Consider the following 57,160-nt stretch of genomic DNA (forward strand, 5'->3'; position numbering starts at 1 on the left):
CTCGGCCGGCACGTCCTCCTTGGAGAGGTACTGCGGCGCGAAGGCGGCGATGTGCTGGGCGACGCCCTTGGCGACCGCAGCGATCTCGTCGGTCTGCTTGTCGAACTCGACGAGAACACCGATCTGCGGGGGCAGGTCGGGCATCGTGCGGTGCATGTACGCCGAGACGTAGCCGTCGGTGAACTGGGCGAAACGGTCCAGGACGATCTTCTCGCCCAGGTTGGCGTTGGCCTCGTCGACGTACGCCTGGACCGTCTTGCCGGCCTCGATCTCGGAGGCGAGCAGGGCCTCGATGCCGGCCGGGGAGGTCGCGACGACGTGCTCGGCAATGGCGTTGGCCACGGCCTGGAACTTCTCGCCCTTGGCGACGAAGTCCGTCTCGCACTTCAGCTCGACGAGGACGCCGGAGGAGTTGTCGTCAGCGATGATCGAGACCACGGCGCCGTTCTCGGCGGAGCGGCCCTCGCGCTTGGCGACGCCCTTCTGGCCCTTGATACGGAGCGCCTCGACGGCCTTCTCGACGTTGCCCTCGGCCTCGTCCAGCGCCTTCTTGCAGTCCATCATGCCGGCGCCGGTGAGCTCCCGGAGCTTCTTGACGTCGGCGGCGGTGTAGTTCGCCATGAGTCTGTGATTCTTTCTCGAAGTCTGGAGAATCGGAGATCTGCGGGGTCTGCGGTCCACAGTGGACTGTCCGAGCTGGGGAACCGTGACACGCCGCGCACCTACGGGGGAACGGCGGGAGCGGTGGAGGTACCTCCCATGCCCTTCAGGCAATGGGGGATCATGTCACCCGCTCCCGCCGTCATCAGCACTGACGGGCAGCTCAGGCCTGGTCGGCCTCGGCGGCCGGGGCGGCGTCGGCCGCGGGGGCCTCCTCGGCCGGCTTCTCGGCCTCGGCCTCGGCGGCGGCCGGGGCGTCGGCAGCCGGAGCAGCGTCGGCCTCGGCGGCGACCGGGGCGTCGGCGGCGGGAGCCTCGGCGGGCTTCTCGGCCTCGGCCTCGGCGGCGGCCGGGGTCTCGTCGGCCTTCTTCTCACCCTCGAGCAGGTCACGCTCCCACGCGGCGAGGGGCTCGCCGGCGGCCTTCTCGCCCTTGCCCTCGGTGGCGACACCGGAGCGGGAGATGAGGCCCTCGGCGACCGCGTCGGCGATCACGCGGGTGAGCAGGGTGACGGAGCGGATCGCGTCGTCGTTGCCCGGGATCTTGTAGTCGACCTCGTCGGGGTCGCAGTTGGTGTCGAGGATGGCGACGACCGGGATGTTGAGCTTCCGGGCCTCGCCGACCGCGATGTGCTCCTTCTTGGTGTCCACGATCCAGACGGCGCTGGGCACCTTCTGCATCTCGCGGATACCGCCGAGGGTCTTCTCCAGCTTGGCCTTCTCGCGGGAGAGGACCAGCAGCTCCTTCTTGGTGAGGCCGGAGGCGGCCACGTCCTCGAAGTCGATCTGCTCGAGCTCCTTGAGGCGCTGCAGACGCTTGTAGACGGTCGAGAAGTTGGTGAGCATGCCGCCCAGCCAGCGCTGGTTGACGTAGGGCATGCCGACGCGGGTGGCCTGCTCCGCGATGGCCTCCTGCGCCTGCTTCTTCGTACCGACGAACATGACCGTGCCGCCGTGGGCGACGGTCTCCTTGACGAACTCGTAGGCGCGGTCGATGTACGACAGCGACTGGAGCAGGTCGATGATGTAGATGCCGTTGCGCTCCGTGAAGATGAAGCGCTTCATCTTCGGGTTCCAACGACGGGTCTGGTGACCGAAGTGGACGCCGCTCTCCAGCAGCTCCCGCATCGTGACGACGGCCATAGCCGTATCTCCTTGATTTTCTCGGTTGTGCCGCGGGAGCCGGCGGCTCCCGCGCCTGACGCCCACGACGCGCCATTGCCACGAAGGACCGAGGGGCGCTGACACCGGGAGCGGTCGTGACCAGTCCTGATGTCGGGGCGTGCGAAGTCGACCCGGTGACCCGGGTCGCCACCAGAAGTGTACGGGACCCGCGGGGCACTGGGTGACGCCGTTGTCCACAACCGGGTGGTGATCCACAGGTCCGGGCCGTGATCGCGGATTCCGGGGAGGCTCTCCGGCATGCGAATGAGCCGATTTCCGAGGACATGGGCGCGCCTGATCGTCCTGCTGGTCCTGACCCCGACGGCCCTGCTGCCGCCGCCATCGGCACTGCCGGCGGCACTGCCACTACTGCTCACGGCCGGCACCGGGGACCCGGCCGTGGCTGGGGCTGGGGCTGGGGCTGGGGCTGGGGCTGGGGCTGGGAACCCGGCCGGGGACACTGCTCCGGCCCCCGGTACCGGGGCCCCGGACGCCGAGCCCGGAGTGCCGGCCGTCGGACGGGTCTGGCCCGTGGAGGTACGGCCCCGGGTGCTGCGGGGCTGGGAACCGCCGGAGACCCCGTACGGGCGCGGGCACCGGGGAGTGGACCTGGCGGCGGCGCCGGGGACACCGGTGCGGGCGGTGGCTGCGGGCCGGGTCTCCTTCGCCGGACAGGTGGCCGGGCGGGGCGTCGTCTCGGTGGAGCTGTCGGGCACGGGGACGCCGCCGCTGCGTACCACCTACGAGCCGGTCCTCCCGTCGGTGGAGAAAGGGGCCGAGGTGGCGCCGGGCGAGGTGATCGGCACGGTGGCGGCGACGGCCCCGGAGAAGAGCCCCCACTGCGCCGCCCCCTGCCTTCACTGGGGCCTGCTCAGAGCGGACGTCTACCTCGACCCGCTCGCCCTGCTCCCGCCCTGGCTCCTGCGCGACGGCCCGCCGAGGCTCCTCCCGGTCCTCGGCCTGCCGGTACCCGAGTGACCGGCCGGGCGGGCTGCGACGGGAGGCCGGGACGGTGGGGCGGCGGCCGTCAGGGCCGGACGCCGCGCAGGGTCATGGCGACCGCCGCCTCCGTGATCGTCTCCGGGTGTTCGGCGGCGCCGAGTTCGATGCGGCGCACCGCTGCGTCGACCACGCCCTGGAGCAGCATCGCCGCGAGCCGGGGCTGGTCGTGACCCAGTTCGCCCAGGGCCTCGACGATCATCGCGATGAGGCCGCCGTGTGCCGCGCGGATCTTCTCCCGGGCACCCGCGTCGAGTTCGCTCGCGGAGATCGCCACCACGGCCCGGTGACGCCGGTCCCCGACCAGTTCCAGCTGCTTGCGGACGTACGCCTCGATCTTGGCCTCGGCTCCGTCGGCCGCGGCCATCGCCGTCTCCACCTCGGCCGCCCAGACCGGGAAGTCGACCTCGCACAGTTCCTCGACGACAGCCGCCCGGGACCGGAAGTACTCGTAGACGGACGAGCGCGCCAGGCCCGTGCGCTCGGCGAGGGCGGGGAAGGTCAGCGCCTCCGTACCGCCCTCGGACAGCAGGGAGCGTGCCGCGTCCAGCAGGGCGGCGCGTTGCATCGACCGGTGCTCGGCCACGGAGGCCGCTCGAATCCTTGGCACGCCACCACTTTACGGACGCGCCGCGCGGGGCGGGAGTCCCCGGCCGAAACCGCAGGTCGCACGGCCGTATCCGGCCGCCGGGCCCGGCGGCCGGCTCGGCCGGCAGGTCGAACCGGCCGGCTCAGCCCCGGAAACTCGCCAGCTTCGCCCTGAGCTGGAGCACGGACTTGGTGTGGATCTGGCTGACCCTGCTCTCGGTGACCCCCAGCACATGGCCGATCTCGGCCAGGGTGAGCCCCTCGTAGTAGTACAGCGTGACCACGGTCTTCTCCCGTTCCGGGAGTGTGTTGATCGCCCGCGCCAGGAACCGTCGCAGCTCCCGGTCCTCGGCCACTTCCACCGGGTTGTCGGCGGCGGTGTCCTCCAGGGTGTCCATCAGACTGAGCCGGCCGCCGCCGTCGCCCCCGGCATGCAGCAGCTCCTCCAGGGCGACGACGTTGGCGAGCGACAACTGGCTGAAAACCGCGTGCAGCTCGTCCACGGCAATGCCCATCTCCGCGGCGACCTCGCTCTCCGTCGGCGTACGCCTGAGCCGTGCCTCCAGCGTCGCGTACGCCCGCTCGACCTTGCGCGCCTTCTGCCGCACCGAGCGCGGAATCCAGTCCAGGGCCCGCAGTTCGTCGATCATCGCGCCCCTGATGCGGGTGATCGCGTAGGTCTCGAACTTGATCTCCCGGTCGACGTCGAACTTCTCGATCGCGTCGATCAGCCCGAACACCCCGGAGGAGACGAAGTCCGCCTGGTCGACATTGGGCGGCAGCCCCACACTGACCCGGCCCGCGACGTACTTCACCAACGGCGAGTAGTGCAGGATCAGCTGCTCCCGCAGCCGCTCGTCGCCCGTCGCCTTGTACGACCGCCACAGCTCGTCGAGCGTCGAGGGAGCGGGCGGCCGCACGCTGCCACCGTCGCGGGCGGCTGGGTGGATCGCCGCCCGGTCGGACCCGGAGGTGTGCTGGGGCATTCGTCGCCTTGTGCCGTTCTGCAGTGGACTGGCTACTGCCTGGGTGAGCTGTCTCTCTGATGCCGAGCTGCCTGCCTGTGCCGCTTGCCCGTATCGCCTGCGGTATCGCCTGCCGGGCGTCCTTCCCCGCTGTCGTTCCGTGCCGGGACGCTTGCGAGCGTAGCGTGACTATGGGGTCGCGGTGTGCGAGGAGGTGAGGTCGGGGCGGGTGCGAGGGGCTCCCGCACACCACCCCACCGGGTGAACCACGTCGCTCTGTGTGATCACCCGGGTGCTCCAACTGACGTATTTTCCAAGGGCTGTGGCCGTTCCCCCGGACGGCCGAACACTCTGCGTCAGGGGACCCCGGAACCGTCGTCGGCCGGGATCACCGCCTGGCGTGTCAACTTCCAGCCGTCGCCGTGTCGTTCGACGTAACCAAGTGCTCGCAGTTCGTACAGTCTCGCGATCGCGTCGTCCCGGGTGGTCCGTGCATCGCACGCGATCCCGTCGGCGAGGGCCGCGCCGCGCGCGGGCAGCGCGTCGAGGACCTGGCGGGCAGTGGGTGGCAGCAGGTCCCGGGGCAGCACCGGCCCACGTCGTTCCGGGGCCAGTTCACCCATGTCCCCGACCAGTTCGACGATCTCCGCGGCATCGGTGACCAGTACCGCGCCCTGTCTCAGCAGTTCGTGCACCCCGGCCGAGCGTCCGCTGGTGGCCGGTCCCGGTACTCCCATCGTGTGACGTCCGAGGTGCCCGGCCGCCCTGGCTGTCACCAGGGAGCCGCTGCGGTGCGCGGCTTCGACGACCACGGTGCCCCGGGTGAGTGCGGCGATGACCCGGTTGCGGAGGATGAACCTGCTCGGAGTCGGGTGATCGCCGGGCGGCAACTCGCCGATGACCAGACCCTGTTCCGCGATCCTGGTGATCAGCCCCGTGTGTCCGCGCGGGTAGGGCCGATCGACGCCGCAGGCGAGTACGGCGACGGTGGCACCGCCCGAGCCGAGCGCTCCGCGGTGAGCGGCGCCGTCGACCCCGTAGGCGCCGCCGGAGACCACGACCCAGCCGCGCTCGGCGAGCTCGGCGGCGAGGGTGGCGGCCATGTGGGCGCCGTACTCGGTGCAGGCGCGGGCGCCGACGACGGCGACCGAGCGCAGCGCCCACATCCGCAGGTCGGCGGGGCCGCGCACCCACAGCCCGAGGGGCCGGCCGTCCCCCAGGTCGTCGAGCTGCCGGGGCCACTCGGCCGTCCCGGGGTACACGAACCGCACCCCGGCGCTCCGCGCGACGGCGAGGTCCCGGCCGGGGTCGGCCCGCTCGGCCCGCGCCAGCAGCCCGGCCCAGCGCCGGCCGCTCGCCCCCTGCAACGGTTCGCCCCCTGCCCGCAGCCGCGCCGCCACCTTCCGCGCGCCCAGCTCCCGCACCCACCGCCCGCCGGTCTCGTCGCCGGGTTCGACCACGCGCGTGAGGAAGATCCGGGCAAGGAGTTCGCCGTCCACGGGTCCTTCCACGGGCTCGGCTGCGAACCCGGCTGCGCCGCTCATGTCAGAGCCCCGATCGCCATGGGCACCCCGCGCGGGACGCCGGTGCGCAGGTGCAGGGCGAGAGCGACGTCCCTGGCGTCGGGCCGGTCGCGGCCGACCAGGTCGGCAACGGTCCACGCGACCCGCAGCACCCGGTCGAGTCCACGCGCGCTGAGCACGCCTCGCTCCAGGCTCCGCTCGGCGTCGTCCATCGCGCCGGGTGCCGCGTGCCAGCGGTTGCGCAGCTCCCGTCCGGGGATGTCACTGTTGGTGCGCCACGGGGTGCCCGCGAGCCGCCTCGCGGAGCGTTCCCGGGCTGCGCGCACCCGGTCGGCGACCGTGGCGGTGGACTCGCCGCAGGCGCCGTCGGCGGTCAGTTCGGCGCGGGTGACGCGCTCGGCCTCGACCCGCAGGTCGACCCGGTCGAGCAGCGGGCCGGACAGCCGGGCCTGGTAACGGCGGATCGTCGAGGGCGGGCACTCGCACAGGGTGTCCTTCGGCGAGAAGCGGCCGCAGGGGCAGGGGTTGGCGGCGAGCACCATGAGGAACCTCGCCGGGAAGCGCACCACGCCCGAGCTCCGCGCGATGACGACGTGCCCGGCCTCCAGCGGCTGGCGCAGGGCGTCCAGGGCGTGGCTGCCGAACTCGGGGGTCTCGTCCAGGAAGAGCACGCCCCGGTGCGCGAGCGACACGGCTCCGGGGCGGGCCATACCGGGGCCGCCGCCGACGAGCGCCTGCATGGTGGCCGAGTGGTGCGGGGCACAGTAGGGGGCGGTGTCGATCAGGGGTTTGTCCGGGGGCAGCAGGCCGGCCACCGAGTGCACGGCGGTGACCTCCAGGGACTCCTGCCGGTCGAGCGGGGGCAGGAGTGAGGGCAGCCGTTCCGCGAGCATGGTCTTGCCCGCTCCCGGCGGCCCCTCGAGGAAGAGGTGGTGTCCGCCGGCCGCCGCCACCTCCACCCCGGTCCGCGCCGGGAGCTGGCCGACGACGTCCGCGAGGTCGTGGCCGGTGTCGTACTGTGCCGCGCCGGTGCTGTGCATGCCGGTGGCCGCGCCGGTGCCGGGCATCCGCAGTCCGGCGAGGAGCGGGTCGGGCCGTCCTTGGTGGGCGGGTTCCTCCTCGGGCACCGGCTCGTCGGTGAGGAAGGCGATCAGCTGGCGCAGGCTGCGGACGCCCAGCACGGACACGCCCGGCACCAGCGAGGCCTCGGCGGCGGCGCACTCGGGCACCACGACCTGTTCGTACCCGGCGTCGGCCGCCGCGACGACCGCGGGCAGCGTGCCCCGGACCGGCCGCACCCTGCCGTCCAGGCCCAGCTCGCCGATCATCACGAGGTCGGCGAGCACCCGTGGGTCGATCCGCTCGGCGGCGCCCAGGACGGCGCTGGCGACCGCCAGATCGAAGCCGCTGCCCGCCTTCGGCACCGACGCCGGGCTGAGCCCCACGGTGAGCTTCTTCTGCGGCCATTCCGCCCCGGAGTTGACGACCGCTGCCCTGACCCGGTCGCGGCTCTCCGTCAGGCTCTTGTCCGGCAGCCCCACCAGCGTGAACGCCGCCACTCCCGGTTCCAGGTCGGCCTGGACCTCCACGACCACGCCCTCGACGCCGACCAGCGCCACCGAGCACGTACGGGCGAACCCCATCTCAGGCCACCCCCCGGACATGCTCCACCCGGGGCGCGCCACGCTTCGGCAGCAGGACGCCGACCAGGTCGATGCGGACGCCTCCGGGCGGTGCTCCTCCGTGTTCCTGGAGCCGGCGTTGCGCCAGGCCCCGAAGGCGGTCCGCCTTGGCGGGGGTGATCGCCTCCATGGGGTGCTGGAAGGACGTGGCCCTGCGGGTCTTCACCTCGCAGACGACGAGGACGTCGCCGTCCCTGGCCACGATGTCGATCTCGCCGGTCCTGCCGCAGCGCCAGTTGCGCTCCAGGACCGTCATTCCGGCCTGCTCCAGCCGCCGCGCGGCCAGCGCCTCGCCGTACCTGCCGAGTGCGTTGCGTGCCTGCTGTTGGGGATTCATGTCGGCACCACCTCCGGCACCAACCGTCACGCGGCCGGCCGTCCGGAGTGGATCTTGGTGGACAACCCGGCGGTTGTGGAAAACTCCGTCACCCGCCGGGGTGCGTCATGCCCCCGCCGGGCCTTCGGATCACCCGCTCGGGAGCTCCAGGTCGCTCTTGTTGAGCTCCTCGATGTTCACGTCCTTGAATGTCAGGACGCGCACCTGCTTCACGAACCTGGCCGGCCGGTACATGTCCCAGACCCAGGCATCCGCCATGGACACCTCGAAGAACACCTCACCCTGGACCGAGTGCACCTGCATCTCGTAGTCGTTGGTCAGATAGAAGCGGCGCTCGGTCTCGATCACATATTTGAACAGACCGACGACGTCGCGGTACTCCCGGTAGAGCTTCAGCTCCATCTCGGTCTCGTACTTCTCGAGGTCCTCGGCGCTCATGGCATGTTCCCCTTCACCCGTGCGATCCCACCATTGTGCGCCAGTCCCGGGGACCGCCGTCCCCGAACCGGGCCGACCCGCCGGACGCCGCCGGACGGCCCCCGGGGCCTGCGGCTAGACGATCTCGGTGTCCAGGGTCACGGGTCCGGCCGGGGGACCCTCGTCGAGCAGGGTGCGCAGCAGCTCGGCAAGTCTCGTCGGGTACACCGTCTCATGGGCCCGAGCCAGTTCCGGGCATGTCCACCAGCGTGATCCGATGACACTGCGCCGCTCCAGCTCGGTCAGTGCCGTGGCTCCGGTGGCCGTCCTCGTGGTGCGGGCGAGGTAGTACCACTCGTCCTGGTCCCAGCGGCGGCCCGCGAACGGAAAGGAGCACGTCCGCCGCCACAGCACGGGCCCCAGCTCCACCTCCGTGATGCCGGTCTCCTCCGCGAGCTCCCGCAGCGCCGCCTGTTCACGGGTCTCGTCGCCCTCCACGCCACCGCCGGGTGTGAACCACCAGTCGTCGGCGGGGTCGTCCGGCTCATGGCCGTGCAGTAGCAGGATGCGGTCCCTCGGGTCCAGCAGGACGACGCGGGCGACCCTGCGCAGCCCGCCTCCGCCTCCGCTCCCGCCCTCGCCCTCGCCCTCGTAGGAATCGCCGGTGGCGTGGGGCGTCTCAGCGGGCACCGCCCGCCCTCGCTTCCACGTCCGCACGACGAGCCCGGGAGGCGTCGGCCCACTGTGCGAGCGGACCGTACGCGGCCCCGCCGAGGATGAGCACGGCCCCGCCGATGGCCATGGCGACGACCGTCGGCAGTGGCCCCGGCGCGGAGAGGTCTCCGAGTTCCTCGAAGCCTGTCGGGGTCTTCAGCATGCCGTCCATCGGCCAGACCACCGCGTCGACCCGGGCCTCGACCGCCTCGCGGGAGACGGTGCCGTTCGCGGCGTCGGTGAGATGGGAGGTCGAGTCCAGGGAGCCGCTTCGCTCGTCACCGAGCAGGAACAGGCGTCCCTTCGGCACGGTCACCTCCGGGAAGGCGCCCAGCCCGGTCGCCTCGTCCTCGGAGAGATACGGCTCGTCGATCTCCGTAGCGTTGACCTTCAGCGTGCCGTCCTGCCCGGTGGAGACGGTGTCCCCGCCGACGGCGACCACCCGCTTGACGACCGGTACGTCCGCCCAGTCGGCGTCCTCGAAGACCACGACGTCGCCGCGGCGGACGTCGCCGCCGTCGACGCGCTGGGCCAGCACCCGGTCGCCGGCCCCGATCGTCGGCGCCATCGAGGGGGTGGGCACGGTGTACGGCAGGTACACCAGCGCTCCCCAGACGAACCCTCCGAGGAACAGCGCCAGGCCCAGCGCCACGGCCAGTGAGGACAGTCGCTGCCCGGTCCGGCTGCCCGCCGGGCCCCGGCCCGCACCGCCGCCCCACGAAGCCGTACGTGTCGTGCTCCGACCAGTCATGGGCGGCACCCTACCCGGCTACCGGACCGGGTCAGCCCCTCCTTCGGGCAGCCGGCTCTGCGTCCGCCCGCAGACTGAGGCTCTGGGTCCGCCCGCAGACTCAGGACTTGGGACCGTCCTCGCGCCGGCGGTCCCACCTGCGCCGCCACAGCACCAGCGGCACCGCACCCACGAGTGCGACCCCCTGGGGGGCCACCGTCAGCGCCGCGGAGGCCGATGCCGGAGCGCTCAGCGCCGGCTGGTCGAAGATGTCCGGGACCTCGAGCATGCCCCAGCGGCCGACCGGCCAGGCGATGACGACGGCACGGCCGACGACGTCGCTCACCGGGACCATGCCGTGGTTCTTGTCGGCCTGGTTGTAGCGGGAGTCCCGGGAGTTCTGCCGGTGGTCGCCCATGACCCAGATCTTGCCCTCGGGAACCTCGACCTTGAACTGGCCGCCCTGGTCGTCCTGGCTGCACGGGGTGTTGCCCGGGTAGACGTAGTCCGCCTCGTTCAGGGCGACGCCGTTGACCGTCAGCGGGCCGGTGCCCTTGCACTCGACGACGTCGCCGCCGACCCCGATGACCCTCTTGATCAGGTCCTTCTCCTCCGCGGACGGCATCAGGCCGATCCAGCTGAGGACCTTCTGCAGCGGGTTGGCGGCGGGCGTGGGCTCGCCCGCCAGCCATTTGTCCGGGTCGTGGAAGACCACGACCTCGCCGCGCTCGGGCTCGGAGCCGAACCAGGGGGTGAGCTTGTCGACCAGGACACGGTCGCCCTGCTGCAGGGTGTTCTGCATCGAGTCCGACGGGATGGAGAACGCCTGCAGCAGAAACGTCTTGATCAGGAGCGCCAGGACCAGCGCGATACCGATCAGGATGGGCAGCTCCTTCCAGAAGGAGCGTGGTTTCTTCTGCTCGCGGGGTGGCTCGTCCGGCCCCCGGCCGCCTCTTTCCGACCGGTCGTCCGTCACTCTTCCCTCTCCTGCCGCCGGGGAGTCACTCCCGGAGGTTGCGGCGCCGTCCTCGACCGGGGCGTAGGGCCCCGCGGGACGCCCGCGGTGCTCCTCGCCATCGGCTCCGGACCGTGCGCCAACCGCCACATCCCCCACGCCCAACTCCTCACTCTGTGCCGCCGCCTGCCCCATGCGCGGCGCAGGCCCACCACTCCCATAACGAGCGGGAGTTCCGCAGGGCTCGGGAGCTGAATCATTCCGTTCGAATCATCCGGGGCAACCCTATGCGACAGCTGGGCGGCAGCGGTCAACCCCGGCGCCGAGTCCGACACGGACGCGTAGGCCGTCGGTTCGTCCAGCATGTTCCAGTGGCCGAACGGCCAGGCGATGACCATGGCCCGGCCCACCACTTCCTCCTCGGAGACGGTGCCGCCGTAGTCGGTGTCCTGGTGGGCACGGGAGTCGGCGGAGTTGGACCGGTGATCGCCCATCACCCACAGGCGTCCCTGGGGCACGGTGACGTCGAACGGCGCCGTGGACGGGGCGTTCCCCGGGAAGAGGTAGTCACCCTCCTCCAGGGGCACTCCGTTGACGGTGACCCGTCCCTGTGTGTCGCAGCACTGGACCTGGTCGCCGCCGACCCCCACGACCCTCTTGATGAGGTCCTTCTCGTTCTCCGAGGGCAACAGGCCGATGAAGGTGAGCCCGGCCTTGACCTGCTTGATGCCGACCGGGTCCTCCTTCTGGGGGGTGGGCTGCTCGTCCTGCAGCCAGCCGCCGGGGTCCTTGAACACGACGACGTCCCCTCGCTGCGGCTTGGAGCCGAACCACGGGGTCAGTTTGTCCACCAGGACACGGTCGCCGACCTGGATCGTCTGCTCCATGGATCCGGACGGGATGACGAAGGCCTGGACGAGGAACGTCTTCAGCACCAGCGCTATCAGGACGGCGACCCCGATGAGCAGCGGTATCTCCTTGACCGCACCGCGCCGGCGGCGCCGTTTGACCTTCTGCTGGAGTTTGCGCCGGTCGACCCGGCTGCGTCCGCTCGACGCGCTCACCGCGCGGCGCGCACCGGTGGGCAGCAGGTTGTCCGCGGCGCTCGCCGGAACGCCGCGGGGTTTGCCGCGGTTACCCATGGGTTCCCTCCCCCGGGTGCGCCGCGTTCGCCCGGGCGGTCGGCACCGGAGCCGGCACGCGCGCGTAGGCGTCGGGGCGGTGCAGCCGGGTGGCACGGCCGAAGGGCGAGACGATCCAGTCGGCGCGGCCGATCACCCTGCTCACCGGGATCGTGCCGCCGCCGGGCGAACCGAGACGGTCACGGGAGTCGCTGGAGGAGCCGCGGTGGTCGCCGAGCACGAACAGGCGCCTCTCGGGGACCACGACGTCGAAGGGCACCGTGGAGGCGCTCTCACCGGGGAACAGGAAACCCGACTCGTCGACCGTCCGGTCGTTCACCCGGATCCTCCCGTCCTTGTCGCAGCAGACCACGTGGTCCCCGCCCACACCGACAACGCGCTTGATGTAGTCGGCGTCCCCGAAATACTCGGTGCCGTCGAACACGACCACGTCGCCGCGCTGCGGTCCGGCACCGAAACGGTATGCCAACTTGAGTACGAGAACACGGTCCCCGGCCCTCAACGCGGGCTCCATCGATCCGCTGGGGATCTGGAACGGCCGGGCCACGAAGGTGCTGAGCGCCGACAGGAGCAGCAGCACGAGGAGCAGGGCCACGGTGATTCGTCCTCCGGGAAGCCGTCCCACGAGGTGCCCTGCCAACGCGAAACGCGACCGTCCCTCCGGGCCCGGGGCCCCCGAGGTGTCCTCGGGTCCGGCCGGGTGGGGGGAGCGGTCGCGCTCCGTCGACTGTGCTTCGGTGTCCATCGAGGCCAGATGTTATCCGGCCTCGGGAAGCGCTCAGTTCCCGCGCTTCTCCTTGATCTTCGCCGCCTTGCCGCGCAGCTCACGCAGGTAGTACAGCTTGGCGCGGCGGACGTCGCCCTTGGTGACGAGCTCGATCTTCTCGACGATCGGGGTGTGCACCGGGAAGGTGCGCTCGACGCCGACGGAGAAGGAGACCTTGCGGACCGTGAAGGTCTCGCGCACGCCGGCACCCTGGCGGCGGATCACCACGCCCTTGAACTGCTGCACACGGGAGCGGCTGCCCTCGATGACGCGCACGTGGACGTTGACCGTGTCACCGGGACGGAAGTTCGGGAGGTCGCTGCGCAGCGACGCGGAGTCGACGGAGTCGAGCAGGTGAGACATTTCGTCTGCTTTCTTCGCTGATGCCGCAGGTCATCAACGGCAATAGGGGTTCGGATCGGGGTGTGCGGTCCGGGGCGGGCGTCGTGTCCCCCTGCGGCAGGGGCGCACGCCGGACGACGCACAACAGCGGCCTATTCTTCCACGCCGCCGGTCCTGCGCCAAAATCGGCCGTACGGCTCCCCGGCCGGGTCCGGCTCCCAGCCCAGGATGGAGAGCATCTCGCGGTCCTTCTTGTCGAAGGCCTTGGGCTCACAGCGCTCGATGAGGTCGGGCCGGTTGGCCGTGGTGCGCCTCAGCGCCTCGTCGCGCCGCCAGCGGGCGATCTTCCCGTGGTGGCCGCTGAGCAGCACCTCGGGAATTCCCCGGTCGCGCCAGACGGGCGGCTTGGTGTGTACCGGGCCTTCCAGGAGGTTGGCCATGGCGCCCGGGGCGAAGGAGTCGTCCCGGTGGGACTCGGCGTTGCCCAGGACGCCGGGCAGCAGCCGGGCCACGGCCTCGGTGACGACGAGGACGGCCGCCTCACCGCCGGCCAGGACGTAGTCGCCGATGGACACCTCGTACACCGGCACGCGGGTCGCGTACTCGTCGACGACGCGCCGGTCGATGCCCTCGTAGCGGGCCGGGGTGAAGATCAGCCAGGGGCGCTCGGAGAGGTGGACGGCGAGTTCCTGGGTGAAGGGGCGGCCGCTGGGGGTGGGGACGATCAGGGCGGGCGCGTGTGCACCGGCCTCGTAGCCGTCCGCCAGGATCTCGTCGAGCGCCTCGCCCCACGGCTCGGTCTTCATGACCATGCCGGGACCGCCGCCGTACGGGGTGTCGTCGACGGTGTTGTGCCGGTCGTGGGTCCAGGAGCGGAGGTCGTGCACCTGGACGTCCAGTTGTCCACGCGCGCGCGCCTTGCCGACGAGGGAGACGTTCAGCGGCTCGAGGTACTCGGGAAAGATGGTGACGACGTCGAGCCGCATCACGCCTCGTCCCGCGAGGCGGCGTCCTCGTCCCGCGAGGCGGCGCCGTCCTCGTCAGCGACTTCGTCGCGGGCGGACCGGTCGTCGATGAGGCCCGGCGGCGGGTCGATGACCGCGCGCTGTTCCTCGAGGTCGATCTCGGTGACGATCTGCTCCACGAACGGCACGAGTACCTCGCCGCCGTCGGGGCGCTCCACCACGAAGAGGTCCTGCGTCGGCAGGTGGGCGATCTCGGTGATCCGGCCCACCGGCTGCCCGTCCCGGGTCACGACGTCGAGGTCGATCAGCTGGTGGTCGTAGTACTCGTCCTCGTCCTCGGGCTTCTCGTCCGGGTCGATCTCGGCGATGAGGAGGGTGTTGCGCAGCGCCTCGGCGCCGGTGCGGTCACGGACGCCCTCGAAGCGCAGCAGGAGGCGGCCGCTGTGCACCCGGCCGGTCTCGATGGTGAGCGGTCCGGCGGAGGCGGGGTCGGTGGCCAGAACGGCACCGGGCCCGAGTCTCAGCTCCGGCTCGTCGGTGCGGACCTCCACGGTGACCTCGCCCTTGATGCCGTGGGCACGGCCGATGCGAGCGACTACCAGCTGCACTGTGCTTGATCTCCTGTCGTACGACGACGGGCCGGGGACGGCCCTGAGGCCCTCCCCGGCCCGAGCCGGTTGCGCTGAGCGTCAGCGGACGTGGTCCACGTCGACGAGGTCGACACGGACACCGCGGCCGCCGATGGCGCCCACGACGGTGCGCAGGGCGCGTGCAGTGCGGCCGTTGCGGCCGATCACCTTGCCGAGGTCGTCCGGGTGGACCCGGACCTCGAGCACACGCCCGCGACGCAGGTCGCGCGAGGCGACCTGCACATCGTCGGGATTGTCGACGATGCCCTTCACGAGGTGCTCGAGAGCCTCCTCGAGCATGCTCAGGCCTCGGTCGACGCGGACTCGGCCGAGGCCTCGTCCTTCTTCTCAGTCTTCTTCTTCTGGGTGATGGCCTCACCCTTGCCCTCGTCCTCGCCACCGAGCGCCTCGAACAACGGGCGGTCGACCTTCTCGGCCTGCTGGAGCAGCGGAGCCGGGGCGGGCTCGCCCTTGAACTTCTGCCAGTCGCCGGTCTTCTTCAGGATGGCGAGCACGGGCTCGGTCGGCTGGGCGCCGACGCCGAGCCAGTACGCCACGCGCTCGCCGTCGACCTCCATCACCGACGGGTTGTATGTCGGGTGGTACTTGCCGATCTCCTCGATGGCCCGGCCGTCACGGCGGGTACGGGAGTCGGCGACGACGATGCGGTAGTGAGGCGAACGGATCTTGCCCAGACGCTTCAGCTTGATCTTGACTGCCACGGGAGTGGGTTCTCCTGGTTTTTGACGTGATTGGGCACGGCGGGACGGCCGCGTGGGGTTGCGGTACCCGAGTGCCCGATGGACGCGTCAGCCGGAGGAGAGAGGGGTCCTGTACGGCCGTCGAGTACAGCTGGCCATTCTGCCACACCCCGCGGGGCGCCGGGGACCGCGGGGCGCGGCAGGCCACACCGGGGCACGGCTCGCCGGCACCCTGCGCACCCGGCGTGACGGGGACCGTACCGACTGCGTCGGGTACCGGCGAGGCGGCACGACCGACACGGATGCGCGGACGTGGACGGCATCCGCGCGCCTGACGTGCGTCCGGCACCCACGAGATGCCGGATTGCTGTCAGCTCGCGGCCGCGGCCACCCCCTCGGGAATCCGGAACGGCTTGCCACAGCCGCCGCAGACGATGGGAGCCTGTGCCAGGACCGACGGGACGACCCGCACATTGCGACCGCAGTCGCAGACGGCCTTGACGCGCACACCACCGCCGGACGAGCCGTGACGCGCCGCCGGACCGCGGAAACTGCGGGCGGTGTCACCCGCGGTCGCGGCGGAGTGCGCCTTCAGGGCGCGCTGGAGGTGCTCGATCGTCGGACGGTAGCGTCGCTTCGCCTCCGGAGTGAGGGAGACCAGCGAGAAGCCGCTGCTGGGATGCGGCTCGTCGGGGTGGTCCAGGCCCAGTTCCTCGGCGATCGCGAGGAATCTGCGGTTGTGGTAGCGGCCGGCGCGGGAAGTGTCGCGTACGCCGCGTGCGGCGGCGATGCCATGGACTGCCTCGTGCAGCAGTCGCTCGAAGGAGAGCTCGTGACCGCACGCGGACGACGACTCCCCGATCAGGGACTCGGGCGCGGCAAGATCGGGCAACTCGGGGTGGTACCGCTGAATATCGGCCCACGCCTGCGCCAGTTCTGCGGCGAGTACAGGTGGTGTCTGTGTCGTGCTCACGTAATGACAACGAGCCGGGGTGCCTCTGTGTTCCGATTCCGGGGCATCCCAAATATTTTGCCCTTACCCGTCAGTATCTGCTCATGCGTCTCGACGAGGGCGGGTGCGCTGATCTGCGGAGAAGCCTCACAGCTCACCTCAAGGTGGTGCGTAGGCTGACGTACACGGACCCCCGGCCCGGCGCGTACGCGGTGTCCGCGCGCCGGTGTTCCCGTGACCCGTGGATGCGCAAGGGGCGTTTCGGCCGCCTCTCGACGGAGCGACCCGGACCGGCCCCGGCTCCGCGGGCGCATGCTGCGGTCACGACGTTACCCCGTCCACCGCCGACACCCGACACCGGTCCGCCCCCGCTCCCGTCCTCCGCTCCCGTCGCCCGCCCGGACCTACCCGCGACCACCGGTTTGTGGACCTTGGCCGGAATCATCCGGTCTCCCCCGGATTACCGGAATGTGAATTCTTGCCACTGGCACGAGCAACTCCCAAGCCATTGCCCCGCTCCACTGGACGCCGGGTCGAGGGCGGAGTTTCCTGGCATGACGGGGGTAGTGCGAGCGCGCCGCGCGGGGGCGAGGTGATCGGGCGGCGCGGCAACTCTCGGCTGATTGGGGCGCTTACCTATGACACCTACGCTCGTGCGGCAGCACCTTCCTCGCACAGGCCACGGCCCTCGCGTGGACCGGCGGGCACGTGCGCGTGACTGGTCCGAGATACAGGAGAGGATGCTCGTACCGCTCTACGAGGCCGTCTACCGGCGATTGGACGTGGGGTCCGGGACGCGGCTGCTCGGCCTCGGCTGCGGTTCGGGACTCGCCCTACTGATGGCGGCCTCCCGGGGCGCCGCGGTCACCGGCGTCGACACCTCGTCGGACCGGCTGACCCTCGCGCGCGAGCGGCTGCTGGCCGCCGGGCGGGACGCACACGCGCATACGGACGCCCAGATCGTGGACGGCTCCCCCGGGGACATGGCCCGCGGGGGCACGGCGGACACGGCGACTTCCGGTACGGGAACGGCCGGCGGGCGCAGCCCCGCGTACACCGTGGTGACCGCCTTCGAACCCATCGGATGCCTCGCGGGGGACGCGGACGGGCTGAGCGAACAGCTCACCGAGGCGGTTCCGCTCGCCGGTCGCGGAGCGGCCGTGGTGCTCGCCGGCTGGGGTCCGCCGGAGCGCTGCGCCACGGCGTCCGTGCTCCGGGTGGCCACCAGGCTGGCGGAGCCGCTGCGCGGCACGGGAATCTGGCGCCCCGCGCACCGCGACGACCTGGAGGACGTCGCCCGGCGAGCGGGCCTCAGGCCGGACGGCTCGGGACGGGTGGCCTGCCCCTTCGGATACGCCGACGTGGACAGCGCCGTGCGGGGTCTACTGTCGACGGGACTGTTCGATCCGGCGATCTCGGCGACGGACCGGATCCAGGTGGACAAGGAAATCGCCGAGGCACTGCATCCGTACGAGCGGCAGGACGGGACGGTGTGGATGCCGAACGTGTTCCGGTACCTGATCGCGCGGACACTCTGACACCGCCGCAGGTACTGCGCACATACGTCACGGGGCACCCCATGCCGAAGGGGTGCCCCGTGACGCGGGAAGGCCGTTGGCCCCGGATTAGGGTCTGTCCGGCGGACCAGGTCGCAGGGCATTGGCGGTGCCTTGTCAGCGCAGGTGAGCGAGGGCGATGGGGCCCCTCCCGCGCGAGCATGTTCGAGCGCGGGGGAGCGTCCAGCTGCAAGGCGGAGGAGGGCGTCGACGCGATGGGGGCACCCCCTGCTCGAAGAGCTTGGGGGAGGGCGCGCCGGCCCCCGCGTCTGCGGGATGATCCGCCGGGCAGGCCCTGGTCAGCCCATGAACTTCTTGAACTCGTCCGGCAGCTCGAATTCCTGACTGCCCTGCTGCGGCAGCCCGAAGGCGTTGCCGCCCTCGGCCGCGGCGGCGCGGCGCTGGGCGGCCTCCTCCTCCTGCTGCTTGCGCTTCATCGGGTTGCCGGAGCGCTGCTTGCCCTTGGCCTGCTTCTGCTTCTTCTTCGCCCGGCCGGGGCCGCCGCCCATGCCCGGCATCCCGGGCATCCCCGGCATGCCGCCGCCCTGGGCCATGCGGGACATCATCTTGCGGGCCTCGAAGAACCGCTCGACAAGGTTCTTCACCGCGCTGACCTCGACACCCGAGCCCTTGGCGATGCGGGCGCGGCGCGAGCCGTTGATGATCGTCGCGTCCTGGCGCTCGGCCGGGGTCATCGACTTGATGATCGCGGCCGTGCGGTCGACGTCCCGCTCGTCGAGGTTGTTGATCTGGTCCTTGATCTGCCCCATGCCGGGCAGCATGCCGAGCAGCTTCGAGATGCTGCCCATCTTCCTGACCTGCTCCATCTGGGCCAGGAAGTCGTCCAGGGTGAAGTCCTGGCCCTTCTTCGACGCCAGCTTGGAGGCCATCTTCTCGGCCTCGTCCTGGCTGAACGTCTTCTCCGCCTGCTCGATCAGGGTGAGCAGGTCACCCATGTCGAGGATGCGGGAGGCCATCCGGTCGGGGTGGAAGGCGTCGAACTCGTCGAGCTTCTCACCGTTCGACGCGAACATGATCGGCTTGCCGGTCACCGAGGCGATCGACAGGGCCGCACCACCGCGGGCGTCGCCGTCGAGCTTGGAGAGCACCACGCCGTCGAAGCCGACGCCGTCGCGGAAGGCCTCGGCGGTGTTGACGGCGTCCTGGCCGATCATCGCGTCGACGACGAACAGGATCTCGTCGGGCGAGACGGCGTCCCTGATGTCCGCGGCCTGCCGCATCAGCTCCTGGTCGATGCCCAGGCGGCCGGCGGTGTCCACGATGACGATGTCGTGGACCTTGGACTTGGCGAACTCGATGGAGTCCTTGGCGACCTTGACCGGGTCGCCCACGCCGTTGCCCGGCTCGGGCGCGTAGACCGCCACACCGGCGCGCTCGGCGACGACGCTGAGCTGGTTGACGGCGTTGGGGCGCTGGAGGTCACAGGCGACCAGGAGCGGCGAGTGGCCCTGCTCCTTGAGCCAGTGGCCGAGCTTGCCCGCGAGGGTGGTCTTACCGGCACCCTGCAGACCGGCCAGCATGATCACGGTGGGCGGCTGCTTGGCGAACCGCAGCCGACGCGTCTCGCCGCCGAGGATGCCCACCAGCTCGTCGTTGACGATCTTGATGAACTGCTGCGCCGGGTTGAGCGCCTTGGAGACCTCGGCTCCCAAAGCCCTGTCCTTGACATTCTTGATGAATGCCCGGACGACGGGGAGGGCCACGTCCGCTTCGAGGAGGGCGATACGGATGTCGCGCGCCGTGGCGTCGATGTCCGCTTCGCTCAGCCGGCCTTTTCCGCGGAGGTTTTTGAAGGTCGCGCTGAGGCGGTCGGAGAGAGTATCGAACACGGCGGCGTCGGTCCTCGAGGTCGGGGGCGGAACTGGGCTGCCCTCCAGGGTATCCGGCCCGGCAAGCAAATCGTCCCCGCCCGCTGCAGCCAGTGGACGGGGACGAATCCCCGCATGGGCGGGGATCACATATTGCGTGCCTCTGAGGACCGCTCGGCCAGAGGACCATCCCCGCACCGGCGGGGAGCACACCCGATCAACGCGGGAAACGACCGCAGGGTCACGCCCGCAACGTCTCCTCCAGCTTCCGGGCCACCGATACCGCCTCCTCGCCTGGTAGAGGCGCGCCCTCCGGGGTGGTCACGTAGAAGGCATCGACCGCGTTCGCGCCCAGTGTGCTCGCGTGGGCGCTGCGTACGCGTACGGCCGCGTCCTCCAGTGCCCGCCCGATCCGGAACAGCAGCCCCGGCGCGTCCTGCGCCCGGACCTCGATCACCGTGGCCAGGCGGGACGCGGCCGGAGCGACCGTCACCCGGGCCGGGGGCGGGACCACACCCCGGCGTCTCGGGTAGGCGGCGTCGCGTTCGGCGAGGCGGCCGGCGATGTTCAGGGTGCCGTCCAGGGCACGGACGAGGTCGGCGCGCAGGCGGACGGCCTGGGGCAGCGAGCCGTACTCGGCGGCGACCCTCCAGTCGAGCAGCAGAACGGATCCCTCGACGCCCTCCGGCAGCTCGAGGGTGCGCAGTTCGGCGGTGCGGACGGTCAGGCGGTGCAGGGCGAGTACACCGGCGGCCGCGGGGAGCACACCCGCCTGGTCGGGTACGGCGATCAGCAGCTCCACGCCGAGGGGTTCCGGCTCGTCGGCCGGGGCCGGTTCCGGCCCGGCCGGTGGTTCGGTCCGGGCGCGCAGGGACAGCACCGGGCCTCCGGTGGCGATCGCCTCGAGGGCGAGCCGTTCCTGCTCGGTGGTGGGCGCGGCGGCCTCGGGTTCCTCCGGCGGGTCCCCGGCCGGCACCGCCGAGACGCGTTTGACCAGGTCGGTGACGAGTGAGGCGCGCCAGGCCGACCAGGCGGCCGGTCCGGTGGCCAGTGCGTCCGCCTCGGTCAGGGCGTGCAGCAGCTCCAGGGTGCCCTGGGTGCCGACGGCGTCGGCGACCGCGCGCACCGTGGCCGGGTCGTCGAGGTCGCGGCGGGTGGCTGTCTCGACGAGCAGCAGGTGGTGGCGTACGAGGGTGGCGAGGACGCCCGCGTCGGCGCGGTCGAAGCCGATCCGCGCGGCCATGTCCCGCACGATGGTCTCGCCGGCCACGGAGTGGTCGCCGGGCCGGCCCTTGCCGATGTCGTGCAGCAGCGCGGCGACCAGGAGCAGGTCGGGGCGGTGGACGCGCCGGGTGAAGGCGGAGGCGCGGACCGCCGTCTCGATGAGGTGCCGGTCGACGGTCCACAGGTGCACGGCATTGCGCTGCGGGCGGCAGCGGACCCGCTCCCAGTCCGGCAGCAGCCGTGTGATCAGGCCTTCCGCCTCCAGTGCTTCCCAGACGTCGACGGTGGGGCGGCCGGCGCCCAGCAGGGTCACCAGCTGTTCGCGGGCCTCGGCGGGCCAGGGTGTGGACAGTGGGCGCACGGTGGCGGCGAGGCGCCGGACGGCGTGGAGCGACAGCGGGAGTCCCGCCTGTGCGGCGGCGGCCGCGGCACGCAGCGGGAGCACGGGGTCGCGTTCGGGGCGTGCGGTACGGGCCAGGACCGCTTCGCCGTCCTGCTCGACGACGCCCTCGGCCAGCGGCGAGCGCTCGGCGTTCTGCTTTCCGCCGCCGATGATGGCGCGCAGCCGCGGCCGCATGGCCCGGGAGCGCAGCACGCGGCCGACTTCGCGCCAGGTGACGTCGCCGGCGTACGCGATGGCCCGGGCGGCCTCGTACACCTGGCGCAGCAGGGTGTCGGCGTCGAGCAGGCCGAGTCCGGCGGCGACCTGGTCCTGTTCCTGGAGCGCGAGCCGGTCGGTGGCTCGGCCGGTCGTCAGGTGCAGCGCGTCCCGTACGTCGAGGAGCCGGCGGCGGGCGTCGGCGAGTCCCTCGCGCGGGGCGTCGGCGAGCCAGGAGGCGGCGACGGCGCGCAGCACGGTGGCGTCGCGCAGCCCGCCGCGGGCCTCCTTGAGGTCGGGTTCCAGGAGGTACTGCAGCTCGCCCTGCCGTTCGGCGCGTTCGGCGCCGAGCTCCTGGAGTTCGGGGAGGCGTTTGGGTGCCTGGTTGCGCCAGTCGGCCAGGACGGCGGTGCGCAGGGCGGCGGTGAGTCCGAGGTCCCCGGCGATGTGCCGGGCGTCCAGGAGGCCCAGCTGGACCTTGAGGTCCTCGCCGGCGGTGCGGCGGGCCTCGGCCAGGGTGCGGACGGAGTGGTCGAGGGCGATGCCCAGGTCCCACACGGGGTACCAGAGCCGGTCGGCGAGGGCGGCGACGGCCTTGGGATCGCTGCCGTCGTGCAGCAGGAGCAGGTCGAGGTCGCTGCGCGGGGACAGTTCGCCGCGCCCGTAGCCGCCGACCGCGATCAGGGAGACCCCGCGCGACTGTTCGGTGCCCGCGGCGAACAGTCCGGTGAGCCAGTCGTCCGTGAGCCGGGCGAGGGCGGCACGGCGCGGTGGCCCGGACCGCGCCTCCTCCGTGAGGAGGCGCAGCCGGGCCGCCGCGTAGCCGCTGGGTCCCGAGTCCTGTGTCTCGTCGTGCGTGTCGGGGCTCGTCACCCGGCGACTCCTGTTCCGTCGGTCTGTCTCAGAGCGCTTCCGGGCCGCGCTCGCCGGTCCGGACCCGTACGGCCGTGTCGACCGGGATCGACCAGACCTTGCCGTCACCGATCTTGCCGGTACGGGCCGCCTTGACGACGACGTCGATCAGCCGCTCGGCGTCGTCGTCCTCGACCAGCACCTCGATGCGGATCTTGGGGACCAGGTCGACGGTGTACTCGGCACCGCGGTAGACCTCGGTGTGGCCGCGCTGGCGGCCATAGCCGCTGGCCTCGGTGACCGTCAGACCGTGTACCCCGAAAGCCTGCAGGGCCTCCTTGATCTCGTCGAGCCGGTGCGGCTTGACGACGGCGGTGATGAGCTTCATGCGTCCACCTTCTTGCTCTCGGCCCGGTCTGCGGGCGCCGTGGCGGTGCTGCGGGCGCCGCCGCCGGCACCGCTGTAGTCGTATGCGGTCTCGGCGTGCTCGGCCCGGTCGATGCCGGCCACCTCGTCGTCCTCGGAGACTCGCATACCGATCGTCCGGTCGAGGAGGAAGGCGAGGAGCGCGGAGACGACCAGGGAGTAGGCGAGGACACCGAAGACACCGGCGCACTGCTTCCAGAACTGGTCGAGGCCGCCGCCGTAGAAGAGGCCCTCGACGTCGGACTGGCCCTTGCCGCTGGCGAGGAGGCCGACGAGGAGGGAGCCGATGATGCCGCCGACGAGGTGGACGCCGACGACGTCCAGGGAGTCGTCGTAGCCGAACCTGTACTTCAGGCCGACGGCCATGGCGCACAGCACACCGGAGACGGCGCCGACGGCGATCGCGCCGAGCGGGGTGACCGCGCCGCCGGCCGGGGTGATGGCGACCAGGCCCGCGACCGCGCCGGAGGCGGCACCGAGCGTGGTGAACGCGCCGTGGCGGATCTTCTCGTAGGCGAGCCAGCCGAGGACGGCGGCGGCGGCGGCGATCTGGGTGTTGACGAACATCAGCGCGCCGACGCCGTCGTCGTTGCCGAGCCAGGAACCGGCGTTGAAGCCGAACCAGCCGAACCACAGCAGGGCCGCGCCGAGCATGACCAGCGGCAGGCTGTGCGGGCGCATCGGGTCCTTCTTGAAGCCGATCCGCTTGCCGATCACCAGGATGACGCCGAGGGCGGCGGCACCCGCGTTGATGTGGACGGCCGTACCGCCGGCGAAGTCGATGACGCCCAGCTCGAAGGCCCAGCCGCCGGAGCCCCAGACCCAGTGCGCGACCGGGAAGTAGACGACGGTGGCCCACAGCACGACGAACAGCCCCCACGCGGTGAACTTCACGCGGTCCGCGAGCGCGCCACTGATCAGGGCGGGCGTCAGGACGGCGAACATCATCTGGAAGACCAGGAAGACGAAGAGCGGGATGGTGGTGCCGTCCCACAGTTCGGTCAGGCCGATGTCGCTGAGGCCGACCCAGTCGGAGTTCCAGCCGACGACGCCGCCGGAGTCGGTGCCGAACGCCATGGAGAAGCCGTACAGCACCCACAGGATGGTGACGATTCCCAGGCTGATGAAGCTCATCATCAGCATGTTCAGGGTGCTCTTGACCCGGACCATGCCTCCGTAGAAGAAGGCCAGGCCCGGCGTCATGAGCATCACCAGAGCGGAACAGATGAGCATGAACCCTGTGTTGGCGGCAGAGAGCGTGGGCGCTTCTGCGGCAAGGGTGATGGCAGGTGCCATCGGCGTCTCCTCGTCGTTGGTACGGCCCCGTGCGGGCGAAGCCTGAGCGGGTCGTGAGGGGTGGGCCGGTTCTGCGCCAAGAGATTCGCGCAGCGCCGTTTCGGTGGAAGCCCCTCGCTGTTTCGCCGCCGTGACGAAGGCACCCGGTGTGTTACGCGTCGATGAACTGCCGGATGCGGAAAGTGCCGATCGCTATCGTGACGCAACCTTCGCCCATGGCATCGCGACCATCGGTTGAGCAACCACGAGGGCGAGCAACCAGGTCTGCGAAAGCGGCGCCGGCCCAGGCGCAAAAAGAAGCCGGCCGCGGCGGGCCTTCCGATGACCTGGCATGGGGGAGCCGAGTCGGGCAGTTCGGGAGGGCCGGCCGCGGCCGGAGCTCTGGGTTTTCCCGGGGTTCTCCGGGATTCCTGAAGATCTCCGAGGTTCTTCCGGGGATCTTTCCGGGGGCTTCTGGGGGCTTCTGGGGGCTTCTGGGGCGTCAGACCGCTTCGGCGGTCTCCGGCAGTTCGATGGCGAGCCGCTCGGTGAGGTCGACGACCTCGGCCCGGTCGCCGAAGTCGCGGACGGCCGTGTCGACCGTCTTTCGGATACGAGTGTTGACGCGCTCGGAGCGGACCTTCTTGGCCGCCTTGATGGCGTCGGTGGCGAGAACCGCTCCCTGCTCGGGTTCGCGCTGGAGCAGATGCACGGTCGCCATGCCGATCAGGTTGAGGGCGTACGACCGCTGGTGCCGTCCCGCCTCCGCGGCGAACAGCTCGACGGCCCGCTGCATCAGCGGCTCGGCGAGCGAGGCGTAGGTGGGGCTGCGGCCCGCCACGTAGGCGAGGTCGCGGAAGGAGTGGGAGTTTTCGCCGTACAGCTCGGCCTCGGAGAAGAAGCGGATCCAGTCGGGGTCCGGCTCGTCCCACTCGTCGGCCTCGGCGAAGATGTCCTCGGCCATCCTGACCGCGCGCTTGCACCGGCCGGGCTGGCCCATGTTGGCGTAAGCGCGGGCCTCCATCGCGTACAGCATCGACTGGGTGCGAGGGCTCGCGCAGTCACGGCTGCCGTACTGCGCGAGATGGATGAGCTCCAGGGCGTCCTCGGGCCGGCCGAGGTGGATCATCTGCCGGCTCAGATTCGACAGGATGTACGAGCCGAGCGGCCGGTCCCCGGCCTCCTTCGCCGCGTGCAGGGCGAGGACGTGGTACTTCTGCGCGGTGGGCTGCAGCCCGACGTCGTACGACATCCAGCCGGCCAGTTCGGCGAGCTCGGCGGCGACCTTGAACAGGCGCCGCCGGACCGGGTCGGGCTGGGGGTCCTGGAGCAGGTCCGTCACCTCGTGCAGTTGCCCGACGACCGCCTTGCGGCGCAGGCCGCCGCCGCACTGGGCGTCCCACTGCCGGAACATCACGGTGGTGGTCTCCAGCAGGTCCAGCTCCGGCTGGGACAGCCGGCCGCGTGCTCGGCCGACGGAGGCCGGTTCGGGCTCCGGGCGGGACTGCGCCGCGGACGGGGAGGGGACGAGCCAGCGCTGCATGGGCTCGATGAGGGACGGGCCCGCGGAGAGGCCCAGCGAGCTCCCGAGGAAGCCGCGCCGGGCGAGCATCAGGTCGCTGCGCGAGAACTCGCTGAGCAGGGCCACGGTCTGCGGGCCCGTCCAGGGCAGGTCGACGCCGGTCGCGGAGGGCGAGGGCCGGGTGGTGCGCAGGCCCAGGTCCTCGACGGACACGACGACGCCGAAGCGCTCGGAGAACAGCTCGGAGAGGATCCGGGGGATGGGCTCGCGCGGATTCTCGCCGTCCAGCCAGCGGCGCACACGCGAGGTGTCGGTGGAGATGTGGCCGGCGCCCAGCCGGCGGGCCCGGCGGTTGACCTGGCGGGCGAGCTCGCCCTTGGACCAGCCGCTGCGGACGAACCACGAGGCGAGCAGCTCGTTCGGACGCTTCCGAGTACTCGCAGCGTTCGTCCCGCCACCGCCGTTGCCGCTCACTGGAACGCCCCCATTCCCTGAAAACCACCTGCCACTGAGTGCGCCAAGCCCTATCAGAATGCCGGTTGTCGGGGCCGCCGTCCGGCGGTTCCCACCCTTCGAACGGAAAGCCGAGTTGCCTCCGGCATACCCGTAAGCGCATGTGCCCCGAGGAACCGTGCACACAACGTAGCCCCACGATCACCCGTCCAGCCACGGCGAACCCTTAATCGCCACCATTCGCCACCCCATCGGATGAACTCACCGTGGCCGTCTCGCGCTTCACTTGACACGGGACGGACAAGAGTGGGTGCGGTGACGCACACGGGGGCGCGCGCTGCCGTGCGCACCACCCGTGGCGCTTCGAAGCGCTGTCTGAGCAGGACCGCACGGGGAAGTCGAGAACAGAGAGTCACGCGGCCCGCCCGCTGCGTAACCACCGGTGCGTCGGACCCGTTGGAGGGGGCATGGGCTTCACGATCGGTATCAGCCGGGGCATCCGCGACATCCGGTCCGGCTCGCGCCGCCGGGGCCGCGGGTCGGGGGGCACCGCTGTGGCGGAGTACACGGGGCTGTGGGGCTGGGATGTGGTGCCGGGCGCCCGCGCCGCCGCCGGCACCTGCTCCTGCGGCCGGGCGGGATGCCGGGCACCGGGTGCGCATCCGCTGGATTTCGCGCCGGAGATCCCCGCCGGGTCCCCGCTGGACGACGTGTCGGAGATCTGGGCCGAGTATCCGGGCGCCGCGATGATGTTGCCGGTCGGGCGGACGTTCGACGTGATCGAGGTGGCCGAGCCCGCCGGGTGCCGCGCGCTGGCCCGGCTCGAGCGCATGGGCCTGCCCGTCGGCCCCGTCGCCGCCACCCCGGACGGCCGCGCCCAGTTCTTCGTCGCCCCCGGGGCCGCCGCCGCACTGCCCGAGCTGCTCTACCGCATGGGCTGGGACGATCCGGCCGCCCTCGACCTGCATGGCCTCGGCCCCGGTACGCACATCACGGCTCCGTCGTCCGACCGGGGCGGCCGTGGTCCGGTGCGCTGGCTGCGCTCCCCCGCCCTCGACTCGGCGCCCCGGCCGCCGGAGGCCCGCCTGGTGCTGGGCACGCTGGCGTATGTGGTGCACCGGTCGCAGACGTAGGCGTAGGCATGGGCACAGGCGTGTCGGCCCGCTCCGGTGGCGGGGACCGGGCTCTGTGGTGGTGAACGGCGAAGCGCCCGTTTCCGGGTTCCGGAAGCGGGCGCTTCTTCGCGTTTGCGTGGCGGTCCGGTCCGGCCGGCCGCCCCGGTGTCTCACTCCCCGATGAGCGCGTCCACGAACGCATCCGGCTCGAACGGCGCGAGGTCGTCCGCGCCCTCACCGAGACCGATCAGTTTGACCGGGACGCCCAGTTCGCGCTGGACGGCGACCACGATGCCGCCCTTGGCCGTGCCGTCGAGCTTGGTGAGCACGATGCCGGTGATGTTGACGACCTCGGCGAAGACCCGGGCCTGGACCAGGCCGTTCTGGCCGGTGGTGGCGTCGAGCACGAGCAGCACCTCGTCCAGCGGGGCGTGCTTCTCGACGACCCGCTTGACCTTGCCGAGCTCGTCCATGAGGCCGGTCTTGGTGTGCAGCCGGCCGGCGGTGTCGATGAGCACGACGTTCGCGGCCATCTCCTTGCCCTCCTTGACCGCGTCGAACGCGACGGAGGCCGGGTCGCCTCCCTCCGGACCGCGCACGGTGTGGGCGCCGACCCGCTCGCCCCAGGTCTCGAGCTGGTCGGCGGCGGCGGCGCGGAAGGTGTCCGCGGCGCCGAGGACGACGGTGTTGCCGTCCGCGACCAGTACTCGGGCGAGCTTGCCGGTGGTGGTGGTCTTGCCGGTGCCGTTGACCCCGACGACCATCACGATGCCCGGACCGCCGGTCTCGTTCTCGGTGCGCACGGTGCGGTCCATGCTGGGGTCGACCAGGGCGACCAGCTCCTCGCGGAGCAGTCCGCGCAGTTCCGTGGGGGTACGCGTGCCGAGCACCTTCACGCGCTCGCGCAGCCGCTCGACCAGCTCCTGGGTGGGCTGCACGCCGATGTCGGAGAGGAGCAGCGTGTCCTCGATCTCCTCCCAGGTGTCCTCGTCGAGGTGCTCGCGGGACAGCAGCGTGAGCAGGCCCTTGCCGAGCACGTTCTGCGAGCGGGAGAGGCGGGCTCGCAGCCGGACGAGCCGGCCGGCGGTGGGCTCCGGGATCTCGATCGCGGGCGCCTCGGTGGGCGGTTCCTCGACGACGACCGGGGTGGAGCCGTCCGGAAGATCAACCTCCTCTACGGTGCGCCGCGGTTCCTCCCGCGGCGTCTCGGCCTCGTCGCCGACGTGCGGCTCGGCCGGGGGGGCGGTGATGTCGGGGGCGGTGGGCGGCGGCGGGGGCAGCTGCTTCTTGCGGCGGCTGCCGACGATGAGCCCGCCGAGCGCGCCGACCACGACCACGGCGATGACTACAGCAAGGATGACGATGTCCATAACAGCCCCAGTATCAGCCATGGGCACCCCGGTCGTGCTGATGGCGGCCCGCACGCCGCGGTCGGTGCCGCTCGGCGATGCGGTCGGCGGCCACGACGGTAAAGGAACCGCGCGCGGAGGGCGTGTACCGGATTCCCACGCCCGAGGAGTGTGCGGAGCTGGGGCACGACACGTATGTGCTGCATCCACTGGCCGGCGGGATGCCGGTGGACGAAGGGTGGCGCAGCCTTCGTCCGTTCGCGGAACAGGTGCTGCCCCGGCAGGCGGACTGCGCCTCCGGCCCCCGACTCCGGCCCCCGGCCCCGGGGGGTGCGGCCGGTGTGCGGCCGGTGGGTGTACGGCACACCGCCGCCCCGGCCCGGACAGGTCCGGAGCGGGGCGGCGGGGGTACGAGGAGAGGGGCAGCGGGGACTTGAACCCTTCTCCTCGGTTCATGGGACGGGCCGGCCCGAGGGGGCCCGTCGGTTTCGGCCTCGCGGCCGCGGTCAGCCCATTTCCTCCAGGGCCTTGCCCTTCGTCTCCTTGACGAACTTCAGGACGAACGGGATGGAGAGCGCGGCGAACACGGTGTAGATCACGTAGGTCACCGACAGGTTCCAGTCGGCCAGCGACGGGAAGCTCGCGGTGATGGCCCAGTTGGCGATCCACTGCGCGGCGGCGGCCACGCCCAGGGCGGCGGCGCGGATCCGGTTGGGGAACATCTCGCCGAGCATGACCCAGACGACCACACCCCACGACAGGGCGAAGAAGAGGACGAATATGTGGGCGGCCACCAGCGCGACCCAGCCCTGGGTGGCGGGGAGCTTGCCGTCGACGAGGTCGAAGGAGAACGCCCAGGCCTCCAGCGCGAGGCCGATCACCATGCCGACGGAGCCGATGAGCGCGAGCGGCCTGCGGCCGATGCGGTCCACGAAGACCATCGCGATGACGGTGCCGACGATGTTGATGATCGACGTGGTGAAGGAGTAGAAGAACGAGTCCGTCGGGTCGACGCCGACCGACTGCCACAGCGTCGCGGAGTAGTAGAACGCGACGTTGATGCCGACGAACTGCTGGAAGACCGACAGGCCGATACCGACCCAGACGATCGGCTTGAAGAAGAAGCTGCCGCCGAGCAGGTCCTTGAAGCGGGACCTCTCCTCGCTGTGCATCGCCGTCTCGATCTCGGTGACGCGGGCGTCCAGGTCGATCTTCTTGCCCTCGACCTCTTCGAGGACCTCCCGGGCGCGCTCGTGCTTGCCGGCGGAGATCAGGTAGCGCGGGGACTCGGGGATGGTGAAGGAGAGAAGCCCGTAGACCACGGCCGGGACGACCATGATGCCGAGCATGACCTGCCATGCCTCCAGGCCCAGCACCTCACCGCGCTGGTCGCCGCCGGCGGCGTTCAGAATGCCCCAGTTGACCAGCTGCGACACGGCGATGCCGATGACGATCGCGGCCTGCTGGAAGGAGCCGAGCCGGCCGCGGTAGGCGGGCGGGGCGACCTCGGCGATGTAGGCCGGGCCGATGACGGAGGCCATACCGATGGCTATGCCGCCGACGACCCGCCAGAAGGCGAGGTCGTAGAGGGAGAAGGGGACGGCGGAGCCGATGGCGCTGACGGTGAACAGGACCGCGGCGATCTGCATGCACCGGATGCGGCCGATGCGGTCGGCCACGCGGCCGGCGGTGGCGGCACCGATGGCACAGCCGATCAGCGCGACCGCGATGACCTGCGCGAGAGCGGCCGAACCGATGTCGTAGCGGTCGCGGATGGCCTCGACGGCGCCGTTGATCACGGAACTGTCGTAGCCGAAGAGGAAGCCACCCATGGCGGCCGACGCCGCGATGAAGACGACGTGCCCGAGATGCTCGGGGCGAGCCGTACCGGCTCCTGACTTCTGTGCCTGCACTGAGCTGGTCACGTGTAACTCCTCGGGCCACCGGCATCGTTGCCGGGTGGGGGTCAGCCCTTCGAGGTGCACCTGAAGGTACCTGAAGGTAAATACGATGAAGTTGAGAATATGTCTTCAAGTTCTGAAGTCAAAAGAGGGGGTGAGTCGTGAAATAGTCACAGATTTCCCAGGATGCATGCACAGGCATGATGAGCTTGAGTTCACAATGTGAAGCCAGAGGGTCCGGAGAGGGCCGGGTGACCCCTCAGGTCGTCCGGCTGAGGCGCTGGCTGATGACCTTGGACACACCGTCGCCCTGCATGGAGACGCCGTAGAGCGCGTCGGCGACCTCCATGGTGCGCTTCTGGTGCGTGATCACGATCAGCTGCGAGGCCTCCTGCAGCTCCTGCATGATCCGGATGAGCCGCTGGAGGTTGGTGTCGTCGAGAGCGGCCTCGACCTCGTCCATGACGTAGAACGGGCTCGGCCGCGCCTTGAAGATCGACACCAGCAGCGCCACGGCGGTCAGTGACCGCTCGCCGCCCGAGAGCAGCGACAGCCGCTTGACCTTCTTGCCCGGCGGACGCGCCTCGACGTCCACGCCCGTGGTGAGCATGTTGTCGGGGTCGGTCAGCACCAGCCGCCCCTCGCCGCCGGGGAACAGCCGGGAGAAGACTCCCTCGAATTCCCTGGCCGTGTCCCAGTAGGCCTCGCTGAAGACCTGCTCGACGCGCTCGTCGACCTCCTTGACGACCTGGAGCAGATCCGCGCGGGTCTTCTTCAGGTCCTCCAACTGCTCGCCGAGGAACTGGTGGCGTTCCTCCAGCGCGGCGAACTCCTCCAGGGCGAGCGGGTTCACCTTGCCGAGCTGCTGGTACGCGCGCTCGACGGTCTTCAGGCGCTTCTCCTGCTCGGCCCGCACGAAGGGACGGGGCCTGTTGCGCGGGTGCGACCCCGCGGCGGAGCCGCTGTCGGCCTCAGTCTCCGGCAGTTGCTCGCCCTCGGCGGGGGGCGAGGGCGGCACCAGCTGGTGCGGGCCGTACTCCGCCACCAGTCCCCCCGGTTCGACACCCAGTTCCTCCAGCGCCCTGGTCTCCAGCTGCTCCATCCGCAGCCGCTTCTCGGCGCCGAGTACCTCGCCCCGGTGAACTGAATCCGTCAACTTGTCGAGTTCTGCCTTGAGATCGCGTCCCGCGGTCCGCGCGCGGGCGAGTTCCTGCTCGCGGTGGGCCTTGGCGGCCTCGGCGGCGGCGCGCTCCTCGTCGGCACGCGCGAGGGACACCTCGATGTGCGCGAGCAGGTGCCGGGCACCGGCGGCGACGGCCTCGGCGACGGCCGCCTCGTGCCGCAGCCGGGCCCGCCGCTGCTCGGCACGTGCGCGTGCCTCGCGTTCCGTGCGGGCGGCCCGGTCCAGGGAGTCGGCCCGTCCGGCGAGCCCTTTGACGCGCTCCTCGTGCGTCCGCACCTGGAGGCGGGCCTCCATCTCGGTCTGCCGGGCGTTGGCCCCGTCGGCGGCGAGCCGGTCGCGCACGGAGGTGTCGGGCTCCTCGTCGAACGGCATCTCCTCGGCGACGGCGAGCCGTTCGGCGAGTTCCTCCACATCGCCGAGCGCCTGGTCGAGGGCCTCCTGCGACCGGGCCGCGGCGGCGGCGGACCGCTCGGCCTCCCCGGCGGCCCCGCGGGCCTGCCCGGCGAGCCGGCCGAGCTGCTGGGCGACGGAGGACTTCTCCCGGTCGGCCGCCCGGCGCCGCTCCCCCAGTTCCTCGACGAGGGCGGCGCACCGGCCGCGCTCCTCGGTCGCCGTGTGCTGGGCCCGGGTCAGCTCCTCGCACCGCACGGCAAGCACCTCCAGCTCGGCGGCGGCCCCGTCCACGGAGGCCTGCACCTCCAGCAGGCTCGGGGCGCCCGCCGAGCCGCCGTGCGCGAAGTGCGTGCCCAGCAGGTCGCCTTCGGCGGTCACGGCGGTCAGCTCGGGCCGCACGTACAGCAGCTCCTCGGCATCCTCCAGGGTGCCGACGACCACGATCCCGCGCAGCAGCCGGCGTACGGCGGGCAGCAGCTCGGCGGGCCCGCGCACCAGATCGGCGGCGTGCTGCGGGCCGTCGGGTACGTCGGTGAACGGCTCGGGCGCCCCCTGCGGCTCGTGCGCCCCGTACGAACCGTCGGCTCGCCGCTCGTGCGGGCCGTCGTGCGCCCCGGCATGCGACGGGTCCGGGGCGGTGGCGAGGAGCAGGGCGGCGCGGCCCGCGTCCTGTGTGCGCAGCAGGCGGATCGCCTCGGCGGCCGCCGCGGGGCCGCTCACGGCGAGGGCGTCGGCGGCGGCCCCGAAGGCGGCGGCGAGGGCGGTCTCGTGGCCGGGAGTGACGGTGAGCAGTTCGGCGGCGGGGCCGAGCAGTCCGGTGAGCCGGCCCCGGGCCGCGAGCAGCGCGCCGGTGCCGTCCTTGCGGCGCAGGCCCAGGGCGAGGGCCTCGTGACGGGCCCGGGTCGCCGCGCGCTCGCGTTCGGCGACGGTGGCCGCCTCGCGTGCGGCGGTGAGGGCGGACTCGGCCTGGGCTAGCCGTTGCTTGGCCCCGTCGTACTGTCCGGCGAGTTCCACGTCGCCGGCGTCGAGGCCGTCGACCTCGGCCCGCAGGGCCTCGTACTCCTCCTGGGCGGCGGCGGCCCGTTCCCGGGCCTCGTCGCGGGAGGCCGCCAGGCGCTCGATCTCGGCCTGGGCCGCCGTGGCGCGCGAGCGTGCGGCGCCGACCTTGCCGGTGAGGCGGGCGAGTTCCTCCCGCCGGTCGGCGATGGCACGCGCGGCGTCCTTCAGGCGCCGTTCTTCCTGGGCGAGTTCGCGTTCCAGCTCGGCACGGTGGGCGACCGTGTCCTCCAGGGCGTGTTCGGCGGCTTCGAGGGCGGCCTCCAGCTCTGCCTCCTGTTCGCGGACGCGGGCGGCCTCACGTTCCAGGTCCTCGGGGTCGCGTCCGCGGCGTTCCTCGGGGGGTGCGGAGGTGGCGCTCCTCACGCGCGCGTCGGCGAGCGAGACGGTGCCGCGGACCCGTTCGGCGAGCTGGGACAGCTCGTACCAGGTCTGCTGGGCGTTCTGCAGGCGCGGGGCGAGGCGGCGGACCTCGCTCTCGAGGACGGCCTCGCGCTGGAGGGCCTTGCGCAGTTCCCGCTCGGCGGTGTCCTTGCGCTCCTTGAGGGCGGTCTCGTCGGCGATCTCCGCCGTGAGGGCCTCGCGCAGACGTACGAGGTCGTCGGCGAGCAGGCGCAGACGGACGTCACGCAGGTCGGCCTGGATGACGGCGGCCCTCCGGGCGACCGCCGCCTGGCGGCCGAGGGGCTTCAGCTGCCGCCGCAGCTCGTCCGTGAGGTCCTGCACGCGCGCGAGGTTGGCCTGCATCGCGTCCAGCTTGCGCAGCGCCTTCTCCTTGCGCTTGCGGTGCTTGAGGACGCCCGCGGCCTCCTCGATGAAGGCGCGGCGGCCCATCGGGTCGGCGTGCAGGACGGAGTCCAGCTGCCCCTGGCCGACGATGACGTGCATTTCACGGCCGATGCCGGAGTCGGAGAGCAGTTCCTGGATGTCGAGGAGGCGGCAGGTGTCGCCGTTGATCTGGTACTCGCTGCCGCCGTTGCGGAACATGATCCGCGTGATGGTGACCTCGGCGTACTCGATGGGCAGGGCCCCGTCGGCGTTGTCGACGGTCAGGGACACCTCGGCCCGGCCGAGCGGCGGGCGGCCCGTGGTGCCGGCGAAGATGACGTCCTCCATCTTGCCGCCGCGCAGCGACTTGGCGCCCTGCTCGCCCATGACCCAGCTGAGCGCGTCCACGACATTGGACTTGCCCGAGCCGTTCGGACCGACGACGCACGTGATTCCCGGTTCGAACCGGAGCGTGGTCGCCGAGGCGAACGACTTGAAGCCACGGAGGGTCAGGGCCTTGAGGTGCACGCCGCCGGACTTTACCCGCCCGGGATGTCCCACTCCATGAACCGGCGGTTTCACGGGTGAACGCGCAGGGCACACCACACGTTAAAGACGGTGAAAGGATGCGCGGGGCAAGGAACTTGGGGATCCGGCGCGGCGCGGGGGTGCGGAGACAGAAAAGAAGGGACGCCGGGGCGTCCCTTGCACTTCTGACAACGTGGCGGTGGTGATGGGCGGACCGGCCACTGCTGCGCCGTGGTGGGGCAGTGCAGTGATCAGGTCAGCGCAGGCTCCGCCTGGTGTGCGTCAACGCTCTCCATGATCCTGTCGTGAGAAGCGGCAGCCGCAAGCTCGTCGTTCTCCGCCTGGATCCGTACGAGTTCGGATTCCAGGTCCTGGACGCGCTGCTGGAGCCGTCGCATCTCGGCGAGGAGTCGCGGGTCGGAGCCGCCGACGTAACCGAGAAGCGCCTTTGCCATGATGGATGGTCCTCCACAATGCGTGACCGACCTGTGCGGTGTGGGTCGTGAGGGATGAGCACCCGCGATGCTTGGCAGACCTGGAGTTGTACTGCCGTTCAGCCATGCCAAACAGCTAAGGTGCGCGGGGACTTTCAGCGTCTCACCAAAAAGTTTGACGGTCAACACGATCACACGCCGTATCGGCCGATGACGCGGCGCACACGGCCGCCGGGCGGCTGCGCCGCGGTTCCCGCGGCCGTTCTCGGCGCGCCGGCCGTCGGCACGGGGGAGCCTCCCACGACCTCTCGGGCCTTGGCAGTCACCAGGACTTTTCCGCGCCGAAGACCCCTCCGCGGCGGCCGTCCGTCACCCCCGGAGGCCCTCCGGGGCGGTGGGCTCAGCGGATGGCGAAGCCGTCATATCCGCCCCGGGGTGTGTCCCAGATCTCGGTGACGCCGTCCACGCGTCCGGGCGTGTCGCCGTCCTCGAGCCAGTCGAGCAGTCCGTCGCACCGCTCGCGGGAGCCCTCCGCGACCACCTGGACGCGTCCGTCCGCCAAATTGAGAGCAAAGCCACTCAGGCCGCCGATCTCCAGCGCCTTGGCCCGCGTGAACCAGCGAAAACCAACACCTTGGACGCGTCCCCTCACCCAGGCAACCAGCCGCACATCCTCGCTCATGACTGCAACCTAACCGGACAATGTCACTCGGGGCACTCCCTCCCCTGGAGGCATGCGGTACCGTCCCGATCGAATGAATCTCATATGAAACTCACTCGATGGTGTGAGTTTCGTGTTGAACGCGAGGACGAGTCGACCGACGCAAGGACGAGGAAGGCCAGGACATGGGACGCCACCGACGCTCCGCCGCCGGCCGCGCCGCCACGGGCCGCGCCGCCACGGAAGTCACTCAGCACGACGACCTGCACGACGGAAGCCACCGCCCCCTGGGGGCTCACGCCGAAAACGCTCCGACGATGGGTATCGCCCCCTATCTGAACCCGGAGGCGTACGCCGAGACGTCCGCGCGGAGCGCGGCCTACCTCTTCGCGGCGGAGAACGCTCCCGGGGAAGGCTACGCGGGGCGCTTCACCCAGGGCGGCTCCTCCGGAGGCGCCGTGAGTGAGAACGGCCACCAGGGCGGCGGCTTCGCCTCGGACCCGGGCCATTCCAGGACCGCTGACACGGCCGCCGCCGACACGGTCGTGTTCGCGAGTGACGGCCTCCGGCACGGGGGCATCCCGCAGCAGGGCAGCTCTCCGGACAACGGCTTCACACCCGGCGAGAGCGACCGGCACGCGGGCGGGCGCCGCCGGAAGAAGAAGGCCGCGACCCCGGTCCGCACCGGCCTGCTCGGAGTGTCCGCCGCGATGGCCCTCGGCACGGTCGCGGTGGCCACGGGCGTGGTTCCCGGTCTCGAGAACTACAAGTTGGGCGGCGACCGCGCCCCCGGCGACAGCGTCGAGGCCGCGGGCACCCCGACCAACGTGCCCGGCGAGCTGGGCGGCACCTCGGGCAGCCTCGAGAGCCCGAGCCGCGACGCCGGCAACCCCGCGAGCCGCGACTCCGATCGCGCGGCCTCCCCCAAGCCCTCGCCGTCGGAGTCGGAGTCGACCGACGAGAAGGCGACGAAGACGCCGGAGGAGAAGGCGCCCGCGGAGGCCGAGACGGCGGAGGAGAAGCCGTCGACGACACCGGGCGAGGAGGTGTCGGAGAAGACGACGGCTCCGGAGCGCAAGACTGCCCCGCAACCGGAGAAGAAGGCGCCCAGCAGCCCGGTGACCGTGTCCGAGGAGGCCACCGCCGGAGCCCAGGTGCTCCAGCTGGTCAACCAGGAACGGGCCAAGGTGGGCTGCAGCCCGGTGGCCGCGAACAGCTCGCTGACCGATCTGGCCACGGCGTTCAGCAAGGACATGGCCGGCCGCGGCTTCTTCGACCACACCGACCCCGACGGCGACACCCCGTGGGACCGGGCGTCGACGGCCGGGATATCCGACCTGGGCGGGGAGAACATCGCCCGCGGCCAGGCCACCGCCGCGACTGTGATGGAAGCCTGGATGAACAGCCCCGGTCACAAGGCGAACATCCTGAACTGCGACTTCAAGACCCTGGGTGTGGGCGTGCACTTCGGCTCCGGCGGCCCGTGGTGGACCCAGAACTTCGGCTACTAGAGGTTTCCGTACCGCAGGTTCGCAGCAGTACGCGCACGAAATGGACGGCGGCCCGGGTCATCCCGGGCCGCCGTCCGCGCCTCCTCGCACGCCTCCCGCCCGCCTTCCCGGCGCTGTCGTACGGTGAGTGCAATCCATTGGTAAGCGCTGGGCCGAAGTACGCTGAAGGCATGACAAGCACGCGGCCGCACCCGGAGGACTCGGTGGAGCAGCAGCTTCCCTACAACGCGTTCGCCCGGGTGTGCCCGTCGCGCGGCACACTGGAGCACGTGACGGGACGCTGGGGCGCGCTGACGCTCGGGGCGCTGTCCGGGGGTTCGCTGCGCTTCAACGAGCTGCGCCGCCGGGTCGACGGCGTGAGCGAGAAAATGCTCTCCCAGACTCTGCACGCGCTGGAGCGCGACGGTCTGGTGCACCGCGAGGCGCAGCCGACCAATCCGCCCCGGGTGGACTACGAACTCACCCCGCTGGGCCACGAGGTCGCGCGGCACGTGCTGTCCCTCATCCGTTTCCTGGAGAACAGCATGGACGACGTGCTCCAGGCCCGCGAGAGCTACGACGAGGCGCGCGGAGCCCTCTGACACCTCGGGCAGAAGTAGCTGGACCGGTTCATCCAGGGCTGCCGGCGCACCGGCGTACCGCAGCGGCGGCAGGGCAGGCCCTCCCGGCCGTAGGCGTCCAGGGACCGGTCGAAGTAGCCCGATTCGCCGTTGACGTTGACGTACAGGCTGTCGAAGCTGGTGCCGCCCACCGCGAGGGCGGCGTTCATCACGTCCCGGACGTGGTCCAGGAGAAGCTGGGAGCGTGGGCGGGTGAAGGTCTCCGTGGGGCGCTCGTAGTGGATGCGGGCCCGCCACAGCGCCTCGTCCGCGTAGATGTTGCCCACTCCGCTGATCAGCGACTGGTCGAGCAGGGCCCGCTTGATCGTGGTGCGCTTGCGGCGCAGCGCCCGGTGGAAGACCTCGTCGTCGAAGAGCGGGTCGAGGGGGTCGCGGGCGATGTGCGCGATGACGTCGGGCAGCCCGTCGGGGGTGTTGTCGTGCAGCGAGAGCCCGCCGAAGGTGCGCTGGTCGACGAAGCGGAGCTCGGTGCCGCCCGCCGCGGCAGCGGCTGATGTCCGCGTGTCGGTGAAGCGGACCCTCACGCGCAGGTGCTTCTCGTCCGCCGCGGTGTGCGGCTGGACCAGCAACTGGCCGCTCATCCCGAGGTGGGCCAGGACCGACTGGTCCGAGTCCTCCAGTGGCAGCCACAGGTACTTGCCGCGGCGGCCGGGGACGCCGACGCGGTGCCCCTTCAGACGGTGCGCGAAGTCGTCGGCACCGGCGAGGTGGCGGCGGACCGCGCGCGGGTGCAGCACCTCGACCGCGGCGACGGTCCGGTGGGCGACCCACCGCTCCAGTCCGCGTCGTACGACCTCGACCTCGGGCAGCTCGGGCATGGTTCCCCCTCCGAGGACCTCTCTTGACGACCACGGCCCGAGCGCCCGTCCCCTGCCGGGGCGGGCGCTCGGGTCGCGCTCTGCGTGTGTCGCGAACACCCCGAAGACCGCGGGTGCCGCGTGATCCGCATGATGGTGTACGGATCGTCAGGCGGAGGCCGACGACGTACCGGCAGCAGGCTCGGCGCTCGCGTCGGCGACCGGGCCGGCCGCTTCGGTCGAGGCAGCCTCTTCGGCCGTCGAGGAAGCCACTTCGGCCGAGGAAGCCGCTTCGGTTCGTTCGTCCGCAGCGGCCCGGATGGACCGCCAGGCTGACTCGGCGGCCTGCTGTTCCGCCTCCTTCTTGCTGCGGCCGGTGCCGGTGCCGTACGAGACGCCTCCGACGCGGGCGGCAGCAGTGAAGGTCTTCTCGTGGTCGGGGCCGGTCTCCGTGACCAGGTACTCGGGTACGCCGAGTCCTTCGGTCGCGGTGAGTTCCTGGAGACTGGTCTTCCAGTCCAGGCCGGCACCGAGGTTGGAGGACTTCTCGATCAGCGGGTCGAACAGACGGTGCACCAGCTCCGCCGCCGAGTCGAGTCCCTGGTCGAGATAGACCGCGCCGATCACCGCTTCGAGGGTGTCGGCGAGAATGGATGCCTTGTCCCGGCCACCTGTGCCCTCTTCACCACGGCCGAGCCGGATGAAGGAACCGAGGTCGAGCCCGCGGCCCACCTCCGCCAGCGCACGCGAGTTGACCACCGCGGCCCGCAACTTGGCCAACTGGCCTTCGGGCAGATCGGGGTGGGTGCGGTACAGCGTGTCCGTGACGACGAGGCCGAGCACGGAGTCCCCGAGGAACTCCAGCCGCTCGTTCGTCGGCAGACCGCCGTTCTCGTACGCGTAGGAACGGTGGGTCAGCGCGCGCACCAGAAGGGCGGACTCGAGCTGATAGCCGAGCCGCCCTTCCAGAAGCGTGTGGGACGAGGCCTGGTGGTCCGCCGATCCGCTCCCGCTCACGCGGGGCGACTGCTTCTTGGGCGTGGACACAGTGCCTCTCACCAGCCGCTCAGACCTCGAGGACCTGGCGCTTGTTGTAAGTGCCGCAAGACGGGCACGCGATGTGCTGCTGCTTGGGCTCGTGGCAGCGCTCGCACGCAACCAGGGTGGGGACCGCAGCCTTCCACTGCGACCGGCGGTGGCGCGTGTTGCTGCGCGACATCTTCCGCTTCGGAACAGCCACGGCTACTTCTCCTGCTTCTCGTCGACGCCCGGTTCGGCGCCGCTCATGTCGTCCTTCTCGCCGTCTTCGGGTGAACCGGCGAGTCCCTGCAGTGCCGCCCAACGGATGTCGACGGCGTCGTGGTGGTGGTCCGGGTCGTCCGCGAGCCGGGCTCCGCACTCGGAGCACAGGCCGGGGCAGTCGTCCTGGCACACCGGCTGCATCGGCAGTGCGAGCACCACCGCATCACGCAGCACGGGCTCGAGGTCGAACATGCCGTCCTCGAGAGGGAGCCTGTCCTCGTCGTCCTCGGCGTCGTCGCCCGGTTCCGCCTTCGAGCGGCCCCGGTCGTCGGCGTCAGGGTACGAGAACATCTCCTGGTATTCCGCGACGAGCTCCTGCTCGAGCGGCTCCAGACACCTTACGCACTCCCCCTCGGCCGTCGCACGGGCGGTGCCTGTGACAAGCACACCCTCCATGACCGACTCGAGCCGGAGTCCGAGCTCCACCGGGGCGCCTTCCGGCACTCCGATGACTCCCTGGATCCCGAGGTCCCTGGGCGCTTCGATCGAGCGGGTCAGGCGCTGCAGCGCGCCCGGCCTCCGTCCCAGCTCGTGCGTGTCGAACACGAGGGGATTGCGGTGGTCGAGGCGGGCGTTCAGAACCATTCCTGCTTTCGATCTTCGAGCTCGGAGAAACACTGTCCAGTGATGTTCCCGGGCAGCGTGGATCGCGGACGTCTACGGATTCGGAGCAGCGCACACACGACCGATGAGCCAGGATACTGGACCTTCGGCTCTCGTCCCAATCCGGGCCGGTGACAGGCTGGGGGGCCGGGCGCCGCCCGGGCCGTGGCCGAACGGTCAGCCGTTGCCGCGGCCCTGTTCGTAGGCACGCAGCTGTTCGGCGCTGATCATGCCGGTGTCGAAGAGGCTGGTTTCGTCGAGGGCCGCCGGGTTCTGCTGCTGCGGGGCGTAGTCCTGCCGGCCCTGCCCGGGGTCGTAGGCCGGCTGCTGCGGCGTCTCGTAACCCTGGTAGGCGGCGTACGGGTCGGCCTGCTGAGCGGGGGCCTGCTGCGGGTAGCCGTAGGCGTCCTGTCCGCCGCCGTACTGCTGCTGCTGCTGCTGGTAGCCGCCGTACGGATCGGGCTGCTGGTTCTGCTGCGCGTAGCCGTACATCTGTTCCTGCTGGGCGTAATCCTGCTGGGCGGCCTGCGGCGCCTGCCGGGGCTGCTCGGGCGCGGCCTGCTGGGGCCGGGCGGGCCGGGCCGGGGCGTCCGACATGGCCGCGAGGTCGGCGAGGTAGTCGGCGTCGCTGGAGTGCTGAACCGTCGTCATGTCCTCGGCGAGGGCGCCGAGGTCGTCGCTGGCGATCCGGCCGTGCAGGGTCTGGCGGCCCCGGCCGACCGCGTCCAGGGTCTTGGCGAGGACCGCCTCGAAGGCACCGAGCTTGATGTCGACGTACTCGTCGGCGGTGCGGCGCAGGGTCTCCGGGTCGTGGCTGCGCTCGGGGGCGTCGTCCTCTTCAGGGTCCACGTAGCCCTGGTGGTCGGGACCGGGTCCGGTGCCGAGCAGCTTCTCGCGGCCGCGGCCGACGGAACCGATGGTCTTGGTGAGGACGACCTCGAAGTTGGCGAGCTTGGAGTCGACGTAGTCGTCGGCCTCGGCGCGGACCTCCTCGGCCTCCTTGCGGGCCTCGCCGAGAATCCGGTCGGCCTCGGACTGGGAGCGGCGGGCGACCTCGGTGCCGGAGATCAGGGAGCCGCGCTCGGCGTGTGCGCCCTCGATGATCCGCTCGGCCTCCTGACGCGCCTGCTCGACCATCTGCTCGCGGCCGCCGATCAGTTCCTGCGCCTGGGCGAGGGAGTCGGGCAGCGCCGCGCGCACCTCTTCGAGCATCGAGAGCAGGTCGGCGCGGTTGACCACGCACGAGGCCGACATGGGCATCGAGCGGGCCCCGGAGACCAGGTCGACGATCTCGTCCAGCTTCTTCTGCACGTCCACCGTGTGCTCGCCACTCTCTACAGCTGTGTTGGAGACGGACGCAACGACTGTAAGGCCCTGGGGCGGGTGGGGAACACCTGCCGTCGGATCGCCCGGGGGCCGTCGGTCCCCGGCCCGTGGGCTGTCCGGCTCCGCCGGGCGCTCAGTGCGTGCGCGAGCGGCGCGGCGGAGCGTGCGCGGGTGGCTCTCAGTCCTTGCGCAGGCGCTCGGAGAGGACGGAGAAGACCTCCGGGGGCACCAGGTGCGAGACGTCGCCGCCCCAGGTCGCGACCTCCTTGACCAGGGAGGACGACAGGAAGCTGTAGGTCGGGTTGGTGGGGATGAAGAGGGTTTCCACGCCCGAGAGGCCGTTGTTCATCTGGGCCATCTGCAGCTCGTAGTCGAAGTCGCTGACCGCGCGCAGGCCCTTGACGATCGCGGGGATGTCACGCTCCTTGCAGAAGTCGACGAGCAGGCCGTGGAAGGCCTCGACCCGGACGTTCCCGTACTCGGCGGTGACCCGGCCGATCAGGTCGATCCGTTCCTCGACCTCGAAGAGGCCCTTCTTGGACTGGTTGATCATCACCGCGACGTAGACCTCGTCGTAGAGACTCGAGGCTCGGGCGATGATGTCGAGATGTCCATTGGTGATCGGGTCGAACGACCCGGGGCAGACGGCGCGGCGCACTGGTGATCCCTCGCTCTCCGGTCCGGTCATCGTGCGTCTTCGCACGTAGAGGCGGCGCGACCGTACCAAAACGTTCCCTCTCCGTAGCGACGGGCCCGGAGCGCTTCGAAGCCGGGCGGCCACGCGAATTCCCCGCCTCTGGTGCTGCGCTCCACGGTGACGAGGGCTTCGTCGGTGAGCCAGCCCCCGGTACGGAGTGTGAGCAGGATCTCGCGGAGATCGTCGTCGGAGACGGCGTACGGGGGGTCGAGGAAGACGATGCCGTACGGTTCGGCCGGCGGGGGCGTACGGATGATCTGTTCCGCTTTGCCCGGTCTGATCTCGGCGCCGGGCAGCCCCAGTGCCCTGACGTTGTCCCGGACCGTGCGGACGGCTCTGGCATCGGCCTCGACCAAAAGGCTGTGTCCGGCTCCCCGGGACAGGGCCTCCAGGCCGACGGCGCCGGAACCGGCGTACAGGTCGAGGACGCGCTCGCCGTCCAGCGGGCCGCCGAGGAGGGCCTGCCAGGTGGAGAACAGGCCTTCGCGCGCGCGGTCGGAGGTGGGACGGGTGCCGTCGCCCGGCGGTACGTCCAGGCGGCGTCCGCCTGCCCGGCCGGCGATCACGCGGGTCATGTCCTCGTCCTTGTCCTTGTCGGTGTGCCGCCCGGTTCCCGGAGGCCGGCCGTCCCAGTCTGTCAGCCCTTCTCCAGGTACTGCTCCCTCTCGTCGTCCAGCAGAGCCGCCAGCGCGGTGCGCAGTCCCGGCAGGCGCTCCAGTTCGGGGTCGGCGGCGACGACCGCGGTGGCCTCCTCCCGGGCCTGGGCGATGATCTCCTCGTCGTCGATGACGGCGAGCATGCGCAGGCTGGAGCGGGTGCCGGACTGGGCCTGGCCCAGGACGTCGCCCTCGCGGCGCTGTTCGAGGTCGAGGCGGGAGAGTTCGAAGCCGTCGAGGGTGTCGGCGACCGCGCCGAGCCGCTGCCGGGCCGGGCTCGCCCCGGGCATCTCGGTGACGAGCAGGCACAGGCCGGGGGCCGAGCCGCGGCCGACCCGGCCGCGCAGCTGATGGAGCTGTGAGACGCCGAAGCGGTCCGCGTCCATGATCACCATGGCGGTGGCGTTGGGGACGTTGACACCGACCTCGATGACGGTGGTGGCGACCAGGACATCGGTCTCACCGGCGGCGAAGCGGCACATGACGGCGTCCTTGTCGTCCGGCTGCATCCTGCCGTGCAGGACCTCCACGCGGAGGCCGCTCAGAGGCCCCTCGGCCAGGTGTGCGGCGACGTCGAGGACGGCGAGCGGCGGACGTTTCTCGGCGTCGTCCGCGGAGGATGCGGGCTTCGCCTTCCCGGCCTTCTTCGGGTCGTCCTCCTCGTCACCGATGCGCGGACAGACCACGTACGCCTGGTGGCCGTTCTCGACCTCCTCGCGGACCCGCTCCCAGGCGCGGGCCAGGAAGTGGGGCTTGTCGGCGGCGGGGACGACATGGCTGGCGATGGGCGAGCGGCCGGCCGGGAGCTGGTCGAGGACGGAGGTCTCCAGGTCGCCGAAGACGGTCATCGCGACCGTGCGCGGAATGGGGGTGGCGGTCATGACGAGCAGGTGCGGGGGCTGTTTGCCCTTGCCGCGCAGGGCGTCGCGCTGTTCGACGCCGAACCGGTGCTGCTCGTCGACGACGACCAGGCCCAGGTCGTGGAACTGCACCTTGTCCTCGATCAGCGCGTGGGTGCCGATCACGAGGCCGGCCTCACCGGTGACCAGGTCGAGCAGGGCGTGGCGGCGGGCCGCCGTGCCCATCGAGCCGGTGAGCAGAACCACCTTCGTGGCGTTCTCCGCCCCGCCCAGCATGCCGCCCTCGGCCAGCTCGCCCATCATCTCGGTGACCGACCGGTGGTGCTGCTGGGCGAGCACCTCGGTGGGCGCCAGCATGGCCGCCTGTCCCCCGGCGTCGACGACGGCGAGCATGGCGCGCAGGGCGACCAAGGTCTTTCCACTGCCGACCTCGCCCTGGAGCAGCCGGTGCATCGGATGTTCGGTGGCGAGGTCGTCGAAGATCTCCTTGGAGACCTTTCGCTGGCCGTCGGTGAGCGTGAAGGGGAGCCGGTCGTCGAAGGCGGCCAGCAGGCCGTCGGGCTGCGGTCTGCGGGCGACGGCGGGGAGCAGGGTGTCGGTGTGGCGGCGGCGGGCGAGGGCGACCTGGAGGACGAAGGCCTCGTCCCATTTCAGGCGGGCGCGGGCGTCCTCGACGTCCGCCCCGGTGTGCGGGCGGTGGATCTTCAGCAGGGCCTCGGGGAGCGGGAGCAGGCCGCGTCCCTCGCGCAGCGGGCCGGGGAGGGGGTCCACGGCGTCCCGGGCGTGGGGCAGCACGGTCTGGAGCGCCTTGCCGATCTTCCAGGACTCCAGTTTGGCGGTGGCCGGGTAGAGCGGGATGAGGGCGCCGGCCCAGGTCTCGACGCTCTCCTCCGGATCGCCTCGCAGCAACTCGTACGCGGGGTGGGCGAGCTGGAGGCGGCGGTTGAAGACGGAGACCTTGCCGGCGAACATCGCGCGGGTGCCCGGCAGGAGTTCCTTGTGCGGCTTGTGGACTCCGCTGCCGAAGAAGACGAGTTGGAGCCGGCCGCTGCCGTCCGTGATGGTGACCTCCAGGCGCTGGCCCTTGCCGCGCGGGGCCTTGGTGGAGGCGAAGGTGTGCAGGCGGGCGTCGGCGACCTGGGCGACCACGGTGACGTGCTCGTCCATGGGGAGGTCGGCGAGGTGGGTGAGCTGGCCGCGCTCCTCGTATCTGCGGGGGTAGTGGTGGAGGAGGTCGCCGACCGTGTGCAGGCCGAGGTACTCGGCCATCACCTTCGCGGTGGGAGGGCCGAGCACCGACTTCAGCGGCTGTTGCAGTGGGTCCTGGGACGGTTCTTGCAGTGCGGGCACGGGATCCATTGCACACCACGGGGCTGACAATGCGGGAACAGCGGTGCCGTGACGCCCTCGACCCGATCGGGAATTCCCTGGTCAGAGGAGTGTCCTGGGCTCTAGGATGACGCGCCAACGCTCCGGCCATCCCCGCGGTCACCGCCTCACCGGGACCGCCCGACCCCGCGCCGTCAAGAGTCCCCCCACCGGCGCCGTGACGATGGACTCCCAGATCTCTCAGGCACCCCAGGCATCCGGTCCGCCCCCATCACCCCATACGTTCCAGGTCGACCTCCGCGGCCTGGTGGACCTGCTCTCCCATCACCTCTACTCCAGTCCCAGGGTCTATCTGCGCGAGCTGCTGCAGAACGCGGTGGACGCCATCACCGCCCGCCGCGCCGAGGATCCGGACGCCCCCGCCCGCGTGCGGCTGTCCGTGGAGGCGGGCGCGCTGCGGGTGGAGGACACCGGCGTCGGCCTCACCGAGGCGGACATGCACCGTCTGCTCGCCACCATCGGGCGCAGTTCCAAGCGCGCCGAGGGTCTGCAGGAGGCCCGCTCGGACTTCCTCGGGCAGTTCGGCATCGGGCTGCTCGCCTGCTTCGTGGTGGCCGAGCGGATCCGTGTGGTCAGCCGCAGCTCGCGGATGCCCGACGCGCCGCCCGTGGAGTGGACGGCGCGCGACGACGGTTCGTACACGGTGCGGACGCTGCCGCACGAGGCGCGGCCCGAACCGGGCACCACCGTGCACCTGGTGGCGCGGGCCGGGTCCGCCGAGTGGCTGGCCGAGGAGCGGGTCCTGTCGCTGGCCCGGGACTTCGGCTCACTGCTGCCGTACGACGTGCGGGTGGGCGAGGAGGCGGTCTCCGAGCTGCCCGCGCCCTGGGACCGCGCGTATCCGAGCCCCGCGGCCCGCAGGGTGGCGCTCGCCCGGCACTGTCACGACCTGTTCGGCTTCACCCCGCTGGACTCCATCGACCTGGACGTGCCACTGGCCGGAGTGCGCGGAGTGGCGTACGTGCTGCCCTCGGCGGTCAGCCCGGTCCGGCGCGCGGGGCACCGCGTGCACCTGAAGGGCATGCTGCTGACCGAGCGGGCCGAAGAGCTGCTGCCCGACTGGGCCTTCTTCGTGCGCTGCGTCCTGGACACCGACAGTCTGCGGCCCACGGCCTCACGCGAGTCGCTGTACGAGGACGAGACGCTGGCCGGGGTCCGCGAGGCGCTGGGCGAGCGGGTCCGCGGCTGGCTGACCGGACTGGCCGCCGGTGACCCGGAGCGGCTCGCGGCGTTCCTGTCGGTGCACCACCTGGGGGTGAAGGCGCTGGCGCGGCACGACCGGGAGATGCTGCGCACCATGCTGCCCTGGCTGCCGTTCGAGACGACGGACGGGCGGCTGTCCCTGGAGGAGTTCGCGCAGCGGCACCCGACGGTGCACTTCACGCGGACGGTCGAGGAGTACCGGCAGGTCGCGCCGATCGCGTCCGCGCAGGGCATCGGCGTGGTCAACGGCGGTTACACGTACGACAGCGAGCTGGTCGAGGCGCTACCGGCGGTGCGGCCGGGCACCGTGGTCGCCGAGCTGGACGCGGACACGGTCACCGCCCATCTGGACGCGGTGGACCCGGCCGAGGAGCTGGCCCTGTCGGGCTTCCTGGCCGCCGCGCGGGCCAGACTGGATCCGCTGGGCTGTGACGTCGTCCTGCGCGCGTTCCACCCGCTGTCCGTGCCCGCGCTGCACCTGGACGACCGGGAGTCCCGGCACGAACAGGCGCGCGCCGAGGCGGAGTCGGGGGCCGACGACCTGTGGGCCGGCATTCTCGGATCGCTGCGCGGCAGTGCCCCGCGGGCACGCCTGGTGCTCAATCATCTCAACCCGCTGGTGCGGCGGATCGGTTCGCTGGGCGACACCGAACTCATCGGCACCGCGGCCGAGTCGCTGTACGGACAGGCGCTGCTGATGGCGCAGCGGCAGCTGCGGCCGGCCGACTCGGCGCTGCTCAACCGGGCGTTCCTCGGCCTGCTGGAGTGGGCCACCCACGACGACGAGTCCACGGGGGGCTCCCACCGATGAGCTCGATCACCGATTTCGATTCCCTGCGCCGCGCGATGGGCGAGAACTCCGAGCAGCCGGAGGGGCCGGCCCGCAACGCGCGCGCGGAGCACCTGCTGCTCGAAGCCGAGAAGCTGAACATCCCGCTCGCCGTCATCGAGGCGCTCGGGCACCAGTTGAAGGTCTACAACTACAGCTCGGAGAAGGGAAAGATGTTCGTCCCCTTCGCGCGGCTGCTGCGCATGTGGGACGAGCGACCCGAGGACTTCGACGCGTACGAGACGCATTCACTGCACTGGGTCTTCAAGTGGATGTCGGCCGGCATGCTCGACCAGCCGCACATCCCGCTCACGTCGATCGAGAAGTGGCTCGGCGAGATGGAGCACCGCTACCGGCTGGCCGGTCATTCCGAACGAGCGCTGCGCAGCGCCGAGTTCAGTGTGGCCGCGCATGTCGGGGACATGCCGCGGGCCGAGCGGGCGTACGCCGCGTGGCTGGCCGCAGACCGGGACACCATGGCCGACTGCCATGCGTGCGAACTGCACGGGCAGGGCTGGTGGCAGGCGCAGAACGGGCGGGACGCGGAGGCGCTGGAGCTGTGGCGGCCGGTCCTGGAGGGCGAGTTCACCTGCGCCCACGAACCGCACACGGCGCTCGCGTCCTCCCTGCTGTCGCTGCTGCGGCTGGGCCGCGCGGACGAGGCGCGCGCCCACCATCTGCGCGGTTTCCGGCTGGTCCGGCCCATGGAGAGCATGCGCGGCGCCTACGCGGACCACGTGGAGTTCTGCGCGCTGAGCGGCAACGAGGCGCGCGCCCTCGAACTGCTCGCGGAACGGCCCGCCTACTTCACCGACGAGGGTCATCCGCGCAGCAGGCTGGACTTTCTGAGCGTGGTGACGCTGCTCATGGACCGGCTGACCGGGCTCGGCCTGGGCGGCACTCAGGTCCCCGGTCCGGCCGGGCGGACCTGGACCGCCGCGGAACTCGCCCCGCACGCGCGGGACCGGGCGCTCGCTCTGGCGGCCCGTTTCGACGAGCGCAACGGCACGGAGTACGTCAGCGAGCGGGCCCGCGCGCGGATGGCGCGCCGCCCGCTGGTGGACCGGCTGCCGCTCGGCGTACGGCCGTCGAACACGTCCCCGGTACGCGCGCCCGAGCGCCCGGCAGGGCCGGTGGCGCCGGGTGCCGAGGCGCCAGCGGCACCCGGCACGCAGTCCTCCGGCGATTCCGCGCCGCCCGCCCCCGCCCTGCCCGCGCTGCTCGTCGAGGCGCGGCGGATGTCGGACACCCTGCAGCCGCACGCCGTGGAGGCGTGGGCGGCGGTGGCGCAGGCCGCCCAGGAGGCAGAGGCAGCGGGGAGCGACGTCGTCCTGGAGCCCCGCGACCGCGCGGAAATCGCCGACCACGAGGCGATGGCCCTCGGCCCCGAGGCCACCGGCCTCTTCGAGCGGGCCGCCGAGCTGTACGCGGAGGCGGGCGACCCCGGGGAGGCCCTGGCGGCACGCGCGCGTGCCGCGTACGTCCATGCGCTGGCGGGCCGGGTGGACGAGGCGCTCGCGGCGGTGGCCGGGCCGCATGAGGAGGTGCTCTCGCTGTACGCCGGCGGCGGTACGGGCCTGCGGCAGACGGCGTCGGTGCTGATGGCACGGGCACGGATCCTGATCCGGCGCGTGCACGCCGCCGGGGAGGACCTCCAGGAGGCCGTCCTGGAGGAGGCCGTCCTGGAGGAGGCCGTGACCGCCGTACGCGCGGTGCTCGCGCTCGTGGAGGAGCACACCGGCGAGGACGTACGGCTCGCCGCGCGGGCCGCCGAGGCGCAGGCGATGCTCGGCGAGCTGGCGGGGCGCGCCGGGGACGTGGAAACCGCCGCGGAACTGTCCGCGCGGGCCGCCGGGGCGTTCGTCGCGGCGGGGCTGCCGTGGTTCGCGGTGGAGTACGAGGCCCGGCTGGCGCAGCTCACCCATCATCTCGGCGACGTCGACGGCACCGAACGGGCGCTGCGGGCGGCCCTGGAGCACGGCGGGCCGTACCTGGAGCCGGTCGGGCGGGCGCAGCTTCATCTGCAGCTCGCCGAGATCACCGGCGGGCTCGGGCGGGTGGCGGAGGCCGCGGACCACGCCCTGGAGGCGGCGCACTGGGCCGACGAGGCGGGCGAGGGACCGACGCTGGGGGCCTGGGCGCGGCATCAGCTCGGCGGGTTCCTGCTGCGGCGCGGGCGGTGGGCCGAGGCCGCCGAGGTGCTGGAGTCCGTACTGCCCGACGTGACCGCCGGGACGCACGGCGAGGGGGCGGTCGTACAGACGCTCTGGTGGCTCGGGGACTGCCTCGGTGAGCTGGGCGAGCACCGGGCCGCCGCCGAGCGGCGGTTGCAGGCCGCCGGGATCGCCCGGGACTGGCCGGAGCAGCAGGACCACGCGACGCTGGCCCATCTGGCCGCGTCCAGCCTGGAGCAGGCGGGCCTGGCCGACGAGGCGGAGCGGGCCTACGCGCGTGCGGGCGAGCTGTGGCGCGCGGTCGGCGACGTGCCCGGTCTGGTGCGCTCGCTGCGCGCCCGCGCGTGGCTCACGCTGCGCGGGGAAGCGGGCCCGGACGGGGCACGTGCGCTGATGACGAACGCGGTCGAGGAGTGCGAGGCAGCGGTGGACGCGGCCCCGGACGACGGGACCCGTGCGCGTCTCACCGCCGATCTCGGCCACACCCACCGGCAGTTCGCGGACCTGCTGGTACGGGTGGAGGACGCAGGGGCCACGGACGACGACGGGGAGATCCTGTTCGAGGAGGCCGTGACCGCTCTGGACCGGGCGATCGCCGCGTTCGCGCTCCTGGGCCCGGACGCCCTCCAGGACCGCTCCCGGGCCGAACTGGCCGCGGCCTGGCTGGAGGCCGACCTGGGCCGTCCCGCGGACGCGGCCGCACGCGCGCGTGCCGTCCTGACCGCCCACGGGAGCGCCCCGGAGGAGGACGAGGCGGCCCGGTCCCTGCGCGGCGAGGCGGAGCGCCTCCTGAACACCGTCACGCGGGAGAAGCGGGAGCCGGTGGAGAACTGAGCCCGCCGGACGACGGCCGCGCGGGCCGGGCTGCCCCGTAACACCCTCGCGCGCGGCCGCCCCCCATCGGTCAGGCGCTGCCGCCCGTCACCGGTCAGGCGTGGGCGCGGGACCGGTGACGTCCGGCAGCGGGGCCGAGCAGGACGTCCGTAGGTGGGACCCTTCCCACGCCTGCGCAACCGAGCGGCCGGGGCCAAGGTCGCGGAGCGGAAGCCGGCGATCGACAACAACACGGCGACGACCGCCCGCGCGTCCGGCCGTCGTCGTCCGGCGGGGGCGCAGGACCGAGACGTCCGGCAGCAGGGCCGAGCAGGACTGCCGTACAGGGCCCCCTCCCACGCGGGCGCGGCCGGGCGCCTACAGACGTCCGCAGCAGCCGCACAGGGGCCTCCCACCCCCTGTGACCGGGCGGTTCGGGCCAACGGCGCGGAGCGGAAGCCGGCGAACGACACGGCTCGGGCCGCCGCGCGGGGGACCGTCCTCACTCCACTCCGATGAGGAGCAGGGCGCCCTGTCTGCCGCCCTGGTAGAGGACCGTGTCGACGGCCAGGTAGCCCTCGCGGACGTGGGTCTCCAGGTGGGTGGCGACGGTGTGGGGGGTTTCGTCGCCGAGGACCAGGGTGACCATCTCGCCGCCGGCGGAGAGCATGCGGTCCAGGACGGCCGTGGCGGTGGCTGCGACGTCGTCGCCGATCACGGCCACGTCGCCGTCGATGAGGCCGAGGACGTCGCCGGCCTGGCAGATGCCCGCCATGGTCCAGGACTGCCGTTCGGCGACGGCGATCTCGGCGTACCGGGTCGCGCCCGCCGCCGAGGTCATCGCCACCACGTCCTCGTCGAAACGGCGCTCCGGCTCGTGCACCGCGAGCGCCGCGATGCCCTGGACCGCGGAACGGGTCGGGATGAGGGCCACCCTGAGCCCCTCGGCGCGGGCCTGTTCGGCCGCCGCGGCGGCGGTGTGGCGCAGCTCGGCGTCGTTGGGCAGCAGCACCACCTCGTGCGCGTGGGCCCGGCGTACGGCCTCGACGAGCTCACCGCTGGCGGGCGGCTCGCCGGGGCGGGCCAGCACCGTGGTCGCGCCGGCCCCGGTGTACAGGCCCGCCAGCCCTTCGCCGGGCACCACGGCCACCACGGCCCGCGCGGTGCGTTCCGCGGGCGGACGGCCGGCGCCCGGGGCATGGGCGTCACCGGCGTCGAAGTGCGTGATCCGGATACGGTGCGGGCGCCCTGCCTCGACTCCCGCCTCCACGGCGGCTCCGGCGTCGTCGACATGGACGTGGACGTTCCACAGTCCGTCCCCGCCGACCACGACGAGCGAGTCCCCGAGGCCGTCGAGCCGCTGCCGCAACCGCTCCACGGCCGTGTCCTCGGCTTCCAGGAGGTAGATCACCTCGTAGGCGGGCCCGGTGACCGTGCCCTCCGTCACTTCCCCGCCGTCGGCGCATTCGGCGGGTTCGTCGTGCTCCGCGCCCGCGTGGGTTCCGGGTCGTACGCGCGGGTACGTCCCGGCGGTGTTCCCGTACGCTCCGGGCACGGGCCCTCCCGGCGTCTCTCCTGTGAACGTCTCCACCAGGGCCGCGAGCACCGCCACCAGCCCCCGGCCGCCCGCGTCCACCACGCCCGCCCGCCGGAGCACGGCCAGCTGGCCCGGCGTCGCGGCGAGGGCCGTGCGGGCGCCGTCGTAGGCCGCCCGCGCCACCTCCCCGCAGTCGCCCTCCGCGCCGCCGGCCGCGTCGGCGGCGGCCGAGGCGACGGTGAGCACGGTGCCCTCCACGGGGTGGGCCACGGCCCGGCGCGCGGAGTCGGCCGCGGTCCGCAGGGCGCGCCGCAGCCCCGGCCCGTCGGCGTGGGCCGCCTCGTCCCCGGCCAGCACCTGCGCCATCCCCCGCAGCAGCTGCGCCAGGATCGTCCCCGAGTTGCCGCGGGCGCCGATCAGCGCCCCGTGGGCCATCGCCCGCGCCGCGTCGGCCAGCGTGGGCCCCTCGGGTCCCTCCGCCGCGTAGCCCGCGAACACCGCCTCGACCGCCGTGGCCGCGGACTCGACCGTCAGATAGAGATTCGTACCGGTGTCCCCGTCCGCCACGGGGTAGACGTTGATCGCGTCGATCTCCTCACGCGCGCGCCCCAGGGCGTCGAGCGCGAGTCCGCACCAGGCACGCACCGCGAGAGCATCGAAGAATGTCTGCGGCACCTGCGCCACCTGCGCCTCCCTGAGCTGCCGGACGTGTCACGCAGCGTAGACCTCGGGGGGCCGGACGGCGGAAGCGGGCCGGAGCGGGCCGCTGAGCTGCCATGCTGGTTTCGTTCTACTGGTTCAGCCGTTGTATGCTGCTCCGGTTGCCCGATCCGAATCGGGCCTCTCCCTGGCAGAGCCACTCAGATTCCCAAGAACTCCTCGAGTTCCGGAGTTCTGATCCCGGCATGCCGGGATCAACCGTAAGTGCATCTGAAGTCTTTGGAGTGACCCGTGGCTGCCAACTGCGACGTCTGTGGCAAGGGGCCGGGCTTCGGCAACAACATCTCGCACTCGCACCGCCGTACGCCCCGTCGCTGGAACCCGAACATCCAGCGTGTGCGTACCGTGGTGGGCGGGACGCCGAAGCGCGTGAACGCTTGCACCTCGTGCATCAAGGCCGGCAAGGTCTCGCGCTGACGCTCTCGGAGCGCGCGGCCACAGCTGGTTCACCGCACTGAGCCGGTCCACCTCGGGTGGGCCGGCTTTTTGCCATGCCCGCACGCGGCCCGGGCAGCATGGGCCCTGTCGCCCCGTTGCCCTGTCTCCCCGTTGCCCACGCTGCCGTTCCCGGCCCGGGTCCGCCTCAGCTCCCGCCGGCCCCGGCCCCGGACCCGGCCCCTGTGCCGTTCCCCCGCCCGAGCGCCCAGCCGTGATCCACCGGCCCGATACCGGCGCCCAGCGAGAACCCGGCCGCGATCGCCCCCGTGACGTACTCCTTGGCGGCCGTCACCGCCCGAGGCACCGACTGTCCCTTCGCCAACTGCGCGGCGATCGCCGAGGCGAGGGTGCAGCCCGTGCCGTGGGTGTGCCGGTTGTCGTACCTCGGGGCGCGCAGCCAGTGTTCCTGTGAACCGTCCGTGAGCAGGTCGACGGCCTCGCCCGAATCCCCGGCGAGATGGCCGCCCTTGATCACGACCCACTGCGGTCCGAACGCCAGCACCGCTTCCGCGGCCAGGCGGAAGTCCCGTTCCGACCGTGCCCGCACACCGGTGAGCTGGGTCACCTCGTCCAGGTTCGGCGTGGCCACGGTCGCGATCGGCAGCAGCTTCGTCCGTACGGAGTCGAGCGCGGAGGCCGCCAGCAGCGCGTCCCCGTGCTTGGAGACCCCCACCGGGTCGACGACCACCGGCGCCCGGCTGCCGACGAGCAGTCCGGCCACCGCCTCGACGAGTTCGGCGGAGGCGAGCATGCCTGTCTTGACCGCCTGGACCCCGATGTCGTCGACGACGCTGCGGTACTGGGCCCGTACCGCCTCCACCGGCAGCGGCCAGGCGCCCTGCACGCCGAGGGAGTTCTGCGCGGTGACCGCGGTGATCACGCTCATGCCGTGGGTGCCCAGCGCGAGCATCGTCTTCAGGTCGGCCTGGATCCCCGCGCCTCCGCCGGAGTCCGAGCCGGCGACCGTCAGCACCCTCGGCGGCACTCTCGGCGGCACGGCCCCGGTACCCGAGGCGCCCGCGGCATCTCCGACGTTCTCCGTGCCCACGCCGCTCCCGGTGCTCATGACTCGATGCCCCCGAAGTGGTCCCAGCCGCCCTGGGCGGTCCAGGGTGCCCCGTCGACCGTCACCTGGGGCAGTGCCGAGGGGTTGAGCACCTCGCCTATCACCTTCCAGCGGGCGGGCAGCTTCACGTCCGGCGGGAAGGTGGCCACGATCGCGTGGTCCTCTCCCCCGGTCAGCACCCACTGCATGGGGTCGACGCCGACGGCCTGCCCGATGTCGTTCATCTGGGAGGGGATGTCGATCGCCCCGGAGCGGATGTCGATGCGCACCTTGCTGGCCTCGGCGATGTGCCCGAGGTCGGCGATCAGTCCGTCGCTCACGTCGCACATCGAGGTCGCCCCCAGCCCGGCCGCGGCGGGGCCCGCGTGGTACGGCGGTTCGGGCCGGCGGTGCGCCTCGACGAAGGCGCGCGGCGAGCGGAAGCCGCGCGAGAGCACCGCGAACCCGGCCGCGGACCAGCCGAGCCAGCCGGTCACCGCGACGAGGTCGCCGGGCTGTGCGCCGCCCCGGGTCACCGGTTCCTGGTTGCGCAGGTCACCGAGCGCGGTGATCGAAACCATGATCGTGTCACCGCGTACGACGTCTCCGCCGACCACCGCCGCCCCCGCCACCTGGCACTCGTCGCGCAGTCCGTCCATCAGCTCGGAGGGCCAGGTCACCGGCAGTTCGCCCGGGACGACCAGCGCGAGCAGCAGCGCGGTCGGCACCGCGCCCATGGCGGCGATGTCCGCGAGGTTCTGCGCGGCGGCCTTGCGGCCGACGTCGTAGGCGGTGGACCAGTCCCGGCGGAAGTGCCTGCCCTCGAGCAGGACGTCGGTGCTGGCCACGACCCTCCGGTCGGGCGCGGCGACCACGGCGGCGTCGTCGCCGGGGCCGATCCGGACCGCCGGGGTGGTGGTGAGGCGGGAGGTGAGCTCCCTGATGAGCCCGAACTCCCCGAGCTCACCGACCGTGCCCTTCATGTCCCCAGCTCCCCTTCTGTCCCGGTCCGTGCCCGGTTCCGTTCCCGGTCGCGAGTCGTCCCTGCCCTCGCTACGGTCGAAGTGACCGTCAACTTGTGTCCAGTCCGTACCCCGGCGCGCGGGGCCCGGTTTCCGCAGGTCTCCCCGCGACGAGCGGTGACGCGATACCGTGGCGTTCCTTTTCCCCACATGATCCTCGTGGCCGCTCTGGAGGTTTCGTGGTACAGGCGTACATCTTGATCCAGACGGAGGTCGGCAAAGCGTCGACCGTCGCCGACCTGATCGGCAAGATCCCTGGAGTCGTCCAGGCCGAGGACGTGACCGGACCCTATGACGTCATCGTGCGCGCCCAGGCCGACACCGTCGACGACCTGGGTCGCATGGTGGTCGCGAAGGTCCAGCAAGTGGACGGCATCACCCGTACCCTGACCTGCCCGGTCGTCCATCTGTAGCCCCCGTCTACCCTGTGGCGGTGAGCTGCTTCCGTCACCGCCACGCCGTCCTGTCCGCCCTCGCCCTGCTGATCACCACCGCGGGTTGCTCCTCAGCAGACGACAGCGCGTCGGCGGCGGTTCCCAGCCCGGACGCGAAGGTCACCGAGCTGTGCCGGAACCTGGACGAGGTCCTGCCGGCGAAGGTGGACGGCGAGAATCGCGACGATCCCGAACCCGCGTCCGCACTGACCGCGGGCTGGGGCGGCGAGGCGATCATACTGCGGTGCGGTGTCGGGCAACCGCCGAAGATGACGGATCCCAAGGTGGCCAATGGCAACGACCCGAAGGCGATGGCGGGCGGTGTCGACGGCGTCGACTGGCTGATGGAGCAGCAGGACGACGGGACGCACCGCTTCACGACCGCGAGCCGTGAGGCCTATGTCGAGGTGCGGGTGACCGACGGACGGGACAGCACGGGCGTACTGATCGATCTCGCCCCCGCCGTCAAGGAGGCGATCCCCGAGGGGATCGCCTCCTAGCTCGATCTTCAACCCGTCCGGCGCCTCAGCGCAGTCCGGTCCGCCGTCGCAGCGCCGCCTGCACCAGCCGGTCCACCAGCTCGGGGTACTCGACGCCGGTGGCCTGCCACATCTTCGGGTACATCGAGATGGGCGTGAAGCCGGGCATCGTGTTGATCTCGTTGATGACGAACTCGCCGTCCTCGGTGAGGAAGAAGTCCGCGCGCACCAGGCCTTCGCAGCCCGCCGCCTCGAACGCCTCCACCGCCAGCCGGCGCACCTCGGCCGTCTCCTCGCCGGTCAGCGGTGCGGGCACCATGCCGGGCGTGGAGTCGATGTACTTGGCCTCGAAGTCGTAGTACGCGTGCGCGTCGGGCGGGGGGATCTCGGCGGGTACCGAGGCACGCGGGCCGTCCTCGAACTCCAGCACTCCGCATTCGATCTCGCGGCCGCGCAGGGCGGCCTCCACGAGGATCTTCGGGTCGTGCCGCTGGGCCTCGGCGATCGCCTCGTCCAGGCCGGAGAGGTCGTCGACCTTGGTGATCCCGATCGAGGAGCCCGCCCGCGCGGGTTTCACGAACAGGGGCCAGCCGTGCTCACCGGCGAAGTCGATGATCTTCTTGCGGGCGGCGGACTCGTCGTTCTCCCACTCGCGGGGCCGGATCACCACGTACGGGCCGACCTTGAGCCCGAAGGAGGTGAACACCCTCTTCATGTACTCCTTGTCCTGCCCGACGGCGGAGGCGAGCACCCCGGAGCCCACGTAGGGAATACCGGAGAGCTCCAGGAGTCCTTGCAGGGTGCCGTCCTCGCCGTAGGGGCCGTGCAGTACGGGGAAGACGACGTCGACGTCGCCGAGCACCTTCGGTACCGAACCGGGCTCGCTGTAGACGACTTCGCGGTTCGCGGGATCGAGGGGGAGCACCACTGTGCCCTCGGCAGCGTCGGTGAGCTGGTCCACGCTGGGCTGGAGCCGGTCGACGATCGCCATGCGGTCCGGTTCGTCGGCGGTGAGTGCCCAGCGGCCGTCCCGGGTGATACCGATCGGCAGGACGTCGTACTTCGCCCGGTCGATGGCCTTGAGGACGGCGCCGGCGGTGACGACGGAGATCCCGTGCTCGGAGCTGCGCCCGCCGAACACAATGGCCACACGCGGCTTGCGAGGCGGCTGCTCGGGGCTCTGGGGGAGGTTCTGGGTGCTCATATCGCGATGAGAGTACCCGGTGGCCGCCTCCCTGATACAGCGCCCACGGTGCGGCAAACGGAGGGCTGCCACGGGGGCGTGCGTCCGTCGTCGCTCAGCGTCGTTCCGGCTTCGCGCTGCGCGACATCAGCTCCTTGAGTGCGACCACC

General features: G+C 71.7%; 51 protein-coding genes and 2 pseudogenes (2 of these 53 only partly in view). 11 read left to right on the forward strand and 42 right to left on the reverse strand.

Features of this window, described 5'->3' with window-relative positions; translation table 11 throughout:
• Both tsf and rpsB read right to left on the reverse strand, forming a co-directional pair.
• A protein-coding gene (tsf, locus tag ACFYQA_RS09050; RefSeq protein ID WP_388913746.1) for a translation elongation factor Ts crosses the window boundary here: on the reverse strand, positions 1–621 show its 5' portion. 225 nt of this gene lie to the left of the window's left edge; 621 of the gene's 846 nt are visible here — the first part of the coding sequence; it begins with the start codon at positions 619–621; the stop codon falls past the left edge of the window.
• Positions 622–823: 202 nt separating this feature from the next.
• Positions 824–1,801 (reverse strand): 30S ribosomal protein S2, encoded by a 978-nt coding sequence (rpsB, locus tag ACFYQA_RS09055; RefSeq protein WP_388913749.1) that lies wholly within the window; start codon positions 1,799–1,801, stop codon positions 824–826.
• Between the two features lie 552 nt (positions 1,802–2,353).
• On the opposite strand from rpsB, the gene ACFYQA_RS09060 reads away from it, so the two are divergent.
• Positions 2,354–2,800 (forward strand): M23 family metallopeptidase, encoded by a 447-nt coding sequence (locus ACFYQA_RS09060; RefSeq protein ID WP_388913752.1) that lies wholly within the window; start codon positions 2,354–2,356, stop codon positions 2,798–2,800.
• A gap of 49 nt (positions 2,801–2,849) precedes the next feature.
• On the opposite strand, the gene ACFYQA_RS09065 is transcribed toward ACFYQA_RS09060, so the two are convergent.
• The 17 genes and pseudogenes from ACFYQA_RS09065 to ACFYQA_RS09145 all read right to left on the reverse strand — a co-directional run bounded on the left by ACFYQA_RS09065 (position 2,850) and on the right by ACFYQA_RS09145 (position 16,250).
• Complete coding sequence (locus ACFYQA_RS09065) at positions 2,850–3,407, reverse strand: helix-turn-helix domain-containing protein (protein WP_332433013.1); 558 nt, start codon at positions 3,405–3,407, stop codon at positions 2,850–2,852.
• 145 nt (positions 3,408–3,552) lie between these two features.
• Positions 3,553–4,395 (reverse strand): RNA polymerase sigma factor WhiG, encoded by an 843-nt coding sequence (whiG, locus tag ACFYQA_RS09070; protein ID WP_332430884.1) that lies wholly within the window; start codon positions 4,393–4,395, stop codon positions 3,553–3,555.
• Positions 4,396–4,730: 335 nt separating this feature from the next.
• Complete coding sequence (dprA, locus tag ACFYQA_RS09075; RefSeq protein WP_388913756.1) at positions 4,731–5,918, reverse strand: DNA-processing protein DprA; 1,188 nt, start codon at positions 5,916–5,918, stop codon at positions 4,731–4,733.
• A complete protein-coding gene (locus ACFYQA_RS09080) occupies positions 5,915–7,540 on the reverse strand; it encodes a YifB family Mg chelatase-like AAA ATPase (RefSeq protein ID WP_388913759.1) in 1,626 nt (541 codons plus the stop codon). Before ACFYQA_RS09080 ends, dprA begins: the two co-directional genes overlap by 4 nt.
• Before the next feature lies 1 nt (position 7,541).
• Complete coding sequence (locus ACFYQA_RS09085) at positions 7,542–7,946, reverse strand: YraN family protein (protein ID WP_386407065.1); 405 nt, start codon at positions 7,944–7,946, stop codon at positions 7,542–7,544.
• Positions 7,947–8,045: 99 nt separating this feature from the next.
• Positions 8,046–8,354 (reverse strand): DUF2469 domain-containing protein, encoded by a 309-nt coding sequence (locus ACFYQA_RS09090; protein ID WP_003993268.1) that lies wholly within the window; start codon positions 8,352–8,354, stop codon positions 8,046–8,048.
• Between the two features lie 114 nt (positions 8,355–8,468).
• Complete coding sequence (locus ACFYQA_RS09095) at positions 8,469–9,023, reverse strand: NUDIX hydrolase (protein WP_388913763.1); 555 nt, start codon at positions 9,021–9,023, stop codon at positions 8,469–8,471.
• Complete coding sequence (gene lepB, locus ACFYQA_RS09100) at positions 9,013–9,798, reverse strand: signal peptidase I (protein ID WP_388913766.1); 786 nt, start codon at positions 9,796–9,798, stop codon at positions 9,013–9,015. The genes ACFYQA_RS09095 and lepB (ACFYQA_RS09100) overlap by 11 nt, the downstream gene beginning before the upstream one ends.
• Before the next feature lie 100 nt (positions 9,799–9,898).
• The gene (lepB, locus tag ACFYQA_RS09105) at positions 9,899–10,891 is read right to left on the reverse strand and encodes a signal peptidase I (RefSeq protein ID WP_388913769.1); all 993 of its coding nucleotides are present in this window, start codon (positions 10,889–10,891) and stop codon (positions 9,899–9,901) included.
• A pseudogene (gene lepB, locus ACFYQA_RS09110) lies at positions 10,779–11,874 on the reverse strand (signal peptidase I). Before lepB (ACFYQA_RS09110) ends, lepB (ACFYQA_RS09105) begins: the two are co-directional and overlap by 113 nt.
• Entirely contained in the window at positions 11,867–12,619 is a 753-nt protein-coding gene (lepB, locus tag ACFYQA_RS09115) for a signal peptidase I (RefSeq protein ID WP_388913772.1), read from the reverse strand. The pseudogene lepB (ACFYQA_RS09110) and the gene lepB (ACFYQA_RS09115) overlap by 8 nt, the downstream one beginning before the upstream one ends.
• A gap of 33 nt (positions 12,620–12,652) precedes the next feature.
• Complete coding sequence (rplS, locus tag ACFYQA_RS09120; protein ID WP_388913775.1) at positions 12,653–13,003, reverse strand: 50S ribosomal protein L19; 351 nt, start codon at positions 13,001–13,003, stop codon at positions 12,653–12,655.
• A gap of 131 nt (positions 13,004–13,134) precedes the next feature.
• Positions 13,135–13,968, reverse strand: a complete 834-nt coding sequence (gene trmD / locus ACFYQA_RS09125; protein WP_388913778.1) for a tRNA (guanosine(37)-N1)-methyltransferase TrmD — start codon at positions 13,966–13,968, stop codon at positions 13,135–13,137.
• On the reverse strand, positions 13,968–14,555 hold the full coding sequence (rimM, locus tag ACFYQA_RS09130; RefSeq protein WP_388913781.1) for a ribosome maturation factor RimM: 588 nt from the start codon (positions 14,553–14,555) through the stop codon (positions 13,968–13,970). Before rimM ends, trmD begins: the two co-directional genes overlap by 1 nt.
• Positions 14,556–14,636: 81 nt before the next feature.
• Positions 14,637–14,876: an RNA-binding protein gene (locus ACFYQA_RS09135; RefSeq protein WP_005479813.1), complete on the reverse strand. Its 240-nt coding sequence runs from the start codon at positions 14,874–14,876 to the stop codon at positions 14,637–14,639.
• 2 nt (positions 14,877–14,878) lie between these two features.
• Positions 14,879–15,298, reverse strand: a complete 420-nt coding sequence (gene rpsP / locus ACFYQA_RS09140; protein ID WP_388913784.1) for a 30S ribosomal protein S16 — start codon at positions 15,296–15,298, stop codon at positions 14,879–14,881.
• Between the two features lie 349 nt (positions 15,299–15,647).
• On the reverse strand, positions 15,648–16,250 hold the full coding sequence (locus ACFYQA_RS09145) for a hypothetical protein (RefSeq protein WP_386407037.1): 603 nt from the start codon (positions 16,248–16,250) through the stop codon (positions 15,648–15,650).
• 617 nt (positions 16,251–16,867) lie between these two features.
• On the opposite strand from ACFYQA_RS09145, the gene ACFYQA_RS09150 reads away from it, so the two are divergent.
• On the forward strand, positions 16,868–17,767 hold the full coding sequence (locus tag ACFYQA_RS09150) for a methyltransferase domain-containing protein (protein ID WP_388913787.1): 900 nt from the start codon (positions 16,868–16,870) through the stop codon (positions 17,765–17,767).
• Positions 17,768–18,084: 317 nt separating this feature from the next.
• Here the strand turns inward: ACFYQA_RS09150 and ffh are convergent, their stop codons facing one another.
• The 5 genes from ffh to ACFYQA_RS09175 form a co-directional block, all read right to left on the reverse strand.
• Entirely contained in the window at positions 18,085–19,635 is a 1,551-nt protein-coding gene (gene ffh / locus ACFYQA_RS09155) for a signal recognition particle protein (RefSeq protein WP_388913790.1), read from the reverse strand.
• A 220-nt stretch (positions 19,636–19,855) separates the two neighbouring features.
• Entirely contained in the window at positions 19,856–22,309 is a 2,454-nt protein-coding gene (locus ACFYQA_RS09160; protein WP_388913793.1) for a [protein-PII] uridylyltransferase, read from the reverse strand.
• Positions 22,310–22,337: 28 nt separating this feature from the next.
• Positions 22,338–22,676, reverse strand: a complete 339-nt coding sequence (locus ACFYQA_RS09165) for a P-II family nitrogen regulator (RefSeq protein WP_388913796.1) — start codon at positions 22,674–22,676, stop codon at positions 22,338–22,340.
• On the reverse strand, positions 22,673–24,010 hold the full coding sequence (locus ACFYQA_RS09170) for an ammonium transporter (protein ID WP_388913799.1): 1,338 nt from the start codon (positions 24,008–24,010) through the stop codon (positions 22,673–22,675). The genes ACFYQA_RS09165 and ACFYQA_RS09170 overlap by 4 nt, the downstream gene beginning before the upstream one ends.
• Positions 24,011–24,491: 481 nt before the next feature.
• Entirely contained in the window at positions 24,492–25,985 is a 1,494-nt protein-coding gene (locus ACFYQA_RS09175; protein WP_388913802.1) for a hypothetical protein, read from the reverse strand.
• 446 nt (positions 25,986–26,431) lie between these two features.
• Here ACFYQA_RS09175 and ACFYQA_RS09180 point away from each other — a divergent pair, with 446 nt between their 5' ends.
• Positions 26,432–27,097 (forward strand): bifunctional DNA primase/polymerase, encoded by a 666-nt coding sequence (locus ACFYQA_RS09180; RefSeq protein ID WP_388913805.1) that lies wholly within the window; start codon positions 26,432–26,434, stop codon positions 27,095–27,097.
• Positions 27,098–27,249: 152 nt separating this feature from the next.
• Here ACFYQA_RS09180 and ftsY read toward each other — a convergent pair whose 3' ends face one another.
• Positions 27,250–28,449, reverse strand: coding sequence for a signal recognition particle-docking protein FtsY (gene ftsY, locus ACFYQA_RS09185; RefSeq protein ID WP_388914082.1), 1,200 nt, complete (start codon positions 28,447–28,449; stop codon positions 27,250–27,252).
• A 59-nt stretch (positions 28,450–28,508) separates the two neighbouring features.
• Here ftsY and ACFYQA_RS09190 point away from each other — a divergent pair.
• Positions 28,509–28,709 (forward strand): annotated as a pseudogene (locus ACFYQA_RS09190) (LLM class flavin-dependent oxidoreductase); the annotation flags it as partial.
• A 225-nt stretch (positions 28,710–28,934) separates the two neighbouring features.
• On the opposite strand, the gene ACFYQA_RS09195 reads toward ACFYQA_RS09190, so the two are convergent.
• From ACFYQA_RS09195 to ACFYQA_RS09210, 4 genes are all read right to left on the reverse strand, one after another.
• Positions 28,935–30,353 carry a sugar porter family MFS transporter gene (locus tag ACFYQA_RS09195; protein ID WP_388913808.1) on the reverse strand — a complete coding sequence of 473 codons (1,419 nt, stop codon included), beginning with the start codon at positions 30,351–30,353 and terminating at the stop codon, positions 28,935–28,937.
• A gap of 235 nt (positions 30,354–30,588) precedes the next feature.
• A complete protein-coding gene (gene smc / locus ACFYQA_RS09200; RefSeq protein ID WP_388913811.1) occupies positions 30,589–34,257 on the reverse strand; it encodes a chromosome segregation protein SMC in 3,669 nt (1,222 codons plus the stop codon).
• A gap of 251 nt (positions 34,258–34,508) precedes the next feature.
• A complete protein-coding gene (locus ACFYQA_RS09205; protein WP_004924871.1) occupies positions 34,509–34,712 on the reverse strand; it encodes a hypothetical protein in 204 nt (67 codons plus the stop codon).
• Positions 34,713–35,091: 379 nt separating this feature from the next.
• Positions 35,092–35,373 (reverse strand): acylphosphatase, encoded by a 282-nt coding sequence (locus ACFYQA_RS09210; protein WP_388913814.1) that lies wholly within the window; start codon positions 35,371–35,373, stop codon positions 35,092–35,094.
• Between the two features lie 164 nt (positions 35,374–35,537).
• Here ACFYQA_RS09210 and ACFYQA_RS09215 point away from each other — a divergent pair, with 164 nt between their 5' ends.
• Together ACFYQA_RS09215 and ACFYQA_RS09220 are read left to right on the forward strand one after the other, a co-directional pair.
• The gene (locus ACFYQA_RS09215; RefSeq protein ID WP_388913817.1) at positions 35,538–36,863 is read left to right on the forward strand and encodes a CAP domain-containing protein; all 1,326 of its coding nucleotides are present in this window, start codon (positions 35,538–35,540) and stop codon (positions 36,861–36,863) included.
• A gap of 170 nt (positions 36,864–37,033) precedes the next feature.
• A complete protein-coding gene (locus ACFYQA_RS09220; RefSeq protein WP_386406996.1) occupies positions 37,034–37,444 on the forward strand; it encodes a winged helix-turn-helix transcriptional regulator in 411 nt (136 codons plus the stop codon).
• Here the strand turns inward: ACFYQA_RS09220 and mutM are convergent.
• The 8 genes from mutM to recG all read right to left on the reverse strand — a co-directional run bounded on the left by mutM (position 37,417) and on the right by recG (position 45,083).
• Positions 37,417–38,301: a bifunctional DNA-formamidopyrimidine glycosylase/DNA-(apurinic or apyrimidinic site) lyase gene (mutM, locus tag ACFYQA_RS09225; RefSeq protein ID WP_388913820.1), complete on the reverse strand. Its 885-nt coding sequence runs from the start codon at positions 38,299–38,301 to the stop codon at positions 37,417–37,419. The two genes, ACFYQA_RS09220 and mutM, sit on opposite strands and share 28 nt — an antisense overlap.
• Positions 38,302–38,448: 147 nt before the next feature.
• Positions 38,449–39,339 carry a ribonuclease III gene (gene rnc / locus ACFYQA_RS09230; RefSeq protein ID WP_388913823.1) on the reverse strand — a complete coding sequence of 297 codons (891 nt, stop codon included), beginning with the start codon at positions 39,337–39,339 and terminating at the stop codon, positions 38,449–38,451.
• 7 nt (positions 39,340–39,346) lie between these two features.
• Positions 39,347–39,520 carry a 50S ribosomal protein L32 gene (gene rpmF / locus ACFYQA_RS09235; RefSeq protein ID WP_003951102.1) on the reverse strand — a complete coding sequence of 58 codons (174 nt, stop codon included), beginning with the start codon at positions 39,518–39,520 and terminating at the stop codon, positions 39,347–39,349.
• Positions 39,521–39,522: 2 nt separating this feature from the next.
• On the reverse strand, positions 39,523–40,167 hold the full coding sequence (locus ACFYQA_RS09240) for a YceD family protein (RefSeq protein WP_386406987.1): 645 nt from the start codon (positions 40,165–40,167) through the stop codon (positions 39,523–39,525).
• Positions 40,168–40,362: 195 nt separating this feature from the next.
• A complete protein-coding gene (locus ACFYQA_RS09245; protein WP_388913826.1) occupies positions 40,363–41,502 on the reverse strand; it encodes a cell division initiation protein in 1,140 nt (379 codons plus the stop codon).
• Positions 41,503–41,689: 187 nt separating this feature from the next.
• Entirely contained in the window at positions 41,690–42,169 is a 480-nt protein-coding gene (gene coaD, locus ACFYQA_RS09250) for a pantetheine-phosphate adenylyltransferase (RefSeq protein ID WP_386407172.1), read from the reverse strand.
• Positions 42,170–42,195: 26 nt separating this feature from the next.
• Entirely contained in the window at positions 42,196–42,783 is a 588-nt protein-coding gene (rsmD, locus tag ACFYQA_RS09255) for a 16S rRNA (guanine(966)-N(2))-methyltransferase RsmD (RefSeq protein ID WP_386406981.1), read from the reverse strand.
• Between the two features lie 62 nt (positions 42,784–42,845).
• Positions 42,846–45,083 (reverse strand): ATP-dependent DNA helicase RecG, encoded by a 2,238-nt coding sequence (gene recG, locus ACFYQA_RS09260; protein ID WP_388913829.1) that lies wholly within the window; start codon positions 45,081–45,083, stop codon positions 42,846–42,848.
• 193 nt (positions 45,084–45,276) lie between these two features.
• Between recG and ACFYQA_RS09265 the strand changes: the two genes are divergently transcribed.
• Positions 45,277–47,127: an HSP90 family protein gene (locus ACFYQA_RS09265; RefSeq protein WP_388914086.1), complete on the forward strand. Its 1,851-nt coding sequence runs from the start codon at positions 45,277–45,279 to the stop codon at positions 47,125–47,127.
• Positions 47,124–50,153, forward strand: coding sequence for a tetratricopeptide repeat protein (locus ACFYQA_RS09270; protein WP_388913832.1), 3,030 nt, complete (start codon positions 47,124–47,126; stop codon positions 50,151–50,153). Before ACFYQA_RS09265 ends, ACFYQA_RS09270 begins: the two co-directional genes overlap by 4 nt.
• 481 nt (positions 50,154–50,634) lie before the next feature.
• Here ACFYQA_RS09270 and ACFYQA_RS09275 read toward each other — a convergent pair whose 3' ends face one another.
• Positions 50,635–52,353, reverse strand: a complete 1,719-nt coding sequence (locus tag ACFYQA_RS09275) for a DAK2 domain-containing protein (protein WP_388913835.1) — start codon at positions 52,351–52,353, stop codon at positions 50,635–50,637.
• Positions 52,354–52,620: 267 nt separating this feature from the next.
• Here ACFYQA_RS09275 and rpmB point away from each other — a divergent pair, with 267 nt between their 5' ends.
• Positions 52,621–52,806, forward strand: a complete 186-nt coding sequence (gene rpmB, locus ACFYQA_RS09280) for a 50S ribosomal protein L28 (RefSeq protein WP_004924906.1) — start codon at positions 52,621–52,623, stop codon at positions 52,804–52,806.
• Between the two features lie 166 nt (positions 52,807–52,972).
• Here the strand turns inward: rpmB and thiD are convergent, their stop codons facing one another.
• Together thiD and ACFYQA_RS09290 are read right to left on the reverse strand one after the other, a co-directional pair.
• Complete coding sequence (gene thiD / locus ACFYQA_RS09285; protein ID WP_388914089.1) at positions 52,973–53,812, reverse strand: bifunctional hydroxymethylpyrimidine kinase/phosphomethylpyrimidine kinase; 840 nt, start codon at positions 53,810–53,812, stop codon at positions 52,973–52,975.
• A 77-nt stretch (positions 53,813–53,889) separates the two neighbouring features.
• A complete protein-coding gene (locus ACFYQA_RS09290; RefSeq protein ID WP_386406965.1) occupies positions 53,890–54,855 on the reverse strand; it encodes a thiamine-phosphate kinase in 966 nt (321 codons plus the stop codon).
• A gap of 218 nt (positions 54,856–55,073) precedes the next feature.
• Between ACFYQA_RS09290 and ACFYQA_RS09295 the strand changes: the two genes are divergently transcribed.
• Together ACFYQA_RS09295 and ACFYQA_RS09300 are read left to right on the forward strand one after the other, a co-directional pair.
• Positions 55,074–55,307 (forward strand): Lrp/AsnC family transcriptional regulator, encoded by a 234-nt coding sequence (locus ACFYQA_RS09295; RefSeq protein WP_004983019.1) that lies wholly within the window; start codon positions 55,074–55,076, stop codon positions 55,305–55,307.
• 20 nt (positions 55,308–55,327) lie between these two features.
• On the forward strand, positions 55,328–55,828 hold the full coding sequence (locus tag ACFYQA_RS09300; protein ID WP_388913840.1) for a DUF3515 domain-containing protein: 501 nt from the start codon (positions 55,328–55,330) through the stop codon (positions 55,826–55,828).
• 25 nt (positions 55,829–55,853) lie between these two features.
• Here ACFYQA_RS09300 and ACFYQA_RS09305 read toward each other — a convergent pair whose 3' ends face one another.
• Both ACFYQA_RS09305 and ACFYQA_RS09310 read right to left on the reverse strand, forming a co-directional pair.
• On the reverse strand, positions 55,854–57,011 hold the full coding sequence (locus ACFYQA_RS09305; protein ID WP_388913843.1) for a D-alanine--D-alanine ligase family protein: 1,158 nt from the start codon (positions 57,009–57,011) through the stop codon (positions 55,854–55,856).
• 94 nt (positions 57,012–57,105) lie between these two features.
• On the reverse strand, positions 57,106–57,160 hold the final stretch of the coding sequence (locus ACFYQA_RS09310) for an NAD(P)H-dependent glycerol-3-phosphate dehydrogenase (protein ID WP_386406957.1). Its footprint extends 956 nt past the window's final position; 55 of the gene's 1,011 nt are visible here — the last part of the coding sequence; its start codon lies beyond the right edge, outside the window — the gene reads right to left on this strand; it ends in the stop codon at positions 57,106–57,108.

Origin of the sequence: Streptomyces sp. NPDC005774 (genome assembly GCF_042871645.1) — a bacterium.
GTDB lineage: Bacteria > Actinomycetota > Actinomycetes > Streptomycetales > Streptomycetaceae > Streptomyces > Streptomyces pratens.

Coding starts and splice junctions, on each gene's coding strand:
- ACFYQA_RS09090 (WP_003993268.1), bottom strand. CDS start 8,354: ATGAGCGCCGAGGACCTCGAGAAGTACGAGACCGAGATGGAGCTGAAG.
- ACFYQA_RS09220 (WP_386406996.1), top strand. CDS start 37,034: ATGACAAGCACGCGGCCGCACCCGGAGGACTCGGTGGAGCAGCAGCTT.
- ACFYQA_RS09210 (WP_388913814.1), bottom strand. CDS start 35,373: ATGAGCGAGGATGTGCGGCTGGTTGCCTGGGTGAGGGGACGCGTCCAA.
- ACFYQA_RS09150 (WP_388913787.1), top strand. CDS start 16,868: ATGACACCTACGCTCGTGCGGCAGCACCTTCCTCGCACAGGCCACGGC.
- ACFYQA_RS09215 (WP_388913817.1), top strand. CDS start 35,538: ATGGGACGCCACCGACGCTCCGCCGCCGGCCGCGCCGCCACGGGCCGC.
- whiG (WP_332430884.1), bottom strand. CDS start 4,395: ATGCCCCAGCACACCTCCGGGTCCGACCGGGCGGCGATCCACCCAGCC.
- lepB (WP_388913772.1), bottom strand. CDS start 12,619: ATGGACACCGAAGCACAGTCGACGGAGCGCGACCGCTCCCCCCACCCG.
- ACFYQA_RS09240 (WP_386406987.1), bottom strand. CDS start 40,167: ATGGTTCTGAACGCCCGCCTCGACCACCGCAATCCCCTCGTGTTCGAC.
- ACFYQA_RS09305 (WP_388913843.1), bottom strand. CDS start 57,011: ATGAGCACCCAGAACCTCCCCCAGAGCCCCGAGCAGCCGCCTCGCAAG.
- ACFYQA_RS09080 (WP_388913759.1), bottom strand. CDS start 7,540: ATGGGGTTCGCCCGTACGTGCTCGGTGGCGCTGGTCGGCGTCGAGGGC.
- ACFYQA_RS09135 (WP_005479813.1), bottom strand. CDS start 14,876: ATGCTCGAGGAGGCTCTCGAGCACCTCGTGAAGGGCATCGTCGACAAT.
- ACFYQA_RS09170 (WP_388913799.1), bottom strand. CDS start 24,010: ATGGCACCTGCCATCACCCTTGCCGCAGAAGCGCCCACGCTCTCTGCC.
- ACFYQA_RS09165 (WP_388913796.1), bottom strand. CDS start 22,676: ATGAAGCTCATCACCGCCGTCGTCAAGCCGCACCGGCTCGACGAGATC.
- dprA (WP_388913756.1), bottom strand. CDS start 5,918: ATGAGCGGCGCAGCCGGGTTCGCAGCCGAGCCCGTGGAAGGACCCGTG.
- ACFYQA_RS09270 (WP_388913832.1), top strand. CDS start 47,124: ATGAGCTCGATCACCGATTTCGATTCCCTGCGCCGCGCGATGGGCGAG.
- lepB (WP_388913766.1), bottom strand. CDS start 9,798: ATGACTGGTCGGAGCACGACACGTACGGCTTCGTGGGGCGGCGGTGCG.
- ACFYQA_RS09205 (WP_004924871.1), bottom strand. CDS start 34,712: ATGGCAAAGGCGCTTCTCGGTTACGTCGGCGGCTCCGACCCGCGACTC.
- recG (WP_388913829.1), bottom strand. CDS start 45,083: ATGGATCCCGTGCCCGCACTGCAAGAACCGTCCCAGGACCCACTGCAA.
- rsmD (WP_386406981.1), bottom strand. CDS start 42,783: ATGACCCGCGTGATCGCCGGCCGGGCAGGCGGACGCCGCCTGGACGTA.
- mutM (WP_388913820.1), bottom strand. CDS start 38,301: ATGCCCGAGCTGCCCGAGGTCGAGGTCGTACGACGCGGACTGGAGCGG.
- ACFYQA_RS09180 (WP_388913805.1), top strand. CDS start 26,432: ATGGGCTTCACGATCGGTATCAGCCGGGGCATCCGCGACATCCGGTCC.
- ftsY (WP_388914082.1), bottom strand. CDS start 28,449: ATGGACATCGTCATCCTTGCTGTAGTCATCGCCGTGGTCGTGGTCGGC.
- rplS (WP_388913775.1), bottom strand. CDS start 13,003: ATGTCTCACCTGCTCGACTCCGTCGACTCCGCGTCGCTGCGCAGCGAC.
- rpsB (WP_388913749.1), bottom strand. CDS start 1,801: ATGGCCGTCGTCACGATGCGGGAGCTGCTGGAGAGCGGCGTCCACTTC.
- trmD (WP_388913778.1), bottom strand. CDS start 13,968: ATGCGGCTCGACGTCGTCACCATCTTTCCCGAGTACCTCGAGCCGCTG.
- ACFYQA_RS09265 (WP_388914086.1), top strand. CDS start 45,277: ATGGACTCCCAGATCTCTCAGGCACCCCAGGCATCCGGTCCGCCCCCA.
- ACFYQA_RS09290 (WP_386406965.1), bottom strand. CDS start 54,855: ATGAAGGGCACGGTCGGTGAGCTCGGGGAGTTCGGGCTCATCAGGGAG.